Below are 56,468 nucleotides of genomic sequence, written 5' to 3' on the forward strand. Positions count from 1 at the left end.
TAAACACTGTTCAATCTTTCATTTTCAAGGTTCATCTTGTTGTCTCGCTCTCAGCGGCAGCTTTGATAGTTTAGCACAGCTTCAAGCTTTTGTCAACAACTTTTTAAATTTCTTTTTGAATCTTTTCAGATTCGCTTTGCTGTTTTCAGCAGCGTGTTATATCTTATCAGATGTTTTCGCTTTTGTCAACAACTTTTTTTATTTTTCTTTCCAGACTTTTTTGTCTTTCAGAGAAAAAAAGAATCATCTGGAATAGAGCGGAGAAAGAGGGATTTGAACCCTCGCGCCGGTTGCCCGACCTACACCCTTAGCAGGGGCGCCTCTTCGGCCTCTTGAGTATTTCTCCGAATTTCATAATTCCATATGATTTTGCGCTTCAACTTACGTTTTCAGACGCATTGCCTATTATATAGCACAGACTTCGCTTTGTCAACAACATTTTCAAAAAAATTTTCGCAGCAGATCTTGCCAGTTTGAAATGCAACGCATCGGCAAGATCCCGCTGCTATTGCGCAGCACGCGAATAAGAGCGAATTGCGGTTTCATACAGGTTATTTCCCTCTGAATCAATGACAACGATCACAGGAAAATCCTTTACCTCCAGTTTGCGGATCGCCTCGGTTCCCAGATCATCATACGCGATCACTTCGGAGGAAAGGATGCATTTGGAAAGCAGTGCACCTGCACCTCCGACTGCAGCAAAATAAACACAGCCATTTCTTACGACCGCATCGATCACCGCCTGGCTTCTTTTTCCCTTTCCGATCATGGCACCGAGTCCCAGATCAATTAATTTCGGAGCATACTTATCCATGCGACTTGCGGTAGTCGGTCCTGCTGAGCCGATCGGTCTGCCCTCCCTGGCCGGTGACGGTCCCATATAATAAATGACATTGCGCTCCATATCGAGTGGAAGCGGATTTCCTGCATCCAGTGCTTCCTGCATCCGTTTGTGAGCAGCATCTCTTGCGGTATAAATCGTTCCGGTCAGATATACATAGTCTCCTGCTCTCAGACTTTTCGCATCTTCTTTGCTGATCGGTACCTGAATTTTTCTGTCCATAGGAATCTCCTTCTATAATACACGGTGTGCGTGACGGTTTACATGACAACAGATATTAATTGCAACCGGAAGTCCGGCAATATGAGTCGGATAAGTCTCAATATTTACGGATAATGCCGTTACCCGGCCACCCAGACCTCCCGGTCCGATTCCCAGTCCGTTGATGCGCTCCAGCATTTCTTTTTCCAGGTCTGCTACATAAGGAACCTCGGAATGCTCATGCAGATTTCTGGTCAGGGCATGTTTTGCCATGATGGCGCATTTTTCAAAGGTGCCGCCAATTCCTACACCCACAACCATAGGAGGGCATGCGTTCGGACCGGCATCCTTTACTGCCGTCAGAATGGCATTCTTTACGCCATCGATTCCGTCTGCCGGCTTCAGCATAAAGACGCGGCTCATATTCTCACTGCCAAAGCCCTTTGGTGCCAGCGTGATATCGATACGATCGCCTTCCACAATCTCATAATGAATGATAGCCGGAGTATTATCCTTCGTATTTTCTCTTAAGATCGGATCCTTCACAACGGACTTTCTCAAAAAACCATCTACATAACCATCGTGTACACCCTGGTTGATGGCATCGGTCAGGCTGCCGCCTTCTAAATGCACATCCTGGCCTATCTTGATAAATACAACTGCCATTCCGGTGTCCTGGCAGATCGGGATCATATCCGCACCTGCGATCTTAAGGTTTTCCTGCAGCTGGTTTAAAATCTGTTTTCCAAGCGGTGATTCTTCCTGCTCCACTGCCATCTTCATCCGTTCTGCCATATCTTCTGACAAAAAATGATTGGCTTCGATACACATTTCCTTTACTGCAGCTGTAATCTCACTTACGTTTACTGTTCTTATCATCTTCTGACCCACTCCTATTAAATTTGAAAACCAATATGCCTTGACACATTCCCGCACTAAGACGCGGTTGCTTTGACAACCATCTGCCTTTGCTCCAAGTGCACTCTGCGTTCTAATTTCCTATGGAACATAAAAATGCTGCCAGCTGCCCTTCCCTCTTATTTCAGGGAAAACAGCCGGCAGCACCCTCTTTTACTTGCCTTTTAATTTTATTCTTACAAGGACCAGACCCTGTTCTTTATTCCTGCTGATCTGTTTCTTGTTCGGAAAGTTCCAGATCTTCGATTCCATCTCCCTCGGATTTTGCTCCGTCATCCCGCACCTTCGCGATGCTTGCTACGCGGATATCAGAATCCGGATCGATGTTCATCAGCTTGACACCAGAAGTGTTCCGGCCGATCACGGAAATATCCTCTACGGAAATACGGATCACAACACCCTCGTTCGTGATCATCATAATGTCATGGTCATCGTGTACCAGCTTTGCACCTACGATATCACCGGTCTTTTCGGTGATCTTGTAACAGAGCACACCTTTACCGCCACGGTTCTGTGCCGTGAACTCCTCGATCGGGGTCCGTTTGCCCATACCATTCTCAGAAACGATCAGAAGCTTTTCACCCTGGGTATCCATCTGCATGCCGACTACTTCATCGCCTTCATTCAGCTTCATACCGATCACACCCATGGATACACGGCCGGTTACGCGCACATCGGTCTCATGGAAGCGGATGCACTGTCCCTTCTTCGTTACCAGGAAGATATCTTTCGTATTATCGGTTGCCTTTACTTCGATCAGTTCATCATGTTCCTTCAGCACGATTGCCTGAAGACCGTTCTTGCGGACGTTCTCGTATTCCTTTACCGGAGTCTTCTTGACCATGCCGCCGCGGGTTGCCATGAACAGATAATCCGTCTCATGGTATTCTTTCACCGGAATGATCGCTGTGATCTTCTCCTCCGGCTGCAGCTGCAGAAGGTTAATGATCGCGGTTCCGCGCGCGGTTCTGCTGCCTTCTGGGATTGCGTAAGCTTTCAGGCGGTATACGCGGCCCTTGTTGGTGAAGAACATAATGTAATTATGGGTCTTAGTCAGAAGCAGGTCTTCGATGTAATCTTCATCGATCGTCTGCATGCCCTTAATTCCCTTGCCGCCACGGTTCTGGTTCTTGAAGTTATCGACGCTCATGCGCTTGATGTAGCCAAGCTTGGTCATCGCCACAATGGTATTCTCATTCGGGATCAGATCCTCCATGGACATATCAAACTCGTCAAAGCCAATGGCGGTCTTACGGTCATCGCCGTACTTGTCAGAGATCACAAGGATTTCCTCGCGGATCACGCCTAACAGCTTTTTCTCGTCCGCCAGGATTGCCTTTAATTCCTCAATCTTTGCCATCAGGTCTTTGTATTCGTTTTCCAGCTTCTCCCGTTCCAGACCGGTCAGTGCACGCAGACGCATGTCTACGATTGCCTGAGACTGGGCATCGCTGAGTCCGAAGCGCTCCATCAACTGCTGCTTTGCGATCTGGACATTCTCAGAACCACGGATGATGCGGATGACCTCATCGATGTGGTCTAAGGCGATCAGCAAGCCCTGTAAGATGTGGGCACGCTCTTCTGCTTTATTTAAATCGTATTTTGTTCTTCTGGTAACAACATCTTCCTGATGACGCAGATAGTAAGTCAGCATCTCAAGCAGATTTAATACTTTTGGCTGGTTATCGACCAGAGCCAGCATGATGACACCAAAGGTATCCTGCAGCTGGGTATGCTTTAACAACTGGTTTAAGATCACGTTTGCGTTGACGTCACGGCGCAGCTCAATGACAATGCGCATACCCTGACGGTCAGACTCATCGCGCAGATCAGTAATTCCGTCGATCCGTTTTTCCTTGACCAGCTCTGCGATCTTCTCGATCAGTCTTGCCTTGTTTACCAGATACGGAAGCTCGGTCACTACAATACGGCTCTTACCGTTCGGCATCGTCTCGATATCGGATACTGCACGTACCCGGATCTTGCCGCGTCCGGTGCGGTAGGCTTCCTCAATGCCTGCTTTTCCAAGGATCGTTGCTCCGGTCGGAAAGTCCGGGCCTTTTACGATCTCTAAAATTTCTTCCAGGGTTGTGTCGCGGTCTTCCTCGATACGGTTATCGATCAGCTTTACGACAGCACCAATGACCTCACGCAGATTGTGAGGCGGAATGTTGGTTGCCATACCAACTGCAATACCGGTAGTACCGTTCACTAACAGGTTCGGATACCGGGCCGGGAGCACAACCGGCTCTTTCTCTGTCTCATCGAAGTTCGGTATAAAATCAACGGTATCTTTTCCAATGTCAGCCAGCATCTCCATGGAGATCTTGCTTAAGCGGGCCTCGGTATATCGCATCGCAGCCGCACCATCGCCATCCACGGAACCAAAGTTTCCATGCCCGTCTACCAGCGGATAACGGGTAGACCATTCCTGTGCCATATTTACAAGAGCTCCATAGATAGAGCTGTCACCATGCGGGTGATATTTACCCATGGTATCGCCGACGATACGCGCGCATTTTCTGTGTGGCTTATCCGGTCCATTATTCAGCTCGATCATGGAATAAAGCACACGGCGCTGAACCGGCTTTAAACCGTCCCGCACATCCGGCAGGGCACGGGACGCGATAACGCTCATGGCATAGTCGATATAGGATTTTTCCATCGTGGATTTCAAATCTATATCGTGAACTTTATCAAAAATATTTGGTTCCATATTGTTCTCCTTGTTGTCTCATTGTTACGGTTGCATATCCGTCCGGCATCCTGCAGAATGCTGTAGACCATGAACAGCTGCCTGCTGCCCAAAGCCTTGCACTGCCCAGTTAGATGTCCAGATTCTGTACATATTTTGCGTTTGCCTCGATAAACTCACGGCGCGGTTCAACCTGGTCACCCATTAAGGTGGTAAAGGTCAGATCCAGCTCGGATGCCACATCGTCGTCCATGTTGACACGAAGCAGGATACGGCGCTCCGGATCCATGGTGGTCTCCCAGAGCTGCTCTGCATCCATCTCTCCCAGACCTTTGTAACGCTGAATTTTATTGTTATTGTCTCGTCCCACTTCTTTGATGATCGAAGCCAGTTCTTCATCACTGTAAGCGTACCAGATCTTTTTATTCTTTTCCAGTTTGTATAACGGCGGCTGTGCCAGGTATACATGCCCCTGCTTGATCAGCTCTGGCATGAAGCGGTATAAGAAGGTCAGCATCAGGGTACTGATATGAGCTCCGTCTACATCCGCATCGGTCATGATGATGATCTTGTGATAACGCAGCTTGGAAATATCGAAATCGTCATGGATTCCAGTTCCGAATGCCGTGATCATCGCCTTGATCTCCGCATTGGCATAGATCTTGTCCAGTCTTGCCTTCTCCACATTTAAAATCTTACCGCGCAGCGGCAGGATCGCCTGGGTATCTCTGGAGCGTGCTGTCTTCGCAGAACCGCCTGCGGAGTCTCCCTCTACGATAAAGATCTCACATTTTTCCGGATCCTTGTTGGAACAGTCTGCCAGCTTGCCCGGAAGTGCCATTCCCTCTAATGCAGTCTTTCTTCTGGTTAAGTCACGGGCCTTTCTCGCTGCGGCACGGGCACGCTGGGCCAGAACAGATTTCTCGCAGATGGTCTTGGCTGCAGCAGGATTCTGCTCTAAGAAGTAAGTCAGCTGCTCACTGACGATGCTGTTTACCGCTCCCATGGCCTCGCTGTTTCCAAGCTTCTGCTTGGTCTGGCCCTCAAACTGTGGCTCCTCGATCTTGATGCTGACGATCGCAGTTAAGCCCTCACGGATATCTTCACCGCTTAAATTCGGCTCGCTGTCCTTTAACAGCTTATTCTTGCGGGCATAATCGTTGATGGTCTTGGTCAGCGCATTTTTTAAACCAGCCAGATGGGTACCACCCTCCGGGGTATTTACGTTATTTACGAAGGTATAGATGTTCTCGGTATAAGAATCGTTATGCTGCATGGCAACCTCAACAAACACACCGTCTCTGGTGCCTTCACAGTAAATCACATTATCGTAGAGCGCTGCCTTGCCCTTGTTTAAGTAGGTAACAAATTCCTGGATACCACCCTCATAATGGAATACTTTTTCTTTCTTTTCTTCCCGGTCGTCACGCAGGGTAATCTTTAATGCCTTGGTTAAGAACGCCGTCTCCTGAAGACGGATACGCAGGATATCGAAATCATATACGGTCTCCTCGAAAATTTCCGGGTCTGGCAGGAAATGAACTTCGGTTCCGTGTTTGTCCGCATCACATTCCCCGACTACCTTTAACGGATACATCACCTTGCCACGCTCATAGCGCTGCTGGTAAATCTTGCCATCCTGATAAACACGCACTTCCAGCCAGGTAGAGAGGGCATTTACAACCGACGCGCCTACACCATGCAGACCACCGGATACCTTGTATCCCCCACCGCCGAATTTGCCGCCGGCATGAAGGATCGTAAAGACAACCTCTACCGCAGGAATACCGGCTTTTTTCTGAATGCCGACCGGAATGCCGCGACCATCATCCAGTACCGTGATGGAATTGTCTTCATGGATCGTGACGTCAATTCTGTCACAGTAACCGGCCAGCGCTTCATCTACCGCATTATCTACAATCTCATAAACCAGGTGATGAAGTCCCCTGGACGAAGTGCTGCCAATATACATACCAGGTCTCTTCCGGACCGCTTCCAGCCCTTCCAGAATCTGAATCTGGTCTGCTCCGTATTCTGCACTCATGTTATTTCCTCCTAGTCAAAAAATATATCTATAACCTGTCTATCGTCAGTTTTCACTGGTCACGGTTCCATTTACCACACGAAACAGCTTATCCATCTGAAAACGGTTGTTTACAAAATCTTCCAGTCCGGTACAGGTGATCATCGTCTGAATATGATCGATCGCAGACAGAAGATGGTTCTGCCGCTCCCCGTCCAGCTCAGAAAGCACATCATCCAGTAAAAGGATGGGATAATCGCGCACCAGCTTTTTTACAAGCTCAATCTCTGCCAGCTTTAACGACAGCGCCGCAGTGCGCTGCTGTCCCTGGGAACCAAATTTCCGGATATCGATATCACCGATGTAAAAACCAATGTCATCCCGGTGCGGACCCACCAGGGTTGTCTTCTGTTTCACATCCTGGCTGCGGCTTCTGGCAATGCCTGCTTCCAGCTCCTCTGCCTGGGAATTGGGATCGTACACGATCCTTAAGTTTTCTTTTCCGCCGGACAGCTTCTGGTGAATCTCAGAAATGATCTCATTGAGCTGTCCGATAAATTCTTCCCGGAAGCGGATCACTTCTTTTCCATACTGGACCAGCTGCATATCCCACACATCCAGGGTTTCCTCATATTCCGGATGAAAGAACAGCTCTTTCAGAAGCTTATTCCGCTGTAGCAGGACCCGGTTGTAGGACACCAGGGAGTGCACGTAAAGCTTATTTAACTGGCACAATTCCAGGTCAATGAATTTGCGCCGCTCCGCCGGACCGTTTTTGATCAGGTTTAAGTCCTCCGGTGAGAAAAACACCACGTTCACAATCCCAAACAGCTCACTGGCTTTCCGGATGGGAATCCCGTTGATTGCCACGCCCTTTGCCTTATTTTTCTTTAAATGCATATCGATGCGGTACGGGACATCCCGTTTGCGCACCGTAAGCTTAATATGGGATTCATCATTCTGGAACCGGATCATCTCCCGGTCCTTGCTGCCGCGGTGTGATTTGGTGGTGCAGCAGACATAGACCGCCTCTAAAATGTTCGTCTTTCCCTGGGCATTGTTCCCGTAAAGAATATTGGTACCCGGAGAAAACTCCATATGTAATTGATCGTAGTTCCGGTAATTCTGAAGCTCAATGGACTCTATTATCATAATTCGATCCGAATGGTCTCTCCCTGATACGTTACTTCATCTCCTGCATGAAGCTTTTTTCCTCTCTGGTACTCTACGTTGCCGTTTACTTTTACCAGTCCGTCCTCGATCGCATACTTGGCATCGACACCGGATTCGCAAAGACCAGCTGCCTTTAAGGCCTGGCCAAGCTTGATATATTCATCTCTCAGTTTAATGATTTCCATAATTTTCCTCTCTAAACCTCTGTTTGCTCTGTTTCATATCCATTTATACGCTGCTGCTCATGCCTTGCGCAAACAACAACAAATTTTTCCAATGCTTCCCAGCACCCTGGCATCTCACGGTTTTATGCTTCATTGATAAAGTTTACAGGCAGGATCAGATAAATATAGGTTCCTTCTTCATCCTTGATAAAGCATGGGGACTTCGGGTTCATCATATAAAGCTCCACATCCTCATCGTCAATGACACGAAGCGCATCCAGCAGGAATTTCGGATTGAATGCGATCATGATGTCTTTACCGGATTTGTGTGCCGGAACATTGGCATTCATGGAACCAAATGCTGACTTCACCTTCATATTAACATTATTATCTTCCACGTTCATGATGATCGGTTTGCGGTCACTGTCGCGGATCAGGATCATCGCGCGATCGATATTATCCATGAAATCACGTTTGTTGATCTTCACACGCGTTTCGTAATCACTGGAAAGCATATGGTCAATCTTAAAATATTCTCCATCGATCAGACGGGAAACCACAATGGTATCATCAAATTCGAATAAAATATGATTTTTGCTGAAATAAATAAGAACTTCTTTTTCATTGTCACCAGTCAGGATCTTACTGATCTCAGAAAGTGTTTTTCCCGGAACTATAACCTTATGGTTATCATAATGTTCTTTCAGCTGAATGTTGCGAATGGAGATCCGGTGTCCGTCCAGGGAAACCACCTTGAGAAAATCATCTTTTACCTCCAGAAGTTCGCCTGCCATCATCTTATTGCTGTCGTTTGGTGAGATAGAAAAAATGGTCTGACGAATTGCTTCTTTTAAAGTAAACTGGCTCAGACTGATATGCTGGTCGCGCTCAATGTAAGGAAGATAGGAAAATTCCTCGCCATCCCGGCCCTGAATATTAAATACTGCATTCTCACATTCAATGATTGTATTGAAATGATTATCAGAAGTAATCGATACCGGAGTATCGCCATCTGGAAGTTTTCTGATAATTTCAGAAAAAAGTTTTGCTTCCAGTGCAATTTTACCGCGTTCCAGAATAGAACCTTCTACTTTTGTCTCAATTCCCAGTTCCATATCGTTGCCGGTAAGTTTAATTTCATTGGTATCGGCATCGATCAGAATGCATTCAAGGATGGACATGGTCGTTCTGGAAGGAATTGCTTTGGATACAATATTGATTCCATTGAGGAGAGCATCTTTCTTAAATTCGAGCTTCATGTTGATAACTTCCTTTCTGTCGGTTCAGAGTCTTTTTAAAGATATATAAAATAAAATTTCGTCGTAATCGTAGTAGGGCGTGTGGATTTGTGTAAAAGCCGGTTCAGCCCAGAAAATCAGCAGAGTTTTCGACGTGAATAAGGCTGTTGAAAACTCTTCTGAAACTTCTGGAATACCAGGCGGTTATCCACATGTGAAAAAATGACAAAATCGGGCGAAAAAAATGTCCACAGACTGTTCACACGGAATCCACGCGTTTTCCACAGAAAAATGTGAATAAGTGGGAAGCGGGATCGCACCATGTTTTATGTTAACCGATTCATGCATTATGTTAACCAGATATTACTGCGGACTGATTTTTTTCTTCAGAATGTCAATCGTATTCTGAAGGGAAGGATTCTTTTCCAGATCTGCGCTGATCGTTTTGATTCCATGAAGAATCGTGGTATGATCACGGCCGCCCAGTGCCTTACCGATATTTTGCAGACCGGTTTCTGTCATAGTACGGCACAGATACATCACGATCTGGCGCGGATAAACAATTTCTTTGCTTCGTTTTGCAGACATGATATCAAGCGGGGTGAGGTTAAAATGATCGGCAACGATCTGAATGATGAATTCCGGAGTAACTTCCTGCTTGTCGCCTGGGGCAATGATATCTTTTAATGCTTTTTCAGCCAGTTCGATGTCAATCTCGCGATTTTTTTCCAGCTTGGAAAGTGCAACGATCTTGGTAAGGGCGCCTTCCAGCTCACGGATATTGGATTTGATGTTGGTTGCAATATATTTGATTACTTCATTATCTATATTGTAACCTTCCATCTCTTCTTTCTTTCGAAGGATCGCCATTCGTGTTTCGTAATCCGGAGACTGGATATCTACGGTCAGACCCCACTCAAAACGGGAGCGGAGACGTTCTTCCAGAGTCTCGATTTCTTTTGGCGGTTTATCCGATGAAATAATGATTTGTTTTTTTGCTTCATGCAGTGCATTGAATGTGTGGAAAAATTCTTCCTGCGTACTTTCCTTACCAATAATGAACTGGATATCATCGATCAAAAGGACATCATTGTTGCGGTATTTTTCGCGAAATTCCGTGGTGGAAATGTTGTTCTTATTACGGATCGCATCGATCAGTTCATTGGTGAACTTTTCAGAAGTAACATAAAGGATCTTGGCCTTCGGGTTGTTTTTCAGGATAAAGTTTGCAATGGAATGCATCAGGTGTGTTTTTCCAAGACCTACACCTCCGTAAATAAAAAGAGGGTTGTAGATTTCACCCGGAGATTCAGCAACAGCCAGGGATGCCGCATGTGCCAGATTGTTGTTGGCTCCGACAACGAAGGTATCGAAGGTATATTTGGGATTTAAGTTGGCATTTTGCAGTGTGGACAGGCTTACCGTGTTTGTATTGTTCTGGATCAGCTGGTTTGCAGAAGCTGGTTCCGGAACAATATCTTCCTCCACAAGAAACTGGACGGTGTCACACTTGATGCCGGTAACTTCTTCAATGGATACCTTCAGCATGACGCTGTATTTCTTCTTAATATATCCGAGAAAATTGGCATCTGGAACGATGATCTTCACAATATTTCCCGGCTGCTCTAAGGCATAGACCTCTAACGGGAGAAGCCAGGTATCGAAGGAGACATCGGAGATCTCATATTCTTCTTTTAAAAATTTCAGTATATCGTTCCATTTTTCTTTCAGTGTTTCTAACATTATTTCCGTCTCCTGTACTTAATCTATACGGGTGGCTGCAGTGTGACCATGATGATAATCATAATATATCCACAGTTTGTGTGGAAAAAAATGGGACTGTTTGTGGATATGCGAGAGCACCCAATCTAGAAACATTGTATACCATAAACGGCTGATTTTCAATGAAAACCGAAAAATCTTCGCCGTTTTGTGAAAATTATCAACAGACTTATCCACAACTTGTGGATAACTTATTCACAATATCAACAGCTTGTATGTGGGCAGCCTTTTGGGAGCAGCCGTTTTTGTGTGGATTCTGGGGATATTTCTTTTTTAAGAAAAGGCTTGACGAACCCGCATGTTTTCTATATAATTGAGAAGATGTTTAATTAAAATAGTCGTAATGTGTTCAATCAAATAAGCGATGTAAAGAAGGAGGTGCCGCAACATGAAGATGACTTTCCAGCCGAAGAACAGACAGAGATCCAAAGTTCATGGCTTCAGAGCTAGAATGAGTACTCCAGGTGGAAGAAAAGTATTAGCTGCAAGAAGAGCAAAGGGAAGAGCGAAATTATCCGCTTAATGAGTTAAGGTCACAAGAAATTGTGACCTTTTGTATTTTGTATTACCTGGTATACAGGATCAGTATGGTGGTAGCAGAAAATGAAACGATTTCCGAGCATTAAGAAGAATTCTGATTTCCAGGCAATTTACCGCACTGCGAAATCCTATGCCAACAGACAGTTGGTCATGTATGTAAAAAAGACCGGAGAAGCCCAGTCAAGGATTGGGATATCGGTGAGTAAAAAAGTTGGAAACAGTGTGGTGAGACATCATCTGGCCCGGCTGGTGCGGGAGAGTTTCCGACTGAACAGGAACACATTAGAAGAAGGATTAGACATCATCGTGGTAGCGCGTGCTGCCGCAAAAGACTCAGATTATAAGACAATTGAGCGTGCATTTATGCACCTGTGCGGACTGCATAACATAATAAGAGAATCGAAGTGAGAATATGATCAGCAAAATTTCAGATTTGATGAAAAAGCTTCTTATATTAATGATACGCGGATACCAGATCTTTTTATCCCCGTTGAAAACAAGAACTCACTGTATTTACACGCCTACGTGTTCCCAATACGCCATTGAGGCACTTACCAGGTACGGCGTGGTGAAAGGTTTATGGTTGTCTGTGAAGAGGATACTCCGGTGTCATCCATGGGCAGAAGGCGGTTATGACCCAGTTCCGTAACACATGAGGAGGTAGCAGATTGGATTACTTAGTATTAACAAAGGTTCATGGGGCGATTCTTGGTCCGATTTCCCAGATCCTGGGATGGATCCTGAATATACTGGTTGAGTTTACCAATTCCTTTGGTATTCTGAATATCGGTTTATCCATTATTTTATTTACCCTGGTTGTGAAAATACTGATGTTCCCATTGACGATCAAGCAGCAGAAGGCTTCTAAGCTGATGGCTGTCATGCAGCCTGAACTTCAGGCCATCCAGGCGAAATACAAGGGCAAAACAGACAATGACTCCATGATGAAGATGAATGTGGAGACGAAAGCTGTTTATGAGAAATACGGCACATCCATGACTGGAGGATGTCTCCAGCTCGTGATCCAGATGCCGATCCTGTTTGCGCTGTATCGCGTGATCTATTGTATTCCGGCTTATGTAATGCCGATCAAGGAGCATTTTTTGAATGTGGTTTATGCGCTGACCGGAAGTTCTTCCGCGTCTGCCCTGACAGAGGGGGCAGCAGCAAATCTGCTGCAGTTTGCAACGGATCACAATATTGCATTGACGGGTGTTAACCCGATCGGAGATCTGACCGGAGTGAGCGGTGAGGCTCTGGCCAACAAAATGGTCGATATCCTTTACAAGCTGAATCCGGCCCAGTGGGGAGAACTGGCACAGGCTTTCCCAAATGCAGCGTCTGTTATTTCAGACAATGCAGCTACGATTGAGAAGATGAATACCTTCCTTGGTATTAACCTGTCATCCAATCCGTTTAACGGAAGTTTCGTTCCAAACCTGGCATGGCTGATCCCGATCCTTGCAGGTCTTACCCAGTATGCCAGCACCAAATTAATGATGGCAACCCAGCCGAAGAAGACAAACAACGGGGAAGATATGAGTTCCCAGATGATGCAGAGCATGAACGTTACCATGCCGCTTATGTCTGTATTTTTCTGCTTTACCTTCCCGGCAGCAATCGGTATTTACTGGGTAGCCAGCAGTACGTTCCAGCTTTTGCAGCAGCTGATCGTAAATACTTACCTGAGCAAGGTAGATATGGATGAGCTGATCCGCAAGAACGTGGAAAAGGCAAACAAAAAACGTGCGAAAAAAGGTCTTCCGCCGCAGAAAGTCAATCAGAATGCAACTGCAAACTTAAAACACATGGAGGCTGTTGCAGCGAAGGAAGAGGCAGAGCGTGCAGAGAAGCTCGAGAAGAGCAAAAAACAGGTGGAGCAGTCTACCAGTTATTACAACAAAGACGCGAAACCGGGAAGTCTGGCTTCCAAGGCAAATATGGTTGCCAGATATAACGAAAAACACAATAATAAATAAGGGGGTAACACCATGGATGGGAAGATTACAATCTCTGCCAGTACATTGGACGAGGCAATCACAAAAGCATTGATTGAACTGCAGACGACCAGTGAGCATCTTCATTACGAAGTTGTGCAGAAAGAGAGTGCTGGTCTGCTTGGCATCTTTGGTAAGAAACCCTGCATCATCCGTGCTCACGTGATGACTGAGGCGGAGGAGAAGGAACTGGCTGAGGCAAAGAAGCTGGAGGCAAAAAAAGCCGCAGAAGCCAAAAAGGCTGAAGAGGCGAAAAAAGCGGAAGCTGCGAAGAAAGCCGCACAGGCCGAGGCTGACAGAAAAGCGGAAGCAGCCAGAAAGGCTGAAGCGGAGAAAAGAAAGAAGGCAGAAGCAGTATCTGCAGCAAAAACTCCGGTTTCCGAAAAAGCAACAACCAGACGTGAGGCAGCTGCACCAGAGACAGTACAGGAGACTGCTGCAGAAGAAATGCCGAAGAAGGCTTCTGTAAAGATCAATGAAGAGGCTGTAAAAAAAGCAGCGAAAGAATTTCTGGATCAGGTATTTGGTGCAATGGGAATGCAGGTTTCGATCGATACCACATACAATGCCAGTGACCGGGAACTTCTGGTTTCCATGGAGGGTGACGATATGGGAATCCTCATTGGAAAACGCGGACAGACCCTGGATTCTTTACAGTATCTGGTAAGTCTTGTAGTAAATAAAGAAACGGAAGGTTATCTGAGAGTAAAACTTGATACCGAAAATTACCGTGAGAGAAGAAAAGAAACGCTGGAAACTTTAGCGAAGAATATTTCTTATAAGGTAAAGCGCACCAAGCGTCCGGTCTCTTTAGAGCCGATGAATCCGTATGAGAGAAGAATCATTCATTCTGCGCTTCAGAATGACAAATATGTCATGACCAGAAGCGAAGGGGAAGATCCGTTCCGTCATGTGGTTATTTCTTTAAAGAAAGAAGTCCCGGCAGGCGGCGGAAGAAAAGAGCGTTATGGTTCCCGCCGCGATAATCGTGGAAGAGGAAGAAACGCGGAAAACAAAGCGCCGAAGACAGAGGCTCCTGCAGAGAAAAAAGAAGCAGAAGCGCCAGGTGCGGAAGCGTAAGATAACTGTATGAATACAGGCGGGTGTCTGGTAGTGGTTTGGCCACCACCTGGCACCCGTTTTGTATTGGATTGTCATAGTAAGGAGGCATCAGCGGTATTCCGCTGGTTAAATTTAATCGTTTGTTTTTGGGCTGGTTTTGCCTGAAGCCAGTCGGAGGAAATTATGCTGAAAGATAGAAGTGCAGATACGATTGCGGCGATTGCAACCGCAATGAGCAGTTCCGGAATCGGAATTATCCGTGTGAGTGGAGACGATGCAATTTCGATTGTGAACCGGATTTTTATGAGCAAAAGAGAACATTTTGATTTGAATACGGCACCATCCCATCGGATTTATTATGGTATGATTCATGATGGAGAAGAAATTCTGGATGAGGTATTGGTGATGCTGATGCGGGGACCGCACAGCTATACTGCAGAAGACACAGTGGAGATAGACTGCCACGGTGGTGTCCTGATTATGAAAAAAATACTGGAAACAGTAATCAAATATGGAGCGAGACCGGCAGAACCGGGAGAATTTACCAAACGGGCATTTTTAAACGGACGGATCGATCTGTCCCAGGCAGAAGCGGTCATGGATGTGATCAATGCCCAGAATGATTATGCAATGAAAAGTTCTGTCAGTCAGTTAAAGGGATCGGTATCCAGAAAAGTCAAAGAACTGAGGGATCAGATCCTGTATCAGATTGCATTCATTGAATCGGCCCTGGATGATCCGGAACATATTTCCCTGGATGGATATGAGGAATCTCTGCTGGAAAAACTGAATCCTATGATGAAGGAAGTGGAGCGCCTGGTCCGTTCCGCAGATAATGGAAGAGTGATTTCAGAGGGAATCCGTACGGTTATCCTTGGAAAACCAAATGCAGGAAAATCTTCTTTGATGAATGTGCTTCTGGGAGAAGATCGTGCAATTGTAACGGATATTGCCGGAACAACCCGTGACACGTTAGAAGAGCATATCCGTATGCATGGAATCAGCCTGAATGTCATCGATACGGCAGGAATTCGCGAAACGGATGATGTGGTGGAGCAGATTGGTGTGACGAGGGCGAAACTGGCAGCAGATGAGGCGGATCTGATTATTTATGTGGTAGATGGATCCCGTCAGCTGGATGAAAATGATGCACAGATCATGGAGCTGATCCGCGACCGGAAAGCGGTAGTGCTTCTGAATAAGACAGACCTGGATACCGTGATTTCTGAGGAACTTTTACAGGAAAAGACCGGAAAAACCGTAATTTCTGTTTCAGCAAAAGAAGAGACAGGTATTGACAAACTGGAAAAAACAATCCAGAATCTGTTTTATGAAGGAGACATCGATTTTAATGATGAGATCCTGATCACCAATGTACGCCACAAGACTGCGCTGCAAAATGCATGGAACAGTCTGGGCATGGTAAAGCAGAGCATTGAAAATCAGATGCCGGAGGATTTTCTGACTATTGACCTGATGGACGCCTATGAGCAGCTGGGAACCATTACCGGTGAAGCAGTTGAAGATGACCTGGTCAATGAGATTTTCAGCAAATTCTGCATGGGAAAATAAAATGATGCCAAATACGTCTGCCAAAACGTTTATTTGTGGTGGTGCACCTGACTGGCAGGCGTATGCAGGTTTAGATAAGAAAGCTGGAAGGAATAGAGAGTATGCCATACTTAGAAGAATCGTATGATATTGTGGTGGTCGGTGCAGGACATGCCGGATGCGAGGCAGCGCTGGCCTGCGCAAGACTGGGGCTTGAGACGATTGTGTTTACGGTCAGTGTAGACAGTATTGCCCTGATGCCCTGCAACCCGAATATCGGAGGAAGCTCCAAGGGACATCTGGTCCGGGAACTGGATGCATTGGGCGGAGAAATGGGAAAAAATATTGATAAGACCTTTATCCAGTCCAAAATGTTAAATGAATCAAAAGGACCTGCAGTTCATTCCCTGCGTGCGCAGGCGGATAAACAGGATTACAGCAGACAGATGCGCCGTACACTGGAGAATACCGAACATTTAACCATTCGCCAGGCGGAAGTATCAGAAATTCTGGTGGAGGATCACAAGATTACCGGGGTGAAGACGTATTCCGGAGCGGTTTATCATGCAAAAGCCGTGGTCCTGGCAACCGGAACTTATTTAAAAGCACGTTGTATCTATGGTGACGTTAGCAATGCAACGGGGCCAAATGGTCTGCAGCCGGCGAACCATCTGACCGATTCCCTGATTGCAAACGGAATTGAAATGTTCCGTTTTAAGACCGGTACTCCGGCGCGTGCGGATCGGCGAAGCATTGATTTTTCTAAGATGGAAGAGCAGTTTGGAGATAAGCGGGTTGTTCCGTTTTCCTTCTCTACAGATCCGGAATCGGTACAAAAAGACCAGGTTTCGTGCTGGCTGACTTACACAAATGAAGAGACCCATCAGATTATCCGTGATAATTTGGATCGTTCTCCGTTATTCTCCGGGGCAATTGAAGGAACTGGACCGCGTTACTGTCCGTCAATCGAGGATAAAGTGGTGAAATTCCCGGACAAAACGCGTCATCAGGTATTTATTGAACCAGAGGGTCTCTATACGAATGAAATGTATCTGGGCGGCATGTCGAGTTCCCTGCCGGAAGATGTCCAGTATGCAATGTACCGTACTGTCCCAGGGCTGGAGCATGTAAAAATCGTGCGGAATGCATATGCCATTGAATATGACTGCATCAATGCACGTCAGTTAAAATTGTCGTTGGAGTTTAAGGCAATCAGCGGGTTGTTCAGTGGCGGACAGTTTAACGGAAGCTCCGGATATGAGGAAGCAGCAGTGCAGGGCTTTATGGCAGGCGTGAATGCAGCTATGAAGGTACTGGGAAGAGAACCGGTCATTCTGGATCGTTCCCAGGCATACATTGGTGTTCTGATCGATGATCTGGTTACCAAGGAAAATCATGAGCCATACCGTATGATGACGTCCCGTGCTGAATATCGTTTGCTTTTGCGTCAGGATAATGCAGATCTGCGTTTGCGTGGAATCGGTCATGAAATCGGCCTGGTAGATGACGAAACTTATGAAAAGGTTCTTCAGAAGGAAAAAGATATTCAAACAGAAATAGAGCGGTTGGAGAAAACAACGGTAGGAGCAAATCCAAAGATTCAGGCATTTTTGGAGAGTCATGGAAGTACAGCATTAAAGACAGGCGCAACACTGGCCGAGTTAGTGCGCAGACCGGAACTTGATTATTTTATGTTAACTGAACTTGATGAAAAACGGCCAGATCTTTCTTATGATACGGCTGAACAGGTTAACATAAATATTAAATATGAAGGATATTTGAAGCGGCAGCAGCAGCAGGTAGCCCAGTTCAAGAAGCTGGAGAAGAAAAAGCTGGATCCGGATTTTGACTACAGTACGGTAAACAGTCTTCGGCGCGAAGCAGTACAAAAGTTAAATCTGTATAAACCGGCATCGATTGGGCAGGCATCCCGTATTTCCGGAGTGTCTCCGGCGGATATTTCCGTATTGCTGGTGCATCTGGAGCAGATGCGGCACAGTAAATAGAGGGTAATAGATTGCTGTTTCTGAAATGGAATTTTCTGAACTGAAAATTCCGTACAATACAGTTATGGCAGCAGATTTTGCCGAAATTCCACACAGGAGGGATTATGGAACAGATTTTTGTGGATAAAATGAAAGCGGGAACCCTGGAACTGGGGATTACGCTTTCGGAACATCAGATGGAACAATTCTATCACTATTATGAATTATTGATCGAATGGAATAAGGTCATGAATCTGACCGGAATTACAGAACTGGAAGAAGTGGTCAGCAAGCATTTTATAGACAGCCTGGCACTTGTAAAAGCAGTACCTCTTCAGGATGGACGGAGTGTATCTGCGATTGACGTGGGGACGGGCGCCGGTTTCCCGGGAATTCCGTTAAAAATTGCATTTCCAAATTTAAAGATTACATTGCTGGATTCCTTAAATAAAAGAATCAAATTTTTAAATGAAGTGATCGGTCAGCTGGGACTTACGAATGTAGAAACGATTCACGGAAGAGCAGAGGACTTTGGTCAGAATGCAAAATACCGTGAGAAGTATGATTATTGTGTATCCCGGGCAGTTGCGAATGCGGCAACGTTGTCTGAATATTGTCTCCCGTTCGTAAAAGTAGGGGGCGCATTCATCCCGTATAAATCAGGGAAAATTGATGAAGAACTGGAGCAGGGAACCAAAGCAATCGAAAGCCTTGGCGGAAGTATTGCAGATGTGATCCGCTTTGAACTGACCGGAGCAGATGCAGACCGCTCATTGGTGGTAATTGATAAAATCGCGAAGACTGCGAAAAAGTATCCGAGAAAAGCGGGAATGCCCTCGAAAGAACCGATTGGGAAATAACAATATTGCGTAGTAAGTCTCTGTAGATACGGAAACACAAGCCAGCCGGTACAGGATAAGCATTTGGGTGAAAATCCTTTTGCTCGTAGGCTGCGCCGCCTATTGTTGGAACTGCGACCCAAACTCGCACGCGCTGCGTGCTCAAACAAGGGTCTCCGTTCCAACGCTATGCTCGCCCACTCACGGATTTTCAAACAAATGCTTATCCTGTACCGGCTGGCTTGCGTTTCCTGTGTACTGGCTTTACTAACATAAAAACCTGCAACCATTACTGATTTGGCAGATAGTTAGCCTATCTCTGCCATTTCAGTAGTGGTTGCAGGTTTTTTGTATGTAGTGGAGCCAACACAGTAGAAAGCCCCCGCCGCGACATGCATAAGCGCATTCTTTTAGCCAATTTTGCCCGTTTTGTGAGCATAGCGATTGCTTTGGAGCTCTGTCTGAGCGAACGCAGTGAGCGAGTTAGCGGAGAAGCAATCTAATAGGCGGCGGAGCAAAACGGGTGAAAATTGGCGTGAATGCGTTTATGCATGGCGCGGCGGGGGCTTTCGGACTTACTGTGCTAAATTGTTACTTAGCCGGCACAATTTCAATCCAGTAGCCATCGGGGTCGGAGATGAAGTAGATACCCATTGCTTCATTTTCGTAGCAGATGACGTTTTGCTTTTTATGTTGTTCATGAAGCTTTTCATATTCATCGGTTACGAAAGCAAGATGAAATTCACATTCGCCGAGATTGTATGGTTCTGTACGATCACGAAGCCATGTGAGTTCCAGGGAAAAGTTGCTGACACCATCTCCAAGATAGACAAGCTTAAATGATCCGTCAGCAGCATCTTTTTCTCGAATTGGTTCAAGGTTTAACGTATCTTTGTAGAATTTTAGACTTTTATCAAGGTCCAGGACATTAAAATTAAAATGGTTAAATTGAATCATCGTGAAAATCCTCCATTCTTGTATTTTTATGTTTCACGTGAAACATTGGAAACGTGTGAAAACAATCATATGATTTTGTCAGTGCAAAAAGTCAATTATAATGTTTCACGTGAAACATCAGCTGAAAATGATTTTGAAAAGTATTTCAACTTTTAGAAAGTTGCTGTTTAACACGGTGCACAAACAGCAATTGGTTTTGCGCATGCCTTATTTTATAAAATATGTTTTTACGAGTTCTGCAATTTCTTCTGGCTTTTCAACATGTGGTAATTCCTTTGATTTTGGCAGAATAGCTGTTTCAATAGAGGAATTATATTCTTTGTATTCACCCAGTCGTTCTTTTATATTATCTACGGCACCGCCGCCAATCAGATAAATACTGTTATCAATTTTCTTCAGTGCGTTGATCAAATTGCACTTTGTGTAATTACAGCGAATACTTGCAAAGGTAGACTTAGGGGAAGATCCTAAATGAGCAGCTTCATAACAAGCGTCTACATAACTGGATTTCACAGCATACGGATTGAAAAACTTTCTGTCCATCAGTTCTTCCAAGATCATTTTTTTACTGCTTGCAATATGGTATAAAAGGGTGCCCACAATCGGCAGTTCAATGATGCATTTATACATTTTGGCTGTTTTACCAGGAATGGAGCTGTAGTCCAAAAGACTGAGCGGGTTGATCGCCATAATCTGATCAAATAATTCTGGCTTTAAGGAACATGCCATAAGAGGAATCGATGCAGATTCCCCAGAGGTAATAACGCTGGTGCGGTGCCCGATTTCCGATTTGATAAAGTCTGAAATCAATTGAACATATAAGAAATTTGTATATGTCATATTTGCTTTTTCGGAACGACCAAAGCCTAACAGGTCAATTGTATAGATTGTATATTCATTTTTCAAAAACGGAATCAGCTGTTTCCATTCATGTCCAGATGAAATGAAATCAATATCATGGATCAACAGAAGCGGCTTGCCGTTTCCTTCTTTTGTATAATGAATGTTTCCAAGGCGCCATTTGAAACAGAGTGCCTCTGGCTCTGCAAGCAGGTTCTTCGAGACGGCAGAAACCTGGATTGCTTTATTGATTGCTGCGGTTGTAACAGCAGCACCAGCTGAAAGTATAAGGAGCGTGAGTAATTTGTTTTTTGCTTTCATAAAACCTCCTTCTTGCCTTAAAAAGACATGCATTCGCACTATAAGTATAGTATTATTTTGCCAAAGATGCAACGAAAACAAAAATTAAAAAGTAGATGTTTCACGTGAAACATCTACTTTGAGGTTCGTAATAAATTTCGCGCAAAGCTTACGTTTTTAAAAATTCGCTGAAGATAGTACAGGTTACAAGGTTGATATAAGCGTTATTACAAGAATTATTATATACAGCAGAGACAGTAAGAAAAATGATTGGTCAAAAAATTGATTTAAAAAAACAGATTTTGCGACAAAGAATAGGAAAACGAAAAAAAGTGTGCTATACTAATGCTATTGCTGCAAACAAGTGATAAAAAAAGAAACCTGAGAAAGTGAAAATCGTATGAAACGTTTTTCTTTCCCTTTTTCGGGGATGTATAAGGATGGTTATATGGGAAGAATAATAGCAATTGCAAATCAGAAAGGCGGCGTGGGAAAAACTACGACGGCAATTAATTTATCTGCATGTTTGGCTGAGGCGGGGCAGAAAGTGCTGGCTGTGGATTTTGATCCACAGGGAAACGCAACAAGCGGACTTGGATTTGAAAAAGGTTATATGGATAAAACCGTATATGAATTGCTGGTAGGGGAATGCAGCCTGGAAGAATGTATCATTAAAGAGGTGCAGGAGAATCTGGATGTCCTTCCGTCGGATGTGAATCTGGCCGGAGCAGAGATTGAACTTTTGGATGTAGAAAAGAAAGAATCTTTATTGAAGATGGAACTGGAGAAAGTGGAAGCCAATTATGATTATATCATCATTGATTGTCCGCCATCTTTGAGTTTGTTGACAATTAATGCGTTAACTGCTGCAGATACCGTGTTAGTACCGATTCAGTGTGAATACTATGCGCTGGAAGGTTTAAGTCAGATTCTTCAAACCGTCGAATTGGTAAAGAAGAAACTGAATCCGAAGCTGGAATTGGAAGGTGTTGTGTTTACCATGTACGATGCACGAACCAATTTGTCACTTCAGGTAGTTGAAAATGTAAAAGCACATTTAAATAAGAATATTTACAAAACGATCATTCCAAGAAATGTCAGATTGGCAGAAGCACCGAGCCACGGAAAACCAATTAATATATATGATACCCGTTCAACTGGTGCAGAGAGTTATCGTATGCTGGCGGCAGAAGTAATTAGCAGAGGGGAAGAAGAGTAAAATGGCAGGAGCAAGAAGAGGATTAGGCAGAGGACTTGGCGCTTTGTTCGGAGAAGATACCGTAGAAGAGGTAATTGGAGCAGAAAAAGCGGAGAAAGCAATAAAGACAGAAAAAGCAGAGAGAGCAATAAAGACAGAGAAGGCAGCGAAGACAGAAAAAACAGAGAAAGCTGCGAAAACAGCGAAATCAGAAAAAATACTGAAAGCAGAGAATCGAGAAAACGCTGCCGGATCAGCGAATCGAGAAGAAGCTGCAGGGCCGGAGCATAAAAAAGAAAGTTTTCATGCTAAAGGAAACAGCAGCCTGAAACAAAACGAAAAGACAGAAAAAGACGATACGGCGGCGATGGATAGCGTGCAGATACTTGGAGACGCTGTAAATACTGCAGCTTTAGCGAAAAATGGACAACAGGAAGAACCGGCACAGACAGAACTGGAACTGAAAGTATCGGAACTGGAACCAAACCGTGACCAGCCAAGAAAGGCGTTTGATGAAGTACAGTTGGAGGAACTGGCTGATTCCATTCGAAAGTATGGTGTTTTACAGCCGCTTCTGGTGCAGAAAAAGAAGGATAATTATGAAATTATTGCGGGGGAACGGAGATGGAGAGCTGCCAAATTAGCAGGTTTGAAGACCGTTCCAGTTGTGATTCGGGAGTATAGTCCGCAGCAGGCAATGGAAATTGCGCTGATTGAAAACGTGCAGAGAGAGGATTTAAACCCGATCGAGGAGGCGTTGGCTTATCAGCGTTTGATGCAGGAATTTTCTTTGAAGCAGGAAGAAATTGCAGAACGAGTTTCGAAAAATCGTACAACGATTACCAACAGTATGCGCTTGTTGAATCTGACTCCGGAAGTTCAAAAGATGCTTGTTGAGGGGCGCATCAGCAGTGGTCATGCGAGAGCTCTTCTGGCTTTGAGCGATCCGCAGCAGCAGATCGAACTTGCGAAAAAAGTTGAATTGGAACGAATGAGTGTCCGGGAAATTGAAAAAGCTGTAAAATTACTGGGCAAGGAAAAGAAAGAAAAGAAAAAGAAAGAAGTGGATGAAGCGGTTGAACTTGTATTTCAGGATATGGAAAACCGTATGAAAACCGTAATGGGAACGAAAGTGAATATCAGCCGCAAGGATAAAACAAAAGGAAAGATCGAAATCGAATATTACTCTGAGGCTGAGTTGGAACGGATTGTCGAATTGATCGAATCCATTCAGCCGATGTAGTTTTACCGGTTATACATTTTTTTGCAGCAGACTGGATTTATAAATGGAAAGTCTGAGAGAAATACGAAACAAGTAGAGGAATATTTACGATATGTTTGCGCAGTGCGCAGATGAGTAACCACAAAACGGAAAGACGGGATTTATTATATGGAAGGAAGTATTTTAAATAATCTGGGATTTGACCCGGTTTATCTTTTGATAGCATTGGCAGTTTTGACTCTGGTCTTACTGGTTGTAACCGTTATGTGTCTGATCAACATGAGGAAACTTTATCGCAGATATGATATTTTTATGCGTGGAAGAGATGCGGAGACCATGGAAAATCTGATCATTGAGCAGATGAATGATATCATTGACCTGAAATCACAGGATCGTTTTAATAAGGATTCCATTCGTACTGCTAATAAAAACAGTCGTGCTGCATTCCAGAAAATCGGAATTGTAAAATACAATGCGTTTAAAGGCATGGGTGGAAATTTGAGTTTTGCGTTGGCTCTTCTGGATTATACCAATACGGGATTTGTCCTGAATTCTGTTCACAGTCGGGAAGGCTGTTATTTGTATTTGAAAGATGTAGAGCGCGGGGAAACGGAGGTTTTGCTGGGAGCAGAAGAAAAAGAAGCTCTGGAACAGGCCTTGGGATACAGAGAAAAGAAACCGACGCAGGAATCTTGATGCTATAATTGTATAGGAAAAGATAAAAAGTAATTTCAGGAAAAGTGTGAAAACGCAGACAGACAATCAGGAAAATCGAGATAACTGAAAAGATGAGCAAAAATAAGCGGAAACAGCCAGTAAAAACAGCAAGTAGAAAACAAGCAGAAACAGTGCAGTTCAAAACAGAAGGATAGGAGTCCAGATAATGGATCTCTATCCTTCTATTTTTGTAAAAATTTTTTTATTTGTTCGTTTTTCTGGATTTTTATAAATGACAGACGCGCAGTTTTGAAAGCCGACAGGAACAAGGAGAATATGATATCAAATAGATGAAAATAAAAGTACATTGTATACATACAAACTGTACGAAAAAAAAGACAGGAAGAAAAATAAAAATATATTGACAATTATTTAACGAGTGGTATAATACTAACAGAATTGATCGTTAAAAAAATATCGGAAAAGATCAAGAAACCCCACTCACACAAATCGTTGGAGGATAAGAATATGGCAAAGAAAGAGATGACAGCAGTTCCGGAAATCATCGACAATGTAGAAGCACTGGAAAAGAAAATGGCTGCTATGCGTGAAGCACAGAAGGTATTTGCAACTTATACGCAGGAGCAGGTTGACAAAATTTTCCATGCAGCAGCAATCGCGGCAAATCAGATGCGAATTCCGTTAGCCAAGATGGCTGTGGAAGAGACCGGAATGGGCGTTGTAGAGGATAAAGTAATTAAGAACAACTATGCTGCAGAGCATATTCACAATGCTTACAAGAATATGAAAACCTGCGGTGTGATCGAAGAAGATAAGGCATATGGTATCAAGAAAATTGCAGAGCCGATCGGTCTGGTTGCAGCAGTAATCCCAACTACCAATCCAACCTCTACCGCAATCTTCAAGACGCTGATCTGCTTGAAGACCAGAAATGCCATTATCATTTCCCCGCATCCGCGTGCAAAGGCCTGCACCATTGCAGCCGCTAAGGTGGTTCTGGATGCAGCAGTAAAGGCTGGTGCTCCGGATGGCATCATCGGCTGGATCGATGTTCCGTCTCTGGAACTTACCAATACCGTTATGAAGGATGCAGACATCATTCTGGCAACCGGTGGTCCTGGCATGGTAAAGGCAGCATATTCTTCCGGCAAACCGGCTCTTGGTGTAGGTGCTGGTAATACTCCGGCTATCATCGACGAGACTGCAGACATTAAACTGGCTGTTAACTCCATTATCCATTCCAAGACCTTTGATAATGGTATGATCTGCGCATCTGAGCAGTCTGTAACGGTACTTGCTCCGGTTTATGAAGCAGTAAAGAAAGAGTTCGCATACCGCGGCTGTTATTTCTTAAAGCCGGATGAGATTGAGAAAGTAAGAAAGACCATCCTGATCAATGGTTCCCTGAATGCAAAGATCGTTGGTCAGAGTGCATTTAAGATTGCGCAGATGGCAGGTGTTGAGGTCCCGGAGGATACCAAGATCCTGATCGGTGAGGTGGAGTCCGTGGACATCAGCGAGGAGTTCGCGCATGAGAAGCTGTCTCCGGTTCTTGCCATGTATAAGGCACAGACCTTCGATGAGGCAATCGCCAAAGCAGAGCGTCTGGTTGCAGATGGTGGTTACGGTCATACCTCTTCTCTTTACATCAATGTAAACGAGAAAGAGAAAATGGCAAAACATGCAGCTGCCATGAAGACTTGCCGTATCCTGATCAATACGCCGTCTTCTCACGGTGGTATCGGTGATCTGTATAACTTTAAGCTGCTTCCGTCTCTGACACTGGGCTGCGGCTCCTGGGGCGGCAACTCTGTATCTGAAAACGTAGGTGTCAAGCATCTGCTGAACATTAAGACGGTTGCTGAGAGGAGAGAGAACATGCTGTGGTTCCGTACACCGGAGAAGGTATATTTCAAGAAAGGCTGCATGCCGGTTGCTTTAAGTGAGCTGAAGGATGTCATGGGCAAGAAGAGAGCTTTCATCGTAACCGACTCCTTCCTGTATATGAACGGTTATACCAAACCGATTACCGATAAACTGGACGAGATGGGCATTGTTTACCAGTGCTTCTCCAACGTACAGCCGGATCCGACCCTGGCAAATGCAATCGAGGGCGCAAAGGCCATGACCGCATTCCAGCCGGATGTCATCATCGCACTGGGCGGTGGTTCTGCAATGGATGCCGGTAAGATCATGTGGGTAATGTACGAGCATCCGGAAGTAGATTTCCAGGGCATGGCAATGCGTTTCATCGATATCCGGAAACGTGTTTACACCTTCCCGAAGATGGGTGAGAAGGCTTACTTCGTAGCGATCCCGACTTCTTCCGGTACCGGTTCCGAGGTAACTCCGTTCGCGGTTATTACCGATCAGGAGACCGGCGTGAAGTATCCGTTAGCAGATTACCAGCTGCTGCCGAATATGGCGATCGTAGATACCGATAACATGATGAGCCAGCCGAAGGGTTTAACCAGCGCATCTGGTGTGGATGTTCTGACCCATGCACTGGAGGCATATGCTTCTGTTATGGCAACCGACTATACCGATGGTCTGGCACTGAAGGCTATGAAGAATGTCTTTGAGTACCTGCCGACTGCATACAATGATGGCAGCAATGTAGAGGCAAGAAGCAAGATGGCGGACGCTTCCTGCATGGCTGGTATGGCATTTGCAAACGCATTCTTAGGTGTCTGCCACTCCATGGCACATAAGCTTGGCGCATTCCATCACCTGCCGCACGGCATTGCAAACGCACTGTTAATTTCTCTGGTTGTAGAGTTCAACTCTGCTGAGTGCCCGAGAAAGATGGGAACCTTCTCCCAGTACCAGTATCCGCACACCATGGCCCGCTACGCAGAGTGCGCACGCTTCGTAGGCATTCAGGCGAAGACCGACGAAGAAGCTGTGAAGAAACTCATCGAGAAGATTGAAGAGCTGAAGGCAGCTGTTGGTGTGAAGAAAACCATTGCAGAGTATGGTGTGGATGAGAAGTACTTCTTAGATACCCTGGATGCTATGGTTGAGCAGGCATTCGATGACCAGTGCACCGGTGCGAACCCGAGATACCCGCTGATGAGCGAGATCAAGGAGATGTACTTAAGAGCTTACTACGGAAAGTAAGATATAGAACAAAAAAATGTCCCGGAATGGAATCCCGGGGCATTTTTTTGTTCTCCAAATAGAGGATGAAGTGGATTATGATATTTGATTGCTGTTGACAAAACGAATGGCATTCGCTTACAATAAAACTAATACCATTAGTTTTATTGAGCAGGAGCCAGTTCCTGGATATATGTGAAACAGAAAGGTGGATCTGAGTGGCACAAAAAGGATTGAATTCAGAAATCGTGATAAAAGCAGCAGCAGAGTTGATTGAGAAGGAGGGAAGGGAAACGTTTTCCATGCGATTGCTGGCTGATTTTTTGGGGATAAAAACAGCATCTCTTTATAATCATGTGGAAAGTATGGATGGACTGATTGCGGAGATATGTCGTTATGCGTTGCGTCTTCAAAAAGAAACGGAGATGCAGACAATAGAAGGGAAACATGGTGAAGATGCGGTACGGCTTTTGGCAGATGCGTATCGCAGCTTTGCTAAGAAGCATCGGGAACTGTACTGGCTGATCATGAATACAGCAGCAAGAGATAATCGGGTATTGGATGATGCAGCGACACTTTTTACGGATCCGCTGAAGAAAATGCTAGAAGATTTTCATTTAAGCGAAGAAAAAAGCATCCATTACCGAAGGCTATTTCGGGCAATCGTACATGGATTTGTTTCGCAGGAGGATACAGGTTTCTTTTCTCATTATCCGATAGATGTGGATAAGAGTTTTCATTTTGCTGTTCAGTGTTACATTAACAGCCTGAGACAGGAAGAAAAGAGGAAGTTTGAGCATGACAGAAACAAAAAAGAATGAGGAATTATTTGCGCGTATGCCGGTGACGCAGGCGATTCTGACCCTGGCAGTGCCGACGGTAGTCAGTCAGATCATAACGATCATTTACAACATGGCAGATACATTTTTTATCGGGCAGCTTGGAGATCCAAAACAGGTAGCTGCTGCAACTCTTGCCATGCCGCTTTTTATGTTTATGACGGCACTTTCCAATCTGTTTGGAGTCGGTGGTTCCAGTCTGATCTCGCGATTTTTAGGCGCAGATGAACGGGAAAAAGCATCGCGCTGCAGTGCTTTTTGCATCTGGACAGCAGCGATCAGTGCGGGTCTTTATGGTATTCTGATCCTTTTCTCACGGCCGGTACTGATGCCAATTCTTGGCGCAAATGAAGAGACGTTTGACCTGGCATCATCGTATCTGTTCTGGACCATTGGACTTGGTGCGATTCCGACCGTTATGAATCCGGCACTGGCTCATCTGATCCGTGCGGAAGGTTATTCCAGACAGGCGAGTTTTGGCGTAGCTTTTGGTGGTATTTTAAATATGATCCTCGATCCGGTGTTTATTTATGGGCTTCATCTTCAGATTAAAGGAGCTGCAATTGCAACGCTGCTTTCCAATAGCATGGCTCTGCTTTATTTTCTGCGGTTTATCTGGAAAATCCGTTCGACGAGTACCTTGACGTTTTCACCAGCTAAGTATACACTGGGGGAACATATTCCGGCTGAGGTCCTGAGTGTTGGTTTGCCAAGCTTTCTGATTTCCATGATGGGAACCGTTTCCAATACCGTTTTAAATCATATCATTGCCGGATATTCGAATGTGGCAGTAGCGGGAATGGGCATTGCGAAGAAAGTGAATATGCTGGCATTTGCCGTGGCGCAGGGAATTACGCAGGGAACCTTGCCGTTAATTGGATATAATTTTACTTCCGGGAACCGGAAACGGATGCTTCAGGCAATTCAGAGATTATTTGTTTTAAGCCTGGGCGTGTCACTGGTGATTGCGGCAGGACTTTATACCAATGCAGCTTTAGTGACCCGGATGTTTATCAATGACCGGGAAACGGTAGAGTATGGTTGTAATTTTCTGCATATCATCTGCTCTGCCTGTCCCATGACGACAATGACATTTTTTGCCTTGACTGTTTTTCAGGCAACTGGTAAGAAAAAACAGCCGATTATCCTTTCCATGCTGAGAAAAGGAACGGCAGACGTACCGTTTATGATCTTATTCAATGCTTTATTTGGTATTCAGGGTGTGGCATGGGCTACTCCGGTCGCAGAGACAATATCGTTGGTGACTGCGGCGCTTATGGTGATCCCGTATCTGAAAAAACTGGCAAATGACATGTAAAAAAGGTGGTGTGGGTTGCTTTTTCCGGTTGGGAATGCTACTATGGATACATATCGAAATTAGGACAATCGGTGCCGGAGTCTGCATGTACAGACAATGGGTAAAAGGGAAGCAGGTGGAAGACCTGCGCGATCTCGTCACTGTAAGTAGGGAGCACTGGATGACAAGGATACCAAATGGTATGCTGCCCACTGGTTTTTGGAGACTGGGAAGGGATTTTTCAGTGCGTGGATGGACAAGCCAGGAAACCTGCCGGTTGTTGGTACAGGAGAATTCCAGATCACGAGGACTTGGTCGTACCGTTATTCTGCAGATCCTTATTCCGGATCACAAAAAGAAGAGTTTTTTGTTACTGTTCGCAGGCAGGGACGGTTCTGCCATGAATGCGTGAGACTTCTCCAGGTATTCCAAAATCGATAGTGTCAGCAATGGTGGTTTATGATACCACGTTATTTCAGAGAAGGAGAAGAACATGAAAAAAAGAACACTGACAGCATTATTTGCAGTCACTGCGCTTTCTGCTGCGATGATGGCAGGCTGTGCAGGAAAGGCAGAGAAAACCGAGGCAACCACAGCAGCAGAAACTTCCAGCGAGGCAGCAACCGAGGCTGAGACCACAGCGGAAGAAACCACTGCAGAGGCTGAGGCAGAAGACGAAGAAAATTACGACACCGGAGATGCATCTATGGATAACACAAGAAATCAGGACGAAATCGGCGAGAAGGAGTTAATGGTTGTCAGCTTTGGAACCAGTTTTAACGACAGCCGCCGTCTGACCATTGGCGCAATTGAGAACGCAATGGAAGAAGCATTCCCGGATTATTCCGTAAGAAGAGGCTTTACCAGCCAGATCATCATTGACCATGTAAAGTCCAGAGATAACGTAGCAATCGATAATGTAGGCGAAGCACTGAAACGTGCCATTGACAATAACGTAAAGACCCTGGTTGTCCAGCCGACCCATCTGATGAATGGTCTGGAGTACCATGATCTGGTCGATGAGATCGCACAGAATTCTGATGCATTTGAGCAGGTAGCAGTGGGCGAGCCGCTTCTGACCAGCGACGATGATTTTAAGGCAGTCATCAAGGCAATCACAGACGCAACCGCAGAGTACGATGACGGCGAGACCGCAATCTGCTTTATGGGTCACGGCACTGAGGCTGACTCCAATGCGGTTTACGCAAAGATGCAGCAGATGCTGGCAGATGAAGGTTTTGAGCACTACTATGTAGGTACCGTTGAGGCTGAGCCGAGTCTGGAGGATGTGATTGCAAAGGTAAAAGAGGGCGAGTACAAGAAGGTTGTTCTTGAGCCGCTTATGATTGTAGCCGGTGACCATGCAAACAACGATATGGCAGGCGACGAGGATGGTTCCTGGAAGACGGAGTTTGAGAAAGAGGGTTATGAGGTAACCTGTATTCTGCGTGGCTTAGGTGAGTTAGAGCCGATCCAGAAGCTGTTTACCGAGCATGCTCAGGCTGCAATCGATACCTTAAAATAAAATTGCGTTGCAGCAGCATTTGGAAATCGCCAAAATGTTGCTGGTAAGAGGCATTGGATGTAAAATTCGAGCAGAAGATAGAGAAAACGGGTGGCAGGATGGAGTTCCAGCCGCCCGTTTTTATTAGACTACATAGCGAGAAGGCGCCAGCGGTGCCTCCACTAATTGGTTTATAGAGAATAAGGAGCATTGTTATGAAGAAGAAAATCTATGGCGTTATGGCGGTCGTTTGCCTGAGTGGTATGCTGGCAGCAGGCTGCGGCGGAAAAAATCAGGCAGAGACTTTGCCTGCACAGGGCGGCGCGCCGGTTGTCACAGGAGAAACCGCGGATGGTGCACAGGAGAAAACGGTAGATCAGAACGAAAATCAGAGCGAAGGTCAGAACGAATCCTCCGCGGACAGCGCAGTCGCAGCAGCGGATGAGACGGTCGCGGAGAAACAGGTAGGGACAGAGGGCATGGTCCCGGTTCCGGCTTCGGAATTAAAGGATGGCGTGTATCCGGTAGACGTGGATTCCAGTTCTTCCATGTTTCAGATCGAGGAATGTGAGCTTACCGTAAAGGATGGCGCGATGACAGCGGATATGAAGATGGGCGGTACCGGCTACTTAAAGCTTTATATGGGAACCGGCGCTGAGGCAGTCAATGCCTCTGAGGATGACATGATCCCGTATGAAGAGGCGTCGGATGGAAGCCATCATTTTACGGTGCCGGTAGAGGCGCTTGACAAAGAAATTGACTGCAGTGCATTCAGCAAGAAAAAAGAAAAGTGGTATGACCGGGTACTGGTATTTCGTGCCGATTCCCTTCCAGACGATGCCTATCTGGAAAGTAAGCAGGTGACTGCAGAGAGTCTGGGACTTGCAGACGGCAGTTACACCGTGAAGGTGTCCATGGAGGGCGGTTCCGGAAAGGTAACGGTGGAGTCTCCGGCAAAGCTGGAAATTAAGGATGGAGAGGCAGTTGCAACGGTACGTTGGAGCAGTCCGAACTATGATTACATGAAGATTGGGGAAGAAAAATTCCTGCCGGTAAACCAGGGCGGAAATTCTGCATTTGAGATTCCGGTTGCCGTGTTTGACCGGAAGATTTCCGTGGCAGCAGATACCACGGCGATGAGCACGCCGCATGAGATTGACTATACTCTGCTGTTTGATTCTGCTTCCATTGCTGAGGTGAAATAAAGGGATGGTCGTAAGGCGTATGATGAAAAACAGGAAAGCATTAAAACGGATGCGGAAGCTTCTGGCGGTTGGAGTGCTGATTGCTTGTCTGGCAGGAATGCCGGGATGCGCCGGAACACCGGCAACGGGTTCATCATCAGGCGCTGATTCTGTGCCAGCTGGATCATCGGGCACAGGTGCAGCAGTTTCTGGTGGGACGAACACGGACACAGAAGTTTCCGGTGCAACATCAGATACAAACGCAGCTTTGACAGCACCGGTCTGGAGTGAAATGCAGCCGGAAAGCAGCATGGAGCTTTTGTATGCCACGCAGTTTAGCGTGGATTCTTACGAGGGCGGTTATGAGTTGATTCAGATTCAGGATGACGGGAAGTATCTGGTCGTACCGGAAACCATGCCGGTGCCGGAAGGCGTCCCGGATTCCATTACTGTTTTGCAGAAACCGTTAGACCATGTGTATCTGGCGGCAACCTCCGCGATGGATCTGATCGCGGCGATCGGACGCACAGACCGGATCACGTTGTCTGGTACCAAAGAATCCGGGTGGTATGTGGATGCGGCAAAAGAGGCAATGAAAGCCGGAACCCTCACCTATGCAGGAAAATACAGTGCCCCGGATTACGAAAAGATTCTGGCAGATGGCTGCGACCTGGCGGTGGAATCGACCATGATCTACCATACGCCGGATGTGAAAGAACAGCTTACACAGCTGAAGATCCCGGTACTGGTAGAGCGTTCCAGCTATGAGGAGCACCCACTTGGAAGAATGGAATGGATCCGGCTGTACGGCGTACTGTTTGACGAGGAAGAAAAGGCAGAGCAGCTTTTCCGGGAAAATATGGAAGCCTTAGACGGCGTGCTGTCTGAACAGCCGACCGGAAAAACTGCAGCATTTTTCTACATCACATCAAATGGTGCGGTGAATGTAAGAAAACCGGGAGATTATGTGGCAAAGATGATCGAGCTTGCGGGCGGAAGTTATGTGCCGCAGACCGCATCGGAAGAGGAAAATGCGCTTTCCACGATGAACATGCAGATGGAAACCTTTTATGCGGAAGCAAAGAATGCGGATATCCTGATCTACAACAGTACCATAGACGGGGAACTGGAGACGCTCGATCAGCTTCTGGCGAAGAGCCCGCTTCTGGCAGATTTTAAGGCCGTCAAAGAAGGCAATGTCTGGTGTACCGGAAAAAATATGTTCCAGGAGACGATGGGACTTGGCAATATGATCCTGGATCTGCACACTGTGTTGGCAGAGGAAAATCCTGCGGATGGAGAACTACATTATCTGCACCGGCTGCAGTAAATGCAGGCTTTGCAGTGCAGCCGTAGGCGGGAAAACGCGGGTGATTACGAAAATAGTCCTGGAAAAAGCTGCGCAAAGGCAAGTGCAGGAATGCGTTTGTCTTGCAGTTTGGAAAGAATGAGAGGAAAAACGTTATGAAGAATCGGATCATGCGCTGTCAACTTGGATTTTTGCTGCTGGGATTTTTGCTGGCGGTTCTTGCGGCGGCAAGCTTTCGCGTGGGAAGTGTTTCTCTTTCTCTCCAGGACATACAGGCGATTTTGTCCGGAACAGACCGAGAGAGTACAGCATTCCACATCCTGTGGGATATCCGTCTGCCAAGACTTCTTGCAGCGGCGCTGCTTGGCGGGGCGCTTTCCGTGTCCGGATTTCTGCTCCAGACCTTTTTTTCAAACCCAATCGCCGGACCGTTTGTCCTTGGAATCTCTTCCGGGGCAAAGCTGGTGGTGGCACTGGTCATGATTCTGTTTCTTGGAAAAGGACTTTTTATGGGCTCAGCAATCATGATCGTGGCAGCTTTTGCCGGTTCCATGCTTTCCATGGGCTTTGTGCTGGTAATCGCAAAACGGATCCGGCAGATGTCGGTGTTAGTCGTATGCGGTGTCATGATCAGCTATATCTGTTCGGCGATTACGGATTTTGTGGTGACCTTTGCGGACGACGCGAATATCGTGAACCTGCACAACTGGTCTATGGGCAGCTTTTCTGGAACGACCTGGGATCAGGTAAGGGTGATCACGGCTGTGGTGCTTCCGGTCTTTGTGCTTGCTTTTTGTATGGCGAAGCCCATCAGTGCCTATCAGCTCGGCGAAGAATATGCCAGAAGCCTTGGCGTAAATGTGAAGCGTTTCCGTGCGGAACTGATTTTATTATCCAGTGTGTTGTCCGCCTGCGTGACAGCCTTTGCCGGTCCGGTATCCTTTGTGGGAATCGCAGTGCCGCAACTCGTGAAGCGGTTGTTTGGGACGGCAAAGCCGATCGTTGTGATCCCCGGCTGCTTTCTGGGTGGTGCGGTGTTCTGTTTGTTCAGTGACCTGATTGCGCGGACGCTGTTTGCACCGACGGAGCTTTCCATCAGCTCGGTAACAGCCGTATTCGGGGCACCGGTGGTGATCTGGATCATGATTCGCAGAAAGGGAGTGCAGAAGTGATGGAACAGGAAGAAGCATATCTGAGGACGGATGATCTTGCGGCGGGGTATGATGGAAAAGTCTGGATCCGCGAGATCAATATTCATGTCGCACGTGGGGAAATCGTGACGCTGATCGGTCCAAACGGTGCAGGAAAATCCACGATCTTAAAAAGTATCGCAGGGCAGCTAAAGCCGGTAGATGGTGCGGTTTTCCTGGAAAAGACAGTCATGAAAGACTGGTCGGAGCAGGAGATCGCAAAGCGGATGGCCGTCATGATGACAGAGCGGACGCGGCCAGAGCTTATGACCTGTTTTGATGTGGCGTCCATGGGCCGGTATCCGCATACAGGGCGATTTGGAACCTTGTCGGATGCAGACCGGCAGATCGTCTGGGAAGCACTGGACATGGTGCGTGCCAGGAATCTGGCAGACCGGGATTTTTCCCGGATTAGTGATGGACAGCGGCAGCGAATCCTGCTGGCGCGCGCCATTTGCCAGCAGCCGCAGGTGATCCTGTTGGATGAACCCACTGCATTTTTGGATATCCGTCACAAGATGGAGCTGCTCACCATTTTAAAAACACTGGTGCGGGAGCGAAAGGTGGCAGTGCTGATGTCCATGCATGAGCTGGATCTGGCGCAGAAGGTATCGGACTATGTTGTCTGTGTCGGCAAAAACCAGATCTGGAAATGCGGAACGCCGGAAGAAATCTTTACAGAAACCTGCATGGAAAAATTGTTTGGGGTCCCGCAGGAAAGCTACTGCGCTGAGTATGGTTCGGTGGAGCTGCCTCCAGTGAAGGGCAAGCCGGAAGTATTTGTGATCGGTGGAAACGGGAGCGGGATTCCGGTCTACCGGAGGCTGCAAAGACAGGGGATTCCATTTGCAGCAGGAATTCTGCATGAAAATGACCTGGATTATCCGGTGGCGAAGGCTCTGGCGGTTCAGGTGATTTCGGAGCGGCCATACGAAGCAATTCAGCAGGAAACTTATGAGGTGGCGCTTGGGGTACTGAAGGACTGCAGGAGCGTGATCTGCTGTGCAAAGGCGTTCGGAACGATCAACCGGAAAAACGAAGAGTTGGCCCGGTTTGCGCAGGAGACGGGAAAAATGTAAGCCCGTTCAAAACGATTCGAAAAATTCCTGCCTTTGTGCAGCAACAGAGAATCTTCTTTTTGTGAAAAAAAGGGTAGACAGAAACACTTTAGTATGCTACCATGATAACGTGTTCGCGGTACGTGTACAATATCCGCTTCGAAAAATGGAGTGAACCGCAGCGGAAAATCCCTGTTACTGTCTGGCAGCAGGCAGCAGCAAAACCCGCAAAATGAGGAGGAAATATTATGAGAAAGAGAATGTTAAGCGCAGCAATGGCAGGTATGATGGCGGTATCCATGACTGCATGCGGAGGCAGCAAACCGGCAGAGACCACCGCAGCAGCAACTGAGGCAGCAACTTCCGCTGAGGAGACCAAGGCAGAAGAAACCACCGCAGAGGCAGCAGACGAGGCTGGTGAGAAAGGCGGTACCTTTACCGTTGGCTTCGATCAGGATTTCCCGCCGATGGGTTTTGTAGGAGATGACGGTCAGTATACTGGATTTGATCTGGAACTGGCACAGGAAGTGGCAGACAGACTGGGCCTTGAGTTTGTTCCGCAGCCGATCGCATGGGACGCAAAGGATATGGAGTTAAGCTCCGGCACCATCGACTGCATCTGGAACGGTTTTACCATGAATGGACGTGAAGATGATTACACCTGGAGTACCCCATATATGGACAACAGCCAGGTATTCGTTGTAGCAGCAGATTCCGGCATCAGCACTCTGGCTGATCTGGCAGGCAAGGTCGTTGAGGTTCAGACCGATTCTTCCGCTGAGGCTGCATTAAAGGACAACGCAGAGTTAAGCGCTACCTTTGGTACTCTTCAGACAACCCCGGATTACAACGCTGCATTCATGGATCTGGAGATGGGCGCTGTCGATGCCATCGCTATGGATGTCATCGTAGCTGGTTACCAGATTGAGCAGAGAGGCGAGTCTGACAAGTACACCATCCTGGATGAGACCCTTTCTTCCGAGGAGTACGGTATCGGCTTTAAGAAGGGCAACGAAGAGTTAAGAGATAAAGTTCAGGGCGCACTGGACGAGATGGCAGCAGACGGCACCATGGCAGAGATTTCTGAGAAATGGTTTGGTCGTGACGTAACCACCATCGGAAAATAAAAAAGAATGATATGTGACGGCAGAAGAACGAAGCCGTCCCGAATGAATCAGAAAACGAAGGAGTAGAAGTTATGCAGGTTAACACAATGGTATCACAGTTAGCAGGAGGAATGCTGGTCAGCACGGAAATTTTCGTCGTGACGCTGCTTTTTTCCCTGCCCCTTGGTCTTCTGATCGCATTCGGAAGAATGTCGAAGAATAAGATCCTTCAGGGAATCGTAAAGACCTACATCTCTATCATGCGCGGCACCCCGCTGATGCTGCAGCTGATGGTCGTTTATTTTGGACCTTATTATCTGTTCGGCATTAAGATCAAGAGTAACAATTACCGTTTAATTGCAGCGATGATCGGATTTGTCATCAACTATGCAGCATATTTCGCGGAGATCTACCGCAGCGGCATCCAGTCTATGCCGGCAGGCCAGTACGAGGCTGCAAAGCTTTTAGGCTACAGCCGCAGCCAGACTTTTTTCCGTATCATCCTGCCGCAGGTGATCAAACGGATCTTACCGTCCGTGACCAACGAGGTCATTACCCTGGTCAAGGATACATCTCTGGCATTTACCATCAGCGTTCTGGAGATGTTTGCTATTGCGAAAGCACTGGCATCTTCCCAGACCAGCATGATCCCGTTTGTGGCAGCCGGTGTATTCTATTATGTCTTTAACCTGATCGTGGCGGTAGCCATGGAATGGATTGAGAAGAAACTTTCCTACTATCAATAAATTCGGAGGATATCATGAACTTACTGGAAATGAATCATGTAAAAAAATCATTTGGAGACCTTGGGGTCATTCAGGATATTTCTCTGCATGTAGGAGAGGGCGAGATCGTATCCATCATCGGGCCGTCTGGTTCGGGTAAATCCACGCTGCTGCGCTGTGCGACCATGTTAGAGACCATGGACAGCGGTGAGCTGATCTACTTAGGGGAAAAGGCAGCCTGGAACGATGCAGCGGGAAATGCAGTTTATGCATCGAAACAGGAATTGAAGAAGATCCAGCAGAATTACGGACTGGTATTCCAGAATTTTAACCTGTTTCCGCATTATTCGGTACTCCGCAATGTGATGGATGCGCCAATAGCCGTTCAGAAGCGGGAGAAAGAAGAGGTACGCAAAGGAGCTATGGAGCTTCTGGAGAAAATGGGACTGGCCGACAAAGCAGACGCGTATCCGTGCCAGTTATCCGGCGGACAGTGTCAGCGTGTGGCGATTGCCCGTGCCCTGGCATTGAATCCGAAGATCCTGTTCTTCGACGAGCCGACCTCCGCACTGGATCCGGAGCTGACTGGAGAGGTGTTAAAGGTTATTAAGTCGCTGGCAGACCTGCACATTGCCATGGTGATCGTAACCCATGAGATGGCCTTCGCGAGAGATATCTCCGACCGCGTGATCTTTGTGGCAGACGGAGTTATCGTCGAGGAGGGAACTCCGGCGCAGGTATTTGCATCGGAGAATGAGCGTACCAAGAACTTTTTGGGGCGCTATGGGGCGATGCTTAAGTAACAATATCGCACAGTAAATCCCTGCAGCCATTACTGAAATGGCAGATAGTTAGCCTATCTCTGCCATTTCAGTAGTGGTTGCAGGTTTTTCGTATGTAGCGGGGGCTTTCGGAGTTATTGATATTTACGGTGTGATGTTGGTATAATAATTAGTAGTGATAAAATTTGTCAGGAGATAATGAGTATGCTGTATACATATCCGCATTACTATAAGAAATTCCAGTGCATTGCGTCGGCGTGTGAGGATACCTGCTGTGCAGGCTGGGCGATTACGATCGATCCGAAATCGTTGAAGAAATACCGTCAGGCTGAGGGTGAGATGAAGACACGCTTGCAGGAGTCGGTGGACTGGAAACAGAAGTGTTTTAAACAGCGCGATCACCGCTGTGCATTTTTGAATCAGGAGAATCTGTGTGATCTTTATATCGGTATGGGATCGGACAGCCTTTGCTGGACCTGCCGGACTTATCCACGTCATATCGAGGTGTTTGATGGTGTGCGTGAGGTGTCGCTGTGTCTGTCGTGCATTGAGGCAGCGCGGATCATTCTGGGAACGAAGGAACCGGTGCGTTTTCTTTCCAGCGAGAATGACAAAGAGGAAAGCTGTGAGGATGAGGATTTTGACTTTTTCCTGTATACCAAGCTCGGTGAAGTGCGTGATGTGATCTTTGAGATTCTGGAAAACCGGAATTTATCCAGTGAGCTGCGCATGGCAATGTGCCTGGCACTGGCTCATGATCTGCAGCGCAGAGTGCGGGATGAGAAGCTTTATGAGGTGGACGGACTGCTGGAGCGGTACCGCGTGGGAAGCATGTGCCGTGCAGTGCAGGCGGAAGAGCATGCGCAGGAAGTGAAGAACACAGAGAAAGCTGGGAACGCTGAAAAAGATGCAGCAGACATTGACCAGACGGTACCAGGCAGTGTCGGAGGTGTTGTGGAGCGTTTCTGCCGCCGCCTGGCGTCGGCCGGACTTGGGCAGTACAGCCGCTTTGAAACTGCAAGTGAACTTTTCGCGGTGTTTGAGAAGATGGAGCCGCTGGATGCTGCATGGCCAGCACGCAGGGATGGTATGGATGAGATCCTTTACGGAGCCGGACGGGAAACGTACGAGGCGAACCGCCGGGCGTTTCTGACGGCAAATGGTACACGCATGGAGCTTCTCAGGGAGCAGATCATGGTATACTTTGTGTTCGGCTACTTCTGCGGGGCTGTTTACAACGACAATCCATATGGAAAAATGAAGCTGGCTGTGGCGGCAACGATCCTGGTGGAGGAAATGCTCATGGCAGAGTGGCTGCAGGAGAAAACACAGGGACATACATTGCCGGAGAAGCAGATCGTGGATCTGGTGCATTGCTTCTCAAGAGAGGTAGAACATTCTGATGAAAACCGCGGGTTGCTGGAGGATGAGCTGGTGAAGCGGGAAGAGTTCTGCCTGCGGGCGTTGCTGGCGGCTTCTGTGGAGTGGAAACGGGCCTAGCTGGAAACTGACATTCTGACAGAAAAACCGATTGAATGACGGATACGGACAGGCAAGGCGAAATGGAAAATGATTGCGGGATATTCTCAAAACACACCCGGAAACAGATGATTTTGTGGAAAAGCAGTTCTGTATTTGGGAAAACTGTGGAAAAACCTGAAAATTCCCGCAAAATCCAGTGAAATAGCGCTTGCAAAATACGGAAATTCCTGTAAAATAGAGATGATGCAAAAGACGAGGGACATGATTATGCCCCTCTTTTTTATGAAAGGTGTTAGAAAAGAATGATTAGTGCAAATGGTGTTACCCTGCGTGTGGGCAAGAAAGCATTATTTGAAGATGTAAATATCAAATTTACCGAAGGAAACTGCTACGGACTGATCGGTGCGAACGGTGCCGGAAAGTCTACTTTCTTAAAAATCTTATCCGGACAGTTAGAGCCGACCAACGGTGACGTTGTCATCACCCAGGGTCAGCGTCTTTCTTTCCTGCAGCAGGACCACTTTAAATACGACGAGTACACCGTACTGGATACCGTTATCATGGGAAACAAGCGCCTGTACGATGTCATGAAAGAGAAAGATGCCATCTACATGAAGCCGGATTTCTCCGATGAGGACGGAATCAAGGCAGCAGAGTTAGAGGGTGAGTTCGCAGAGATGAACGGCTGGGAGGCTGAGTCTGATGCAGCGAACCTGTTAAATGGTCTGGGCGTTGATACCGAGTATCATTACAGCCTGATGAAAGACTTAACCGGTGCGTTAAAGGTCAAGGTCCTGTTAGCACAGGCATTGTTCGGAAACCCGGACATCCTGCTTCTCGACGAGCCGACCAACCATCTGGATCTGGATGCGATCGCATGGCTGGAGGAGTTCTTAATTAACTTCGAGAACACCGTCATCGTGGTATCCCATGACCGTTACTTCTTAAATAAGGTCTGCACCAACATCGCAGATATCGACTACGGTAAGATCCAGCTTTACGCTGGTAACTACGACTTCTGGTATGAGTCCAGCCAGTTGATGGTAAAACAGATGAAGGAAGCAAACCGTAAGAAAGAGGAGAAGATCAAAGAGCTGCAGGAGTTCATCCAGCGATTCTCCGCAAACGCTTCCAAGTCCAAGCAGGCTACATCCAGAAAGCGTGCCTTAGAGAAGATCGAGTTAGACGACATCCGTCCGTCCAGCCGTAAATATCCGTACATCGACTTCCGCCCGTTCCGTGAGATCGGAAATGAGGTCCTGACTGTTGAGAACTTATCCAAGACCATCGACGGCGAGAAAATCTTAGATGGCATCAGCTTCACCCTGACCCGCGACAACAAGGTTGCACTGGTTGGACCGAATGAGCGTGCAAAGACCGTTCTGTTCCAGATCCTGGCAGGCGAGATGGAGCCGGACGAGGGTTCCTACAAGTGGGGTCTTACCACAACCCAGTCTTATTTCCCGAAGGACAATACTGCAGAGTTCGACAGCGACGATACTATCGTAGACTGGCTGACCCAGTACTCTCCGGAGAAGGATGTAACCTATGTACGTGGTTTCCTTGGCCGTATGTTGTTTGCCGGCGAGGATGGCGTGAAGAAGGTTCGCGTTCTGTCCGGTGGTGAGAAAGTCCGCTGCATGCTTTCCAAGCTGATGATCTCTGGAGCAAACGTGCTGATGTTAGACGAGCCGACTGACCATCTGGATATGGAGTCGATCACTGCACTGAACAACGGACTGATCAAGTTCCCGGGCGTGCTGATTTTCTCCTCCCGTGACCACCAGATCGTGCAGACCACCGCAAACCGTATTATGGAGATCGTAAACGGTAAGCTGATCGATAAAATCACCACCTACGACGAGTACCTTGAGAGCGACGAGATGGCAAGAAAGCGTTTCGTATTTGCTGTGGATGAGAAGGAAGACGAGGATTAATTTCCTGGCATTTGCCGCGGCTTTTTGCGTGAACGGCAAAGACAAGCCTGAAAAACAAACCTGAAAATAGAGAGGGCAGTCCCATGACCGAACCCCGCGGGGATCGACGGGGCTGTCCTTTTTGCACATGTGGAGTGAATTATGAGCTTAATTACAATTGAACATTTGACAAAATCTTATACCGAGCGCCTGCTGTTTGATGATACCGCATTCAGCATCAACGAAGGCGAGAAGGTTGGCCTGATCGGCATCAACGGAACCGGAAAATCCACGCTGTTAAAGATCGTGGCAGGTCTGGAGGAGCCGGATGACGGCTCTGTGGTGCGTCGGCGCAACTTATATATCCGCTACCTTCCTCAGATCCCGGTCTTCACCTCAGGGGATACGGTTCTGGATGCAATCGTGCGGGACAATGCGTCAGAGCCACATTTTTCCTCCCGCGAGGAAATCGAGGCCAGCGCGAAGAATATTCTGACGCGGCTTGGCATCTATGACTTTGACGAGAAGGTGGAGCATTTGTCCGGTGGTCAGAGAAAGCGTGTGGCGCTGACCAGTGTGCTGCTCTCCACAGCCGATCTTCTGATCCTGGACGAGCCGACCAACCACTTAGACAGTGAGATGGCAGACTGGCTTGAGGACTACTTAAAGAAATTCCGCGGTGCGCTTCTTATGATCACGCATGACCGGTATTTCCTGGACAGCGTAACGAACCGGATCGTAGAGCTGGATAAAGGAAAGCTTTACAGCTATCAGACGAATTATGAGGGATTTGTAAAGCTGAAAGCAGAGCGCATCGACATTGCCGTGGCATCGGAGCGCAAGCGTCAGTCCATCTTAAAAACTGAGCTTGCCTGGATGCAGCGAGGTGCCCGTGCACGTTCCACCAAACAGAAGGCCCACATTCAGCGCTATGAAGCCCTTCGTGACATGGATGCGCCGGAGTTTGACAAAGAGGTGGAGATGGAATCTATTTCCAGCCGTCTGGGACGCACAACGGTCGAAGTGAAGGACCTGTGCAAGTCCTACGGCAATAAGGTGCTGCTAAAAGATTTCACCTACATTTTCTTAAAGAATGACCGTGTGGGAATCATCGGACCGAACGGAAGCGGAAAGTCCACGCTCATGAAGATGATTGCCGGATGGGTGCAGCCGGATTCCGGAAGCATTGAGATCGGCCAGACCGTAAAGATCGGTTACTTCTCCCAGGAAAACGAGGCCATGGATGAAAGCTTAAAGGTCATTGACTATATCCGCAACGTGGCAGAGTACGTGCAGACAAAGGACGGAAGCATCAGCGCATCCCAGATGCTGGAGCGCTTTCTGTTTCCGGGAAGCGTGCAGTATACCACGATCAGCCGCCTTTCCGGCGGTGAAAAGCGCAGACTGTATCTCTTACGGATCCTGATGGACGCGCCAAATGTCCTGCTCCTGGATGAGCCGACCAACGACCTCGACATCCGCACGCTGACCATTCTGGAGGATTACCTCGACAGTTTCCAGGGCATCGTGATCACGGTATCGCATGACCGGTATTTCTTGGACCGCATGGTGCGCCGGATCTTCGCGTTTGAGGGCGATGGAAAGGTCGTGCAGTATGAGGGCGGCTTCACGGATTACCAGGCGGCTTATCTGCTAAAACACCCGGAGCTTTTGGGCGGAAGTGCTGGACGCGGGAAGAATGGTGCAGCAGGAGATCGTTATGGCCGTGGCGCAGCAGGAAGTGTTGGAGCAGCTGGTGGAAATGGTGCAGCAGGAAGTCTGGACCAGAATGCAGCGGATGCGGATGACCTCAATGCAGTTGGTGCAGGCAAAAAATCCTCGCAGGATGGCCGCGCACACCAGAAAAAGCTGAAATTCTCCTACAAGGAGCAGCGCGAGTGGGATACGATCGAGGATGAGATCGCCGGGCTGGAAGCAGAAATCGAGGCATTGGACGGCCAGATCGCGGAATCCGCGACTAATTATGGCAAGCTGAACCAGCTGATGACTGAGAAGGCAGAAAAGGAAGCATTGCTGGAAGAGAAAATGGACCGCTGGATGTATTTACAGGAATTAGCGGAGAAGATTGCCGCGCAGTCCTAATTATTTCAAGTCCGTGAACCTATGTATTTGCGGAATCATGTTATGGCTTCTTTACGAAAATATAAATACAAGGCATATCAGCTATGATTTTTTGCGATAAAAGTTTCGAAATCAAAGGATTGACTTTAGCATATTAACTTGCTATAATTTCTACGATACGTTGAGAGCAATGGGGCTCCGCCGATATTGGCGGTGCCTCATTGTCTTTTTTAAGAAAAAGATAATAGCTCAAGGAGGAGAATAGTTATGTCTTATGTAGATGAGGTCTATGAGAGAGTAGTAGCACAGAACCCGGGCGAGCCGGAGTTCCATCAGGCAGTGAAAGAGGTTCTGGATTCCTTAAAACTGGTGATTGACGCAAACGAGGAGAAATACCGCAAAGCTGGTATCCTGGAGCGTTTTGTAGAGCCGGAGAGAATCGTCTCCTTCAAGGTTCCGTGGGTAGATGATAACGGTAAAGTACAGGTAAACAAGGGCTATCGTGTACAGTTCAACAGCGCGATCGGACCGTACAAGGGAGGTCTTCGTCTCCATCCGTCCGTAAACCAGAGCATCTTAAAATTCTTAGGCTTTGAGCAGACTCTGAAAAACTCCTTAACCGGACTGCCTATGGGTGGTGGTAAAGGTGGTTCCAACTTCGACCCGAAGGGCAAATCTGACCGTGAGGTTATGGCATTCTGCCAGAGCTTTATGACTGAGCTGTACCGTCATATCGGTAAAGATACCGACTGCCCGGCTGGCGATATCGGTGTAGGCGCAAGAGAGGTTGGTTTCCTGTTTGGTCAGTACAAGAGAATTACCGGTCTGTATGAGGGCGTCCTGACTGGTAAGGGTCTGACTTTCGGTGGTTCCCTGGCAAGAACCCAGGCAACCGGTTATGGTCTGGTCTATATCCTGGATGAGATGTTAAAGCACAATGGCAAAGAGCTGGCTGGCAAGACCGTTGTTGTTTCTGGTTCCGGAAACGTTGCAACCTACGCAGTAGAGAAAGCTCAGCAGATGGGTGCAAAGGTTGTTGCCATGAGCGATTCCAACGGCTATGTATATGATCCGGACGGCATCAAGCTGGATGTTGTAAAAGAGATCAAAGAAGGTCGCCGCGGCAGAATCAAAGAGTATGTTGAGGCTGTTCCGACTGCAAAATATACCGAGGGCAAGGGTATCTGGACCATTCCGTGTGACATCGCACTTCCGTGCGCAACCCAGAACGAGCTGAACTTAGACGATGCAAAGGCACTGATCGCAAACGGCTGCTTCGCAGTAGCTGAGGGTGCTAACATGCCGTCCACCAGAGAGGCTACCGACCTGTTCGTAGAGAAGAAGATCCTCTTCATGCCTGGTAAGGCTGCAAACGCAGGCGGTGTTGCTGTATCCGGTCTGGAGCAGAGCCAGAACAGCATGAGAATGTCCTGGACCTTCGAAGAGGTGGATGCAAAACTGCATGACATCATGGTTGGCATTTTCGCAAAAGCAAACGATGCTGCAAAACGTTACGGCGTAGAAGGCAACTATGTTGCAGGCGCAAACATTGCAGGATTTGAGAAAGTTGCAGAGGCTATGCTGGCACAGGGTATTGTATAAGACAAGTCTTGAGCTGAACATAAACAGATAACAAAAACTCCCACGGGACTGTGAAAATGGTTCCGGGGGAGTTTTTTATTGCCTTGTATATCAAGAAGGCGAGTGGTGCGGCTGCTGATTATAGTTTGATCTCATTTCCATTAGAAACAGCTAAAGCTTCCGCTGTTTTTGTGAGTTCCAGTGCAAATTCCAGAGAGCCAATATCTGGCTTCCGCTTTTCCAGAATACAGTTGCAAAATTCTATCATTTCCTGATACATGCCCTGGACAAATGCAGCCTGATTGTCGAGAGATGCTTTGCAGTTCTGGACTTTCCAGACAACTGCGCCACAGTCATCACCTGGTGCAGTGAAAGAAGTGGTGCGTTCGTAAACAAAAGGAATTCCTCTTTGCAGTGTGACTTTATTGCTGTCATCAATGTGCAGATGCCATTTCTGGGAATAAAAATGATATTCTTCAATTGGCTGAGGACCGGATGCAAGGAAAAATGTGCCGATTGCACCATTTTTAAATTTGATGATATTTGCGCCATGCCCAGTTTCATTTTGGACAGAAACAACGGACTGCACGGAACCTCCGGTTGAAAGCATGACAGAAAGAGAATGGCAGCCGTTGTTCAGCCAGTCTGTCCGGATACCCTTCTGAATCACTTCCGTCCAGTTTTGAGGCATTTTCATAGGGTATACGGCAAGCATGCTTTCCAGATTCCCGTATTTTTCAGACTGGATCACCTCGCGGGCTTTGGTTACAGCGGGCATAAAGGCTTTTTTGTAGCCGACCAAGGCAACCTGGTCTTGTCTGGCTTCGATCATCTGCAAAATCTGTTCGCTATTCATGGCGGCAGGTTTTTCTACCCATACGTGTAAGCCGGTCTGAAGAGCCTGGATTACAAGAGACGGATGTGCTTCCGGGGAGACACAGATAAATACACAGTCCAGATTTTCTTTTTCGTACATTTCTTCTGGTTTCTGATAACTTTTACAGCCATACTGGGCGGCAGTAAGCTGTGCAAGCTCGATGTTGCTGCGATTGCAGACAGCAACGAGCTGAACTGGGAGGAAATTCATAACCGGGAGAATGTTGCGGTATGCATGAGAACCGATTCCGACCAATCCGGCTCTCAGTCTGTGAGAAAATTCTCTTTGATAACTCATATGCTGGTGCCTCCTTATGCTTTTTTCAGAAAACGTCTGAGAGCCTCGACACATACTTCGTGGTCTTCTGCTGCGGAAAGACCAGACACACCGATCATTCCGACCATACCGGTTCCAGGAATTACAATAGGAAAACCACCTCCGGCACATTGATACTCCTGCGGCGCATAATAATCATAAAACTGTCGTCCTTTTGTAATATATTTTTCACCGGCATACATAGAGCAATGTTCAAATTTTGTGACGGTATTTAATTTCCTCTGCGCAAAAAGGCGATTATCCCAGTTGGCACCATCCATACAGTGGGAAAAAACAATATTTTCACCGCGGCGGATTTCGATGTAAACGCCGCTTTTCTTTGCTTCATGGATATAAGCGACAGCCTGCAGGCCAATGTTTAATGCATCTTCGTTGGAAAATGAGGATAACACTAGTTCCTGCTCCAGGGCAAGAAGTTCCTGAGCTTTTTCCTGTGCGGTTTGCGTGGTTTGTGGATTCATATGGAAGGTCCTCCTTAATTAAGATTAAATTTGTTTGCATGATATTACTGTTATAACAGAATGTCAATATGATAAAAGCAGATTCGCTGGAAGAATATGAAATGTGCACAAAAGACAATGTTAATTTTTGAACAGAATGTAGAACTAGGGAATATGCACAAAATAGATATTGACAAAAACGTTATAACAGTAATATTATGATAGCGTAAAGAGAAGGAGAGAACATGCAGGAAGAAGTTTTTCAGACTGCGGCAGATGTCGCATATCGTATTATTTCACAAAAGATCCTGGATGGTGAATTTCCACCAGGAATGAAACTTTCCAGAAGAAAGATGGCAGAAGTGACCAGTGTTAGTGTCATACCAGTTATTGAAGCTTTAAAGAAACTGGAGGAAGATGGATTGGTTGAATCCAAACCGCAGTGGGGTTCCTTTGTTACCATTCCAAATAGAAAGAAAATCATGGAATGTTATCAACTCAGGGAAGCCATCGAATGTCAAGTGGCCCGGATTGTGAGTCAGAATCCTTCTCCGGAGCGCATGCAGGAGCTGATCTACATTGCAACAGAACTCGATACGGTTCCTTATGAAGAAAACAGTGCATTGGATTCCAGAAAAAATCATCTTCGGTTCCACCGTGGACTTGCGGAACTTACAGACAATGAGATGCTGATCAAAACATTAAACCGCATCAATCTGTTCTGGGTATTGTGCAAAGCTTTGGGTGCACGCGCATCTAAAACGCAGTATCCAAGATACTGGCATAGAAAGCTTTTGGATGAAATCAACACAGGAGACCCGGAACGGGCGGAAAAAGCCATGCGGGAACATATTCTGGATTCACTTGGACCAATTCTTGCAACATTGCCGGAAAAAGAAGAGAAGGCATAAGCAGACCCAAATGAGAGAAAGTCAAAAAGCATTATTTTGCTTACTTTTTTATATGTTATAACAGTCATAACAATATGGCGTAAGGAGGGGAGTAGGAAGAGCTTTTATTTTTTACCCAAACTGTTATAACAGTGATATCTAAGCGATTAATATTAATTTTACAAGATAAAAGGAGAAGAACTATGAAGAAAAAAATCGCAGTGGTACTTGCAACAGCAATCGCAGCCAGCATGGTATTTACAGGATGCAGCAAAAAGGAGGATACTTACCCGAGTGACTCGATCCAGATCGTGGTACCGGTAAAGGCCGGAGGAGATACGGACGCAAATGCCCGTCTGCTGACAAAGTACATGGAAAAAGAATTGGGTGTGGCTATGCCGGTTGTAAACGTTTCAGGTTCTTCTGGAACGATTGGTATGGAGCAGGTTCGTTCCGCAGAGCCAGATGGTTACAATGCCCTGTTCTTCCACACAGAAGCTATGCTTCCGGAAATTGCGGATCTGGTGGATTATCAGCTGGATGCGTTTAAAATGGCTGGTGTGTGCCTGCAGGCGAACACAACGCTTCTTGTAACTCATAAAGATTCTGGCTTTTCTACATTGCAGGAGTTCATTGACCAGGCAAAAGCAAATCCGGGTAAAATCGAATTTGGTATGGCAGTAGGCGGTTATCCGCAGTTAGTTGGACTTGCACTTGAAAAAGAGGCTGGCATTGATCTGAACCTTGTTGATATCGGTGGAAATGCAGATAAAGTAGCTGCCCTGGCTGGTCACAATACGGATATCATCAACGTAGAGTATGCAGTTGTAAAGGACTATCTGGAGACCGGAGAGTTCGTAGCACTGGCTGTTTTAAACGATGAAAGAAACCCGCTGTTCTCAGACATCCCAACTGCAAAAGAGCAGGGCCTGGATAACATGGTATTTGGTAAATTCTTCTTTGTCGCATTCCCAAAAGAAACTCCAGACGATATTGTGAATACCTTTAGTGCAGCGATGAAGAAAGTTGTTGAGAATCCGGAATTTGTTAAGGCAGCAGAAGATTCCTACGCATTAACCCCGGTTTACATGGATCCGAAGGAAGCTACAGAGTATGCACAGCAGGTATACGATAAGCTGAATTCTTATAAGGATCTGTTCGTAGCACAGTAGTCTTAAAGCCAGATAGTATGACAGTGGACCAGGACAGTACGTCTGCTGGTCCACTTTTTATGCCAGGCTGACAGGAAGGAGACCCTAAATTATGAAAAAGTACAGCGATATGATCTGTGGAATGATCGGTATTGCGATAGCTGTTATTTTATTTATTCTCAGTTTTCAGATTAACAGGAAAGAAGGAGATCTGATCGGAGCCGGATTTCTGCCGATGATCGTTGCGGTTATTGTATTTTTCTTTTCACTGACATTGACCATGAGAGGATGGAAATCCAGTAAAACCTATGTGGAAAAGCCGGTTGAATACAAGAAAAATACCATAGGCGTGTGGAGCATGATTGTGGCATGTTTTCTGTATGCGGCTTTGTTAAAACCGGTTGGATTTATCATCGACAGTGTCTGGTTTCTGTATTTTACCTTGTGTATGATGACAAAAAAAGAAAACATCAGATGGGTAAGATTTGGAATTTTGGCAGTGGTGGCCGTTGTGATCATTTACCTGATCTTCACGGAAATTTTTGGAATACGTCTGCCGAAAGGAATTCTGTAAAGGAGGAAAAAGAAAATGAGTGAAATCACAGCGGGCATTTTGTCTATTTGTAATTTGCCGATTATGGTCCTGATCCTTCTTGGAACATTCATGGGCATTATCGTAGGTGCCATTCCTGGATTAAGTGTAACAATGGGTGTTGCATTGTTCCTGCCGCTCACTTTTGGCATGGATCCAATTGCAGGTCTGTCTCTTCTCTGTGGATTGTATATCGGAGGAACCTCTGGTGGTCTGATCAGTGCGATCCTGTTAAAGATGCCAGGTACTGCTGCATCTGTCGCAACAACGTTTGATGGTCATCCCATGGCAGCAAGAGGAGAAGCGGGAAAAGCACTGGGAGTTGGTATTGTTGCTTCTTTCTTTGGCGGTCTGATCAGCTATATCATTCTGATGCTGCTGGCTCCATTTATTGCAAAATTTGCCCTGCAGTTTGGACCATATGAGTACTTTTCCATTGGACTGTTTTCTTTGACGATGATCGTAAGCCTTTCGTCGGGATCCCTGGTAAAAGGTGTTTTAAGTGGTATGATCGGTCTGATCCTGGCATTTGTGGGAATTGCCCCGATTACAAGCTTCACCCGGTTTACGTTTGGAATTTCGGAACTGAATGCCGGATTTAGTATGATTCCAATGCTGATCGGTCTGTTTGCAGTGGCAGAGGTACTGACTGCACTGGAAGATAAAAACAAGCCTGGAGAAGAACGTGCCCAGGATTGTAAGATTAAAGGATTTGGATTTACTTTGAATGATATCAAGGGACAGGGAAGCAATTTCCTGATTTCCACTATGATTGGTACTGCAATCGGTATCCTTCCAGGACTTGGAGCAAGTATCTGTAATATCCTTGCATACTCTGTGGCTAAGAACCGTTCGAAACATCCGGAGAAATTTGGAACTGGTATTGTAGATGGCCTAATTGCTTCGGAAAGTTCCAACAATGCATCTACCGGTGGTGCTTTAGTTCCGCTGTTAACGCTGGGACTTCCTGGAGATAACACAACAGCGCTGATCCTGGCTGGCTTTATGATTCATGGTATTACCCCGGGACCACTGTTATTCCGTACAGAAGGTAAGCTTGTTTATGGTATTTTTGCAGCCCTGATCGTAGCAAATATCATGATGTTGATTGTAGAGTATCTGGGTATGCGGGTGTTTATCCGTATTCTGTCGGTACCGAAGAATCTGCTTCTTCCGATTGTTATGATTTTCTGCACTGTAGGTGCGTATGCAAATAACAACCGTGTATTTGATGTTGTAGTTATGATGTTATTTGGCCTGTTAGGATATGGCATGAAGAAAATGAAGCTGCCGCAGGCGCCGATCATTCTTGCTTTTATTCTTTGCCCGACAGTAGAAACAAACCTGCGCCGTGGACTCATGAAGAGCCAGGGAAGTTTTCTCCCATTCCTGACTTCTCCTATTTCCTGTATCTTCCTGCTCATTGCAGTCGGTACACTGATCTGGACAGTCAGAAAAGAATATCTGAACTCTAAGAAAGTAAGCTTAAAGGAGGCATAAGAGACATGAAAGTATATATTCCACAGGCTGTAGCAAAAGAGGGAACAGACTATCTTCTGGAGCATGGATATGAAATAAAAGAAGGAACCGGGTTTTCACCCGAGGAGATGGCCCGCGATATCGCTGATTGCGATGCAATGCTGATCCGTACTGCGCAGTGTCCGAAAGAAGTGGTTGATGCAGCAAAGCATGTAAAAATCATTGCGCGTCATGGTGTAGGATTCGATAATATTGATATCAAAGAGGCGGAAACATGTGGAATCTGGGTAACCAATACCCCACAGGCACTGTCAGATTCTGTTGCAGAGTATACCTTATCTGCTTTGCTGATGGCAGCAAAAAATATCCGGGACTGCAGCAATGCCATGTACCGTGGTGAGTATACCTATAAAAATTCCCATAAGGGACTGGATGTAGGCGGCAAAAAACTTGGTGTTGTTGGTTTTGGGCGAATTGGACGTGCGGTAGCAAAAAAAGCCTATTATGGTCTGGATATGGAAATTCTTGCGTATGATCCATTTGTAAAGCAGGAGCAGGCGCCTGAGTATGTGACGATGTGCAGCTGGGAAGCGTTATTTTCCGGAGCAGATTTTATCAGTCTCCATCTGCCGGGCGGAGAGGCAAACCGGAATGCAGTCGGGGCAAAAGAGTTTGAGATGATGAAAAATAGCGCAATCCTTCTAAATGTCGCAAGAGGTGAGGTTGTCGATGAAAATGCATTGGATGCGGCATTAAAAGACGAAGAGCTTCGCTATGCAGTACTGGATGTACAGAGCCAGGAACCGCCGAAAGAGGATTATCCGTTATATAAGAATGAAAAAGTGATTTTGACACCGCATATGGCATCCAATACGGAAGAATGTATGGGCCGTATGGCGCTTCATGCGGCCATGCAGATTCACAAAGTATTATCCGGCGGGCAGCCGGATTGGTCAGTCAATCATCCGAAATTTTAACATTGTGTTGCAAGATGTGCAGTTGTGTATCGACTTCACAATGAAGCAGAATAGGGAGGCTTAACATGATTTATTCATCTTTGAAAGCACAGAGTGCGCAGTGCAAGTGGCCGGAGCCATTTCAGAAAGCGTTTGATTTTTTGAAAAATTCCGATCTGGAACATATGGAGGTTGGCCGTTATGAGATCGATGGGGATGACATCTACGCCATGATCCAGAAGCAGACAACTGCAGCGCCGGAAAATAAAAAGGCAGAGAGCCATTATAAGTATATCGATATCCAGTATCTGATTCGCGGAGAAGAAATGCAGGGAGTTGCGCCGCTGCCGGAGGGAAAAGAGCGGGAGGAGCATCCGGAACGGGATGTCATGTACTATTCGGAAGTAGCGGGTGAGAACTTTATTCAGCTGAAACCTGGAGATTTTGCAGTATATTTCACAAACGATATTCACCGACCAAACTGCGCGCCGGGAGAAAGTATGGAAATCAAAAAGGTAGTGCTGAAGATTCGGGAAGCAATTTTATAAGGGCTGATTTTCCGGATAAGCAGGCAGAGCCGCAGAAAAAAGAATTGAATATTTGTATAAAAAGCCAACCTTGTTTCCGCCAAATGAAATGGCAAAGACAAGGGTGGCTTTTTGGCTTTGCATGTAAAAAGGCCGCCTGCGGCAGCCTTTAAAACGAAAGTATGTTAGGATTCTTGTCATTCTTCCGGGTAATCAAACTTCCCATCATTTTTTTCTTCCAGTACTTTGATCAGATTGTAGGTCATTTCATTGTACGGGCATTCGATTCCGAGCTCTTTTCCCATGCGGACCAGGGCTCCGGAGAACATATCGATTTCTGTGTGACGGTGTGCGTCCAGATCCTGCAGGGTGGAATAACGCTGGGACGGTTTGCATTTTCCGGCTTTAAATTCTTCCTTGAGCGGAATCCCTTTGGCATTTGCGACCAGAACGACCTCGTGGCGCATCTGCCGCATGATGGCATTCATATAGGTGCTGTCATCGTAAGCCTGCATGCCAACGCCAAGGATTGCCTGGGGAAGGTTGCGGGCAATATTTAAGCCGAATTTATCCCAGATATCGAGCAGGATGTCATCACTTAAATGCAGAACAATAGGAGTATCGGCAAAGATGTCTGCAATGGCTAAAAGACGCGGATCCTGACTGGCAGGCTGCTTCGGCAGACCGACATAAATTCCGTTGTAGCCTTTCGGAACCGGAAAGTGGATCGAGTTGCCGATACGCTGGGAGGCAATGCGGATCAGGGAATAGATCATATGCTCCATGCCGATGCGCTGTCCGATGATTTCTTCACTGTCGACGCCATTTAACAGGCTGATGACCGTCGTGTGCTTATCTGCAATGGCTTCGATATCCGGAAGGGAAGAACGAAGCTGGGTATATTTCAGACAGACAAAGAGAAAATCAACGCCGTGCGCTTCACCTGGTGTTTTTACATTGAGAATATAGTGTTGGTCATTGATGTTGAGTCCGTTTTCTTCCAGACGTTTTTTGCGTTCGCCGTCGGCAATTACCCAGAGATTTTCCTTATATTTTTCGGAAAGCCCCATAACCAGGTAGGAACCGACAGCACCGGCTCCGAGAATGCCGATGGTGGGGGTAGTCTGTTTCATGAATTTTGCTCCTCTCGTTTGTGTGATCAGTCAGAAGTTGTAAGTTCTGGTACATCCCAAAGTCAAAATAGATTTCCAGACAAAATCGTTCATTCATGCAAGTATGATTTACAATTTTGTCTGAAAATCTGCCTGGCTCTGAATAGTTACCATGATATTACCGGAAGCTGCACATGTCAACTTTCCGATTGAAATGCTGTTACGTATCATGTATAATGAGGCGTAAAGATTTTTCTCAGAAATTAGACGTTTGTAAATGTTCAGGAAGTCTGGGCAGATACGAATTTTTGAGGATTTGGAGGGCATGAAACTATGCATAAATTTTTGCGAAGTATCGGCTTTAGCACATATAGAAGAAAGCGGGATATCGAACGGCTGCTGGCATCGTTAGTGCCGTCCGCCAAATGGCGCCGCATCCAGCTTGATGAGGAGACGAATCTGTGTGAACTGCGGGCAGAGGTGGCACCCGGCATGGGCATCGTCATGATGGGGGAAATGAACGAAGAAGGGGCATTTCAGTGTGAGTACTATTATCCTTATCTGAATTCAGCAGATGTATCATCTGAAACAGACTGCTCCATTCAGCGCCACACTGAAAAAGAGACGTATGCCGGACTTCTGGATGAATACCGGGTGGGCATTTCCCTGATCTTTTATCTGGAAAACGGTTATGAATATCGGGAACGAAAGATCAAGCGGATGTCGCGGACGGTAGAATCGGTGAATCTGACTGGTCTGGCAGCAGAAGGCAAGGTGCTTCTTCCGCTCCATAAAACCAGAAAGCAGATCGAGATGGCAAAGGTAGCGGCCAGAGACCGCAATAACCTGTTAGAGGCAGCGAAGAAAGGCGATGAAGATGCCATGGAAACGCTGACGATCGAGGATATTGATCTGTATTCCCAGGTTTCCAGACGTGCCATGAAGGAAGATCTGTATTCTATCGTGGATTCTACTTTCATGCCAAGCGGCATCGAGTGTGACCAGTATTCCATCATCGGGGAGATTACAAAGATCGATACGAAGGAAAACCGCGTCACCGGCGAGATGGTTTACGATCTGACCATCAGCTGCAGCGATATGCTGTTCCATGTAGGTATCGCCCAGAAGGATCTGATGGGAGAACCGAAGGTCGGTCGCCGGTTTAAAGGGCAGATCTGGATGCAAGGGACTGCAAAGTTTGCCGAAGGATCGAAAGCGGAATTATAAAGTTGCAGAGACGGGCAGGAAATTGGCATTGCCGGGAGCGCATGCGTGAACAGCAGCCAATATAAATTGGCAGAGGAATGATTGCCGGGGCTTGCTATTTTGCGGGATTTTTGTTATTCTATAGAAGTGCGTTTTACGTACGATGTTCTCATAGTTAAATGGATATAACGAGCGCCTCCTAAGGTTGCGTTACAACGGTCGCCTCAAAAAAACTAAATAAAGGATTGCAGTTCGACTTTGATCGGGCTATAATCATATATCAGACACGTCCATATAGCTCAGCTGGATAGAGCACACGCCTCCTAAGCGTGGGGTCGGAGGTTCAAATCCTCTTATGGACGCCAGCTAACAACGCCGAAAGCCTTTGTTTTCAAGGGTTTTCGGCTTTTCTTATATGAAAAGGCACGAAAAAGCTCTTTCACTGTATGAGATAAAATTCTACTCCAAAATTTGATTTTTGACAACCCCTCCAGAATCGAACGGTTGTTATAAGACAAAGTCGCCAGCTAATTTTTAGCAGAAAAAAGGGCGTTCTTGCTAATGAAAATGCCCTTCCTGCTAATCAGCCCCAAAATCGTGCCAAAAATCCAGCTAATCAAAAAAGGCGGATGTTTTGAGTACCACGCAGTTATAGCAGATAAAATTGAATATCGTTATATACATAGAGCGTCTATTTGCCCCGCATTGGGGATGGATAGGCGCTCTTTTTTTATGCCCAAAGGCATGGGTAAATACAAGTGATTGGAGGTGTTTTATTTGAGCAAGCCTGTTTATGCCGCAGACAAGCCGAGCGATTGCCATTATTGCTACTACTGGACGAATGGCAGAAAGGGTTGCCGTCTGGGTAGAAATAATTGCTACTACTTAATCTCTTTGCCACCGAAACCCAAGTCGGAATGTGATGGCTGTCCCTATGGGCGAGATCACCCGTGCATTGGTTGGTGTACGAAGAAGGTTATGCGTGAAGTGGGGCTTCGTTGATATGGATGCGTATGAACAGGAATACCGCTTCTGCTATTTTGCCCGATGTCCTTACGAAAAGACGGATACGACTTTCCGCAGCATACCGCTGACAACAGAAAGTTTTCCGCAGAAAGAAGGTGGTGAAGCCGTGTGAGTTTTGATTATTTTTACGGTCAGCAATCCGATCTATTCACATTCTATCGAGTTCCGAAGGTGTTGTTCACGAACGAGAGGTTCTGGAATATTTCTGCCGATGCCAAGATGCTGTATGGCATTTTGCTTGACCGCATGAGCCTGTCTGCAAAGAATGGTTGGATAGATAAAAACGGTCGAGTGTATATCATTTTTACAATCGACGAAGCGAAGATGGCTCTGAACTGTGCTGAACAAAAGGCTGTCAAGCTGCTCAGTGAACTTGAGAAGAAAGCAGGATTGATTGAACGCAAGCGCCAGGGTCTGGGAAAACCTAACCTGATCTATGTGAAGAACTTTATCTCTGCTGTGGATTCACAACTCTTGAATTGTGAAAATCACAATTCTGGAACAATGGAAATCACAAC

Annotated in this window: 51 protein-coding genes, 2 tRNA genes and 1 riboswitch; of the genes, 38 read left to right on the forward strand and 15 right to left on the reverse strand. The window is 46.5% G+C overall.

Annotation, left to right across the window (positions count from 1 at the left end; translation table 11 throughout):
* Nucleotides 1-256, forward strand: a 256-nt coding sequence (locus DXB18_RS16350) for a hypothetical protein (protein WP_207665785.1), incomplete at its 5' end; no start/stop codon positions are given.
* A 2-nt stretch (nucleotides 257-258) separates the two neighbouring features.
* Here the strand turns inward: DXB18_RS16350 and DXB18_RS11480 are convergent.
* From DXB18_RS11480 to dnaA, 9 genes are all read right to left on the reverse strand, one after another.
* A tRNA-Ser gene (locus DXB18_RS11480) sits at nucleotides 259-346 on the reverse strand.
* Nucleotides 347-505: 159 nt separating this feature from the next.
* Complete coding sequence (locus tag DXB18_RS11485; RefSeq protein ID WP_118543997.1) at nucleotides 506-1,063, reverse strand: Fe-S-containing hydro-lyase; 558 nt, start codon at nucleotides 1,061-1,063, stop codon at nucleotides 506-508.
* A 12-nt stretch (nucleotides 1,064-1,075) separates the two neighbouring features.
* The gene (locus DXB18_RS11490) at nucleotides 1,076-1,918 is read right to left on the reverse strand and encodes a fumarate hydratase (RefSeq protein WP_347560887.1); all 843 of its coding nucleotides are present in this window, start codon (nucleotides 1,916-1,918) and stop codon (nucleotides 1,076-1,078) included.
* A gap of 241 nt (nucleotides 1,919-2,159) precedes the next feature.
* Nucleotides 2,160-4,676 carry a DNA gyrase subunit A gene (gene gyrA / locus DXB18_RS11495; protein WP_118707941.1) on the reverse strand — a complete coding sequence of 839 codons (2,517 nt, stop codon included), beginning with the start codon at nucleotides 4,674-4,676 and terminating at the stop codon, nucleotides 2,160-2,162.
* Nucleotides 4,677-4,785: 109 nt separating this feature from the next.
* A complete protein-coding gene (gene gyrB, locus DXB18_RS11500) occupies nucleotides 4,786-6,699 on the reverse strand; it encodes a DNA topoisomerase (ATP-hydrolyzing) subunit B (protein WP_118544000.1) in 1,914 nt (637 codons plus the stop codon).
* A gap of 45 nt (nucleotides 6,700-6,744) precedes the next feature.
* Nucleotides 6,745-7,830 (reverse strand): DNA replication/repair protein RecF, encoded by a 1,086-nt coding sequence (gene recF / locus DXB18_RS11505; protein WP_118544001.1) that lies wholly within the window; start codon nucleotides 7,828-7,830, stop codon nucleotides 6,745-6,747.
* Nucleotides 7,827-8,036, reverse strand: coding sequence for an RNA-binding S4 domain-containing protein (locus tag DXB18_RS11510; RefSeq protein ID WP_118707943.1), 210 nt, complete (start codon nucleotides 8,034-8,036; stop codon nucleotides 7,827-7,829). The genes recF and DXB18_RS11510 overlap by 4 nt, the downstream gene beginning before the upstream one ends.
* A gap of 122 nt (nucleotides 8,037-8,158) precedes the next feature.
* On the reverse strand, nucleotides 8,159-9,274 hold the full coding sequence (gene dnaN, locus DXB18_RS11515) for a DNA polymerase III subunit beta (RefSeq protein WP_118544003.1): 1,116 nt from the start codon (nucleotides 9,272-9,274) through the stop codon (nucleotides 8,159-8,161).
* Between the two features lie 342 nt (nucleotides 9,275-9,616).
* Nucleotides 9,617-10,996 (reverse strand): chromosomal replication initiator protein DnaA, encoded by a 1,380-nt coding sequence (dnaA, locus tag DXB18_RS11520; RefSeq protein ID WP_118544004.1) that lies wholly within the window; start codon nucleotides 10,994-10,996, stop codon nucleotides 9,617-9,619.
* Nucleotides 10,997-11,423: 427 nt separating this feature from the next.
* On the opposite strand from dnaA, the gene rpmH reads away from it, so the two are divergent.
* From rpmH to rsmG, 8 genes are all read left to right on the forward strand, one after another.
* The gene (gene rpmH, locus DXB18_RS11525; RefSeq protein WP_118532075.1) at nucleotides 11,424-11,558 is read left to right on the forward strand and encodes a 50S ribosomal protein L34; all 135 of its coding nucleotides are present in this window, start codon (nucleotides 11,424-11,426) and stop codon (nucleotides 11,556-11,558) included.
* An 80-nt stretch (nucleotides 11,559-11,638) separates the two neighbouring features.
* Nucleotides 11,639-11,983, forward strand: coding sequence for a ribonuclease P protein component (rnpA, locus tag DXB18_RS11530; RefSeq protein WP_118544005.1), 345 nt, complete (start codon nucleotides 11,639-11,641; stop codon nucleotides 11,981-11,983).
* A 25-nt stretch (nucleotides 11,984-12,008) separates the two neighbouring features.
* On the forward strand, nucleotides 12,009-12,224 hold the full coding sequence (gene yidD / locus DXB18_RS11535; RefSeq protein ID WP_347560119.1) for a membrane protein insertion efficiency factor YidD: 216 nt from the start codon (nucleotides 12,009-12,011) through the stop codon (nucleotides 12,222-12,224).
* Between the two features lie 19 nt (nucleotides 12,225-12,243).
* Nucleotides 12,244-13,554, forward strand: a complete 1,311-nt coding sequence (locus DXB18_RS11540) for a YidC/Oxa1 family membrane protein insertase (RefSeq protein WP_118544007.1) — start codon at nucleotides 12,244-12,246, stop codon at nucleotides 13,552-13,554.
* A gap of 12 nt (nucleotides 13,555-13,566) precedes the next feature.
* Nucleotides 13,567-14,652: an RNA-binding cell elongation regulator Jag/EloR gene (gene jag / locus DXB18_RS11545; RefSeq protein WP_118707945.1), complete on the forward strand. Its 1,086-nt coding sequence runs from the start codon at nucleotides 13,567-13,569 to the stop codon at nucleotides 14,650-14,652.
* Nucleotides 14,653-14,817: 165 nt separating this feature from the next.
* Nucleotides 14,818-16,206 carry a tRNA uridine-5-carboxymethylaminomethyl(34) synthesis GTPase MnmE gene (mnmE, locus tag DXB18_RS11550; RefSeq protein ID WP_118707947.1) on the forward strand — a complete coding sequence of 463 codons (1,389 nt, stop codon included), beginning with the start codon at nucleotides 14,818-14,820 and terminating at the stop codon, nucleotides 16,204-16,206.
* A 101-nt stretch (nucleotides 16,207-16,307) separates the two neighbouring features.
* Nucleotides 16,308-18,191 carry a tRNA uridine-5-carboxymethylaminomethyl(34) synthesis enzyme MnmG gene (gene mnmG / locus DXB18_RS11555; protein ID WP_118707949.1) on the forward strand — a complete coding sequence of 628 codons (1,884 nt, stop codon included), beginning with the start codon at nucleotides 16,308-16,310 and terminating at the stop codon, nucleotides 18,189-18,191.
* A gap of 104 nt (nucleotides 18,192-18,295) precedes the next feature.
* Complete coding sequence (gene rsmG / locus DXB18_RS11560; RefSeq protein ID WP_118707951.1) at nucleotides 18,296-19,030, forward strand: 16S rRNA (guanine(527)-N(7))-methyltransferase RsmG; 735 nt, start codon at nucleotides 18,296-18,298, stop codon at nucleotides 19,028-19,030.
* Between the two features lie 570 nt (nucleotides 19,031-19,600).
* On the opposite strand, the gene DXB18_RS11565 is transcribed toward rsmG, so the two are convergent.
* Together DXB18_RS11565 and DXB18_RS11570 are read right to left on the reverse strand one after the other, a co-directional pair.
* Nucleotides 19,601-19,966 (reverse strand): VOC family protein, encoded by a 366-nt coding sequence (locus DXB18_RS11565; RefSeq protein WP_118544012.1) that lies wholly within the window; start codon nucleotides 19,964-19,966, stop codon nucleotides 19,601-19,603.
* Between the two features lie 207 nt (nucleotides 19,967-20,173).
* Nucleotides 20,174-21,127, reverse strand: a complete 954-nt coding sequence (locus DXB18_RS11570) for an alpha/beta hydrolase (protein ID WP_118707953.1) — start codon at nucleotides 21,125-21,127, stop codon at nucleotides 20,174-20,176.
* A 427-nt stretch (nucleotides 21,128-21,554) separates the two neighbouring features.
* Here DXB18_RS11570 and DXB18_RS11575 point away from each other — a divergent pair, with 427 nt between their 5' ends.
* The 19 genes from DXB18_RS11575 (at nucleotide 21,555) to gdhA (ending at nucleotide 45,379) form a co-directional block, all read left to right on the forward strand.
* Complete coding sequence (locus DXB18_RS11575; RefSeq protein ID WP_118544048.1) at nucleotides 21,555-22,325, forward strand: AAA family ATPase; 771 nt, start codon at nucleotides 21,555-21,557, stop codon at nucleotides 22,323-22,325.
* Between the two features lies 1 nt (nucleotide 22,326).
* Nucleotides 22,327-23,547: a ParB/RepB/Spo0J family partition protein gene (locus DXB18_RS11580; RefSeq protein ID WP_182430559.1), complete on the forward strand. Its 1,221-nt coding sequence runs from the start codon at nucleotides 22,327-22,329 to the stop codon at nucleotides 23,545-23,547.
* Between the two features lie 147 nt (nucleotides 23,548-23,694).
* Entirely contained in the window at nucleotides 23,695-24,222 is a 528-nt protein-coding gene (locus tag DXB18_RS11585) for a DUF4446 family protein (protein WP_118544014.1), read from the forward strand.
* A gap of 489 nt (nucleotides 24,223-24,711) precedes the next feature.
* Complete coding sequence (adhE, locus tag DXB18_RS11590) at nucleotides 24,712-27,324, forward strand: bifunctional acetaldehyde-CoA/alcohol dehydrogenase (protein ID WP_118707955.1); 2,613 nt, start codon at nucleotides 24,712-24,714, stop codon at nucleotides 27,322-27,324.
* 197 nt (nucleotides 27,325-27,521) lie between these two features.
* Nucleotides 27,522-28,124, forward strand: a complete 603-nt coding sequence (locus tag DXB18_RS11595; protein WP_118707957.1) for a TetR/AcrR family transcriptional regulator — start codon at nucleotides 27,522-27,524, stop codon at nucleotides 28,122-28,124.
* Nucleotides 28,102-29,460 carry an MATE family efflux transporter gene (locus DXB18_RS11600; protein WP_118707959.1) on the forward strand — a complete coding sequence of 453 codons (1,359 nt, stop codon included), beginning with the start codon at nucleotides 28,102-28,104 and terminating at the stop codon, nucleotides 29,458-29,460. Before DXB18_RS11595 ends, DXB18_RS11600 begins: the two co-directional genes overlap by 23 nt.
* A 52-nt stretch (nucleotides 29,461-29,512) precedes the next feature.
* Nucleotides 29,513-29,732, forward strand: a riboswitch (cobalamin riboswitch).
* A 200-nt stretch (nucleotides 29,733-29,932) separates the two neighbouring features.
* Nucleotides 29,933-30,964 (forward strand): sirohydrochlorin cobaltochelatase, encoded by a 1,032-nt coding sequence (locus tag DXB18_RS11605; protein ID WP_118544018.1) that lies wholly within the window; start codon nucleotides 29,933-29,935, stop codon nucleotides 30,962-30,964.
* A 194-nt stretch (nucleotides 30,965-31,158) separates the two neighbouring features.
* Complete coding sequence (locus DXB18_RS11610) at nucleotides 31,159-32,148, forward strand: hypothetical protein (protein WP_118707961.1); 990 nt, start codon at nucleotides 31,159-31,161, stop codon at nucleotides 32,146-32,148.
* 19 nt (nucleotides 32,149-32,167) lie between these two features.
* The gene (locus DXB18_RS11615) at nucleotides 32,168-33,457 is read left to right on the forward strand and encodes an ABC transporter substrate-binding protein (RefSeq protein WP_243103384.1); all 1,290 of its coding nucleotides are present in this window, start codon (nucleotides 32,168-32,170) and stop codon (nucleotides 33,455-33,457) included.
* A gap of 134 nt (nucleotides 33,458-33,591) precedes the next feature.
* Nucleotides 33,592-34,608, forward strand: coding sequence for an iron ABC transporter permease (locus tag DXB18_RS11620; protein ID WP_118544020.1), 1,017 nt, complete (start codon nucleotides 33,592-33,594; stop codon nucleotides 34,606-34,608).
* Nucleotides 34,608-35,705 carry an ABC transporter ATP-binding protein gene (locus DXB18_RS11625; RefSeq protein ID WP_118707963.1) on the forward strand — a complete coding sequence of 366 codons (1,098 nt, stop codon included), beginning with the start codon at nucleotides 34,608-34,610 and terminating at the stop codon, nucleotides 35,703-35,705. Before DXB18_RS11620 ends, DXB18_RS11625 begins: the two co-directional genes overlap by 1 nt.
* A gap of 227 nt (nucleotides 35,706-35,932) precedes the next feature.
* Nucleotides 35,933-36,811, forward strand: a complete 879-nt coding sequence (locus DXB18_RS11630) for an amino acid ABC transporter substrate-binding protein (RefSeq protein WP_118544022.1) — start codon at nucleotides 35,933-35,935, stop codon at nucleotides 36,809-36,811.
* A 71-nt stretch (nucleotides 36,812-36,882) separates the two neighbouring features.
* Nucleotides 36,883-37,536: an amino acid ABC transporter permease gene (locus tag DXB18_RS11635; protein ID WP_118544023.1), complete on the forward strand. Its 654-nt coding sequence runs from the start codon at nucleotides 36,883-36,885 to the stop codon at nucleotides 37,534-37,536.
* A 14-nt stretch (nucleotides 37,537-37,550) separates the two neighbouring features.
* Nucleotides 37,551-38,318, forward strand: a complete 768-nt coding sequence (locus DXB18_RS11640; protein ID WP_118707965.1) for an amino acid ABC transporter ATP-binding protein — start codon at nucleotides 37,551-37,553, stop codon at nucleotides 38,316-38,318.
* A gap of 183 nt (nucleotides 38,319-38,501) precedes the next feature.
* Nucleotides 38,502-39,797, forward strand: coding sequence for a flagellin lysine-N-methylase (gene fliB, locus DXB18_RS11645; RefSeq protein ID WP_182430560.1), 1,296 nt, complete (start codon nucleotides 38,502-38,504; stop codon nucleotides 39,795-39,797).
* Nucleotides 39,798-39,932: 135 nt separating this feature from the next.
* Nucleotides 39,933-40,085, forward strand: a complete 153-nt coding sequence (locus DXB18_RS16210) for a hypothetical protein (protein ID WP_182430561.1) — start codon at nucleotides 39,933-39,935, stop codon at nucleotides 40,083-40,085.
* Complete coding sequence (locus DXB18_RS11650) at nucleotides 40,082-41,716, forward strand: ATP-binding cassette domain-containing protein (protein ID WP_118544025.1); 1,635 nt, start codon at nucleotides 40,082-40,084, stop codon at nucleotides 41,714-41,716. The genes DXB18_RS16210 and DXB18_RS11650 overlap by 4 nt, the downstream gene beginning before the upstream one ends.
* A gap of 141 nt (nucleotides 41,717-41,857) precedes the next feature.
* On the forward strand, nucleotides 41,858-43,798 hold the full coding sequence (locus DXB18_RS11655; RefSeq protein ID WP_118707967.1) for an ABC-F family ATP-binding cassette domain-containing protein: 1,941 nt from the start codon (nucleotides 41,858-41,860) through the stop codon (nucleotides 43,796-43,798).
* 246 nt (nucleotides 43,799-44,044) lie between these two features.
* On the forward strand, nucleotides 44,045-45,379 hold the full coding sequence (gene gdhA / locus DXB18_RS11660; protein WP_118707969.1) for an NADP-specific glutamate dehydrogenase: 1,335 nt from the start codon (nucleotides 44,045-44,047) through the stop codon (nucleotides 45,377-45,379).
* 118 nt (nucleotides 45,380-45,497) lie between these two features.
* Here the strand turns inward: gdhA and DXB18_RS11665 are convergent, their stop codons facing one another.
* The gene (locus DXB18_RS11665; protein WP_118707971.1) at nucleotides 45,498-46,532 is read right to left on the reverse strand and encodes a Gfo/Idh/MocA family oxidoreductase; all 1,035 of its coding nucleotides are present in this window, start codon (nucleotides 46,530-46,532) and stop codon (nucleotides 45,498-45,500) included.
* A 14-nt stretch (nucleotides 46,533-46,546) separates the two neighbouring features.
* Nucleotides 46,547-47,032 carry a heme-binding protein gene (locus DXB18_RS11670; protein WP_118707973.1) on the reverse strand — a complete coding sequence of 162 codons (486 nt, stop codon included), beginning with the start codon at nucleotides 47,030-47,032 and terminating at the stop codon, nucleotides 46,547-46,549.
* A 224-nt stretch (nucleotides 47,033-47,256) separates the two neighbouring features.
* Between DXB18_RS11670 and DXB18_RS11675 the strand changes: the two genes are divergently transcribed.
* The 6 genes from DXB18_RS11675 (at nucleotide 47,257) to DXB18_RS11700 (ending at nucleotide 52,627) form a co-directional block, all read left to right on the forward strand.
* Nucleotides 47,257-47,922 (forward strand): GntR family transcriptional regulator, encoded by a 666-nt coding sequence (locus tag DXB18_RS11675; RefSeq protein WP_118544030.1) that lies wholly within the window; start codon nucleotides 47,257-47,259, stop codon nucleotides 47,920-47,922.
* Between the two features lie 182 nt (nucleotides 47,923-48,104).
* Complete coding sequence (locus DXB18_RS11680) at nucleotides 48,105-49,073, forward strand: tripartite tricarboxylate transporter substrate binding protein (RefSeq protein ID WP_118707975.1); 969 nt, start codon at nucleotides 48,105-48,107, stop codon at nucleotides 49,071-49,073.
* A 91-nt stretch (nucleotides 49,074-49,164) separates the two neighbouring features.
* Entirely contained in the window at nucleotides 49,165-49,626 is a 462-nt protein-coding gene (locus DXB18_RS11685; RefSeq protein WP_118544032.1) for a tripartite tricarboxylate transporter TctB family protein, read from the forward strand.
* Nucleotides 49,627-49,641: 15 nt separating this feature from the next.
* The gene (locus DXB18_RS11690) at nucleotides 49,642-51,144 is read left to right on the forward strand and encodes a tripartite tricarboxylate transporter permease (protein WP_118707977.1); all 1,503 of its coding nucleotides are present in this window, start codon (nucleotides 49,642-49,644) and stop codon (nucleotides 51,142-51,144) included.
* Nucleotides 51,145-51,149: 5 nt separating this feature from the next.
* The gene (locus DXB18_RS11695) at nucleotides 51,150-52,100 is read left to right on the forward strand and encodes a hydroxyacid dehydrogenase (RefSeq protein ID WP_118544034.1); all 951 of its coding nucleotides are present in this window, start codon (nucleotides 51,150-51,152) and stop codon (nucleotides 52,098-52,100) included.
* A 65-nt stretch (nucleotides 52,101-52,165) separates the two neighbouring features.
* Nucleotides 52,166-52,627 carry a YhcH/YjgK/YiaL family protein gene (locus tag DXB18_RS11700; RefSeq protein ID WP_118544035.1) on the forward strand — a complete coding sequence of 154 codons (462 nt, stop codon included), beginning with the start codon at nucleotides 52,166-52,168 and terminating at the stop codon, nucleotides 52,625-52,627.
* On the opposite strand, the gene DXB18_RS16740 is transcribed toward DXB18_RS11700, so the two are convergent.
* The gene (locus DXB18_RS16740; protein ID WP_279220683.1) at nucleotides 52,622-52,750 is read right to left on the reverse strand and encodes a hypothetical protein; all 129 of its coding nucleotides are present in this window, start codon (nucleotides 52,748-52,750) and stop codon (nucleotides 52,622-52,624) included. The two genes, DXB18_RS11700 and DXB18_RS16740, sit on opposite strands and share 6 nt — an antisense overlap.
* 53 nt (nucleotides 52,751-52,803) lie before the next feature.
* Nucleotides 52,804-53,739, reverse strand: a complete 936-nt coding sequence (locus DXB18_RS11705; RefSeq protein WP_118707979.1) for a ketopantoate reductase family protein — start codon at nucleotides 53,737-53,739, stop codon at nucleotides 52,804-52,806.
* 312 nt (nucleotides 53,740-54,051) lie between these two features.
* On the opposite strand from DXB18_RS11705, the gene DXB18_RS11710 reads away from it, so the two are divergent.
* From DXB18_RS11710 to DXB18_RS11735, 4 genes are all read left to right on the forward strand, one after another.
* A complete protein-coding gene (locus DXB18_RS11710) occupies nucleotides 54,052-54,945 on the forward strand; it encodes a DUF3881 family protein (protein WP_118544037.1) in 894 nt (297 codons plus the stop codon).
* Between the two features lie 267 nt (nucleotides 54,946-55,212).
* Nucleotides 55,213-55,289: transfer RNA gene (locus DXB18_RS11715), tRNA-Arg, on the forward strand.
* A gap of 557 nt (nucleotides 55,290-55,846) precedes the next feature.
* Nucleotides 55,847-56,062, forward strand: a complete 216-nt coding sequence (locus tag DXB18_RS11730) for a hypothetical protein (protein WP_008982583.1) — start codon at nucleotides 55,847-55,849, stop codon at nucleotides 56,060-56,062.
* Nucleotides 56,059-56,468 (forward strand): replication initiator protein A (locus DXB18_RS11735; protein ID WP_147355243.1); only part of this gene is annotated, 410 nt, incomplete at its 3' end. The genes DXB18_RS11730 and DXB18_RS11735, both read left to right, overlap by 4 nt.

Source organism: Clostridium sp. OM02-18AC, from assembly GCF_003481825.1.
Lineage (GTDB): Bacteria > Bacillota > Clostridia > Lachnospirales > Lachnospiraceae > Brotaphodocola.

What these genes read in the sequence shown, in the direction of transcription:
- DXB18_RS11620 (WP_118544020.1), top strand. Translation starts at nt 33,592, where the DNA reads ATGAAGAATCGGATCATGCGCTGTCAACTTGGATTTTTGCTGCTGGGA.
- DXB18_RS11680 (WP_118707975.1), top strand. Translation starts at nt 48,105, where the DNA reads ATGAAGAAAAAAATCGCAGTGGTACTTGCAACAGCAATCGCAGCCAGC.
- DXB18_RS11605 (WP_118544018.1), top strand. Translation starts at nt 29,933, where the DNA reads ATGAAAAAAAGAACACTGACAGCATTATTTGCAGTCACTGCGCTTTCT.
- dnaN (WP_118544003.1), bottom strand. Translation starts at nt 9,274, where the DNA reads ATGAAGCTCGAATTTAAGAAAGATGCTCTCCTCAATGGAATCAATATT.
- DXB18_RS11615 (WP_243103384.1), top strand. Translation starts at nt 32,168, where the DNA reads ATGATGAAAAACAGGAAAGCATTAAAACGGATGCGGAAGCTTCTGGCG.
- adhE (WP_118707955.1), top strand. Translation starts at nt 24,712, where the DNA reads ATGGCAAAGAAAGAGATGACAGCAGTTCCGGAAATCATCGACAATGTA.
- DXB18_RS11655 (WP_118707967.1), top strand. Translation starts at nt 41,858, where the DNA reads ATGAGCTTAATTACAATTGAACATTTGACAAAATCTTATACCGAGCGC.
- DXB18_RS11670 (WP_118707973.1), bottom strand. Translation starts at nt 47,032, where the DNA reads ATGAATCCACAAACCACGCAAACCGCACAGGAAAAAGCTCAGGAACTT.
- rnpA (WP_118544005.1), top strand. Translation starts at nt 11,639, where the DNA reads ATGAAACGATTTCCGAGCATTAAGAAGAATTCTGATTTCCAGGCAATT.
- DXB18_RS11570 (WP_118707953.1), bottom strand. Translation starts at nt 21,127, where the DNA reads ATGAAAGCAAAAAACAAATTACTCACGCTCCTTATACTTTCAGCTGGT.
- recF (WP_118544001.1), bottom strand. Translation starts at nt 7,830, where the DNA reads ATGATAATAGAGTCCATTGAGCTTCAGAATTACCGGAACTACGATCAA.
- DXB18_RS11485 (WP_118543997.1), bottom strand. Translation starts at nt 1,063, where the DNA reads ATGGACAGAAAAATTCAGGTACCGATCAGCAAAGAAGATGCGAAAAGT.
- gyrB (WP_118544000.1), bottom strand. Translation starts at nt 6,699, where the DNA reads ATGAGTGCAGAATACGGAGCAGACCAGATTCAGATTCTGGAAGGGCTG.
- DXB18_RS11510 (WP_118707943.1), bottom strand. Translation starts at nt 8,036, where the DNA reads ATGGAAATCATTAAACTGAGAGATGAATATATCAAGCTTGGCCAGGCC.
- DXB18_RS11730 (WP_008982583.1), top strand. Translation starts at nt 55,847, where the DNA reads ATGGCTGTCCCTATGGGCGAGATCACCCGTGCATTGGTTGGTGTACGA.
- jag (WP_118707945.1), top strand. Translation starts at nt 13,567, where the DNA reads ATGGATGGGAAGATTACAATCTCTGCCAGTACATTGGACGAGGCAATC.
- DXB18_RS11610 (WP_118707961.1), top strand. Translation starts at nt 31,159, where the DNA reads ATGAAGAAGAAAATCTATGGCGTTATGGCGGTCGTTTGCCTGAGTGGT.
- DXB18_RS11625 (WP_118707963.1), top strand. Translation starts at nt 34,608, where the DNA reads ATGGAACAGGAAGAAGCATATCTGAGGACGGATGATCTTGCGGCGGGG.
- DXB18_RS11700 (WP_118544035.1), top strand. Translation starts at nt 52,166, where the DNA reads ATGATTTATTCATCTTTGAAAGCACAGAGTGCGCAGTGCAAGTGGCCG.
- DXB18_RS11710 (WP_118544037.1), top strand. Translation starts at nt 54,052, where the DNA reads ATGCATAAATTTTTGCGAAGTATCGGCTTTAGCACATATAGAAGAAAG.
- rsmG (WP_118707951.1), top strand. Translation starts at nt 18,296, where the DNA reads ATGGAACAGATTTTTGTGGATAAAATGAAAGCGGGAACCCTGGAACTG.
- DXB18_RS11600 (WP_118707959.1), top strand. Translation starts at nt 28,102, where the DNA reads ATGACAGAAACAAAAAAGAATGAGGAATTATTTGCGCGTATGCCGGTG.
- DXB18_RS11585 (WP_118544014.1), top strand. Translation starts at nt 23,695, where the DNA reads ATGGAAGGAAGTATTTTAAATAATCTGGGATTTGACCCGGTTTATCTT.
- mnmE (WP_118707947.1), top strand. Translation starts at nt 14,818, where the DNA reads ATGCTGAAAGATAGAAGTGCAGATACGATTGCGGCGATTGCAACCGCA.
- DXB18_RS11640 (WP_118707965.1), top strand. Translation starts at nt 37,551, where the DNA reads ATGAACTTACTGGAAATGAATCATGTAAAAAAATCATTTGGAGACCTT.
- fliB (WP_182430560.1), top strand. Translation starts at nt 38,502, where the DNA reads ATGCTGTATACATATCCGCATTACTATAAGAAATTCCAGTGCATTGCG.
- DXB18_RS11650 (WP_118544025.1), top strand. Translation starts at nt 40,082, where the DNA reads ATGATTAGTGCAAATGGTGTTACCCTGCGTGTGGGCAAGAAAGCATTA.
- gyrA (WP_118707941.1), bottom strand. Translation starts at nt 4,676, where the DNA reads ATGGAACCAAATATTTTTGATAAAGTTCACGATATAGATTTGAAATCC.
- DXB18_RS11675 (WP_118544030.1), top strand. Translation starts at nt 47,257, where the DNA reads ATGCAGGAAGAAGTTTTTCAGACTGCGGCAGATGTCGCATATCGTATT.
- DXB18_RS11695 (WP_118544034.1), top strand. Translation starts at nt 51,150, where the DNA reads ATGAAAGTATATATTCCACAGGCTGTAGCAAAAGAGGGAACAGACTAT.
- rpmH (WP_118532075.1), top strand. Translation starts at nt 11,424, where the DNA reads ATGAAGATGACTTTCCAGCCGAAGAACAGACAGAGATCCAAAGTTCAT.
- DXB18_RS16740 (WP_279220683.1), bottom strand. Translation starts at nt 52,750, where the DNA reads ATGCAAAGCCAAAAAGCCACCCTTGTCTTTGCCATTTCATTTGGCGGA.
- DXB18_RS11630 (WP_118544022.1), top strand. Translation starts at nt 35,933, where the DNA reads ATGAGAAAGAGAATGTTAAGCGCAGCAATGGCAGGTATGATGGCGGTA.
- DXB18_RS11665 (WP_118707971.1), bottom strand. Translation starts at nt 46,532, where the DNA reads ATGAGTTATCAAAGAGAATTTTCTCACAGACTGAGAGCCGGATTGGTC.
- DXB18_RS11690 (WP_118707977.1), top strand. Translation starts at nt 49,642, where the DNA reads ATGAGTGAAATCACAGCGGGCATTTTGTCTATTTGTAATTTGCCGATT.
- DXB18_RS11565 (WP_118544012.1), bottom strand. Translation starts at nt 19,966, where the DNA reads ATGATTCAATTTAACCATTTTAATTTTAATGTCCTGGACCTTGATAAA.
- gdhA (WP_118707969.1), top strand. Translation starts at nt 44,045, where the DNA reads ATGTCTTATGTAGATGAGGTCTATGAGAGAGTAGTAGCACAGAACCCG.
- dnaA (WP_118544004.1), bottom strand. Translation starts at nt 10,996, where the DNA reads ATGTTAGAAACACTGAAAGAAAAATGGAACGATATACTGAAATTTTTA.
- DXB18_RS11685 (WP_118544032.1), top strand. Translation starts at nt 49,165, where the DNA reads ATGAAAAAGTACAGCGATATGATCTGTGGAATGATCGGTATTGCGATA.
- DXB18_RS11705 (WP_118707979.1), bottom strand. Translation starts at nt 53,739, where the DNA reads ATGAAACAGACTACCCCCACCATCGGCATTCTCGGAGCCGGTGCTGTC.
- mnmG (WP_118707949.1), top strand. Translation starts at nt 16,308, where the DNA reads ATGCCATACTTAGAAGAATCGTATGATATTGTGGTGGTCGGTGCAGGA.
- DXB18_RS11580 (WP_182430559.1), top strand. Translation starts at nt 22,327, where the DNA reads ATGGCAGGAGCAAGAAGAGGATTAGGCAGAGGACTTGGCGCTTTGTTC.
- DXB18_RS11635 (WP_118544023.1), top strand. Translation starts at nt 36,883, where the DNA reads ATGCAGGTTAACACAATGGTATCACAGTTAGCAGGAGGAATGCTGGTC.
- DXB18_RS11575 (WP_118544048.1), top strand. Translation starts at nt 21,555, where the DNA reads ATGGGAAGAATAATAGCAATTGCAAATCAGAAAGGCGGCGTGGGAAAA.